This is a genomic window from Streptomyces sp. NPDC055955, assembly GCF_042270245.1.
GTDB lineage: Bacteria > Actinomycetota > Actinomycetes > Streptomycetales > Streptomycetaceae > Streptomyces.
The window spans coordinates 111860-169530 of the sequence record NZ_JBHJYS010000010.1; the positions used below are offsets into that span (position 1 = coordinate 111860).

A 57671-nucleotide genomic window follows, 5' to 3' on the forward strand; every position below is an offset into this window, starting at 1 on the left:
TCAGGGCCCGTAAGGGCTTCGAGGTCGACGGCCAGGAGGATCTGCCGCCCGTCTTCACGACCGTGCCGACCAAGGACAAGGTCGTGTTCCTCACCATCGACGACGGCTCCGAGAAGGACCCGGCCTTCCTGCAGATGATGAGCGACCTGAAGATCCCGTACACCGCCTTCCTCAGCAACTACCTGGTGAAGGACGACTACGGCTACTTCGGGAAGATGAGGGCCCGCGGCGTCACGCTGAACAACCACACGCTGACGCACCCGTATCTGCCCGGCCTGTCCTACGCGGGGCAGAAGCGCGAGATCTGCGGCATGCAGAACATCATGCAGAGGCAGTACGGCGAGCGGCCCGTCCTCTTCCGCCCGCCGTACGGCAACTACAACCGGGACACGCTGCGCGCCGCCAGGTCCTGTGGCATCAAGTACGTGCCGATCTGGAACGAAGAGGTGTACGTCGACCACGTCGAGTGGCGCGAGGTGGACCGGGACCTGCACCCCGGCGACATCATCCTGACCCACTTCCGGGGCCGCGGGGAATGGAAGGGCAGCATGACCGACATGGTCCGCCTGCTCATGAAGTACGTGACCGGCAAGGGGTACGCGGTGGCCAGGCTGGAGGACTACCTGTGATGTCCGTGCGGGCGCGACGGGCCCCCGCGCGCACCGGGCCCCGGCGGCTGCTCGCCGCCGCCCTGGCCGCCGGTGTCCTCGCACCCGCGCTGCTCGCCGGGTGCGCCCAGTCCGTGGACCCGATCGAGCGACTCAGCCGGAAGGCGGCCGAGAAGGTCCGCCACTCGCAGGACGCGGCGCCGACGGCCACACCGGCCGTCGGTCCGGGGGGTGTGCCGTGGGGCGCACGCGGGGCCGGGAGGACCGGTGCGGGCGGGCCGGTGCACTTCGCGCCCCTGCACGCCCCCACGCGTCACGGCACGACCGCGCGTGACGGCCGCGCCCCGGACGCCTACCGCCGCTGGGGACTCTCCGCGCCGCTCGCCCCGGCGCCGAGACCCCCGGCGCGCCACGCGTCCACAGCGGGGGCGGGCCCCCACGCGCTCCCGCCCGTCGTGGACCACGTCCGCACCAAGGACCGCGTCGTCTTCCTGACCTTCGACGACGGCGTGGACCGCGACCCTCGTTTCGCCGACATGGTCGGAGACCTGCGGCTGCCCGTCAGCATCTTCCTCACGGACGGCGTCGCCGGCCCCGGCCACGACCACCTCGGCAGACTGCGGGCCCTCGGCGCGGTCGTGCAGAACCAGACCCTGAACCACCACTTCCTGCCCTCGCTCCCGTACGCCGAGCAGCACGCCGAGATCTGCGGCCAGCAGGACCGGCTGAAGAACCGCTTCGGCACCCGCCCCCGCCTCCTGCGCCCGCCGTTCGGTGAGTACGACCAGAACACCCTGCGCGCCGCCGCCACTTGCGGGGTCGACGCCGTGGTCCTGTGGCGCGCCTCGGTGGGGAGCGGCGACACGCGGTACGCGGACAAGGGCCGACTGCGTCCCGGCGACATCGTCCGGGCCCAGTTCCGTGACGGCGACGACCCGCGCGGGACGACGCTCACCGGGGCGACGACGCGGCTGCTACGCCGCATCCAGGCCCAGGGGTTCACGGTGGGGAGGCTGGAGGACTACCTGTGAAGGACGGGCCGCAGGGGCCGTGCGGAAGACTCGCCCTCAGTGAATTGGCACTCCGCTTGACCGAGTGCTAATCGCGGTCATAGTCTCGGCCCTGGCACTCCCCACTGGAGAGTGCCAATAGCGACGGGCAGGTCCGGCACCCGCGACGACGGATCCACCTGGTCGCCACCTCAGACAGTCAACCCCGTGATCTCCGAAGGGGGAGGTCGGATCGTGACGACCACCAGCTCCAAGGTTGCCATCAAGCCGCTCGAGGACCGCATTGTGGTCCAGCCGCTCGACGCCGAGCAGACCACCGCCTCTGGCCTGGTCATCCCGGACACCGCGAAGGAGAAGCCCCAGGAGGGCGTCGTCCTCGCCGTGGGCCCCGGGCGCTTCGAGAACGGCGAGCGTCTGCCGCTCGACGTGCAGACCGGCGACATCGTGCTGTACAGCAAGTACGGCGGCACCGAGGTGAAGTACAACGGCGAGGAGTACCTCGTCCTCTCGGCTCGCGACGTGCTCGCGATCGTCGAGAAGTAATTCACCCACTGTTTTAGTTCTGCGCCCCTGGCACCCCGCTACTCAGCTGCGACTTCTCTCAGCATGCCGGGCGTCGGGGGCGCAGTTCGTTCGAGAGGACTAACAGCTCCATGGCGAAGATCCTGAAGTTCGACGAGGACGCCCGTCGCGCCCTCGAGCGCGGCGTCAACAAGCTTGCCGACACGGTCAAGGTGACGATCGGCCCCAAGGGCCGCAACGTCGTCATCGACAAGAAGTTCGGCGCTCCCACCATCACCAACGACGGTGTCACGATCGCCCGCGAGGTCGAGGTCGACGACCCGTACGAGAACCTCGGTGCCCAGCTGGTGAAGGAGGTGGCGACCAAGACCAACGACATCGCGGGTGACGGCACCACCACCGCCACCGTGCTCGCCCAGGCCCTCGTCAAGGAAGGCCTGCGCAACGTCGCCGCCGGCGCCTCCCCGGCCGCCCTGAAGAAGGGCATCGACGCCGCGGTCAAGGCCGTGTCCGAGGAGCTCCTCGCGACCGCCCGTCCGATCGAGGACAAGGCCGACATCGCCGCCGTCGCCGGTCTGTCCGCCCAGGACTCGCAGGTCGGCGAGCTCATCGCCGAGGCGATGGACAAGGTCGGCAAGGACGGTGTCATCACCGTCGAGGAGTCCAACACCTTCGGTCTGGAGCTGGACTTCACCGAGGGCATGGCGTTCGACAAGGGCTACCTGTCTCCGTACTTCGTGACGGACCAGGAGCGCATGGAGGCCGTGCTCGAGGACCCGTACATCCTGATCAACCAGGGCAAGATCTCCTCCATCCAGGACATGCTGCCGCTGCTCGAGAAGGTCATCCAGGCCGGTGGCTCCAAGCCGCTCCTGATCATCGCCGAGGACGTCGAGGGCGAGGCCCTGTCGACCCTGGTCGTGAACAAGATCCGCGGCACGTTCAACGCCGTCGCCGTCAAGGCGCCCGGCTTCGGTGACCGCCGCAAGGCGATGCTCGGCGACATGGCCACCCTCACCGGTGCCACCGTCATCGCCGAGGAGGTCGGCCTCAAGCTCGACCAGGCCGGTCTGGACGTGCTCGGCACCGCCCGCCGCGTGACCATCACCAAGGACGACACCACGATCGTCGACGGTGGCGGCAACAAGGCCGACGTCGAGGGCCGCGTCAACCAGATCAAGGCCGAGATCGAGAACACGGACTCCGACTGGGACCGCGAGAAGCTCCAGGAGCGCCTCGCGAAGCTCGCCGGCGGCGTGTGCGTGATCAAGGTCGGCGCCGCCACCGAGGTGGAGCTCAAGGAGAAGAAGCACCGTCTGGAGGACGCCATCTCCGCGACCCGCGCCGCGGTCGAGGAGGGCATCGTCTCCGGTGGTGGCTCCGCTCTGGTGCACGCCGTCAAGGTCCTCGAGGGCAACCTCGACAAGACCGGCGACGAGGCCACCGGTGTCGCGGTCGTGCGCCGCGCCGCCGTCGAGCCGCTGCGCTGGATCGCCGAGAACGCCGGCCTCGAGGGCTACGTCATCACCTCGAAGGTCGCCGAGCTCGACAAGGGCCAGGGCTTCAACGCCGCGACCGGCGAGTACGGCGACCTGGTCAAGGCCGGCGTCATCGACCCGGTCAAGGTCACCCGCTCCGCCCTGGAGAACGCCGCGTCCATCGCTTCGCTGCTGCTCACGACCGAGACCCTGGTCGTCGAGAAGCCGGCGGAGGAGGAGCCCGAGGCCGCCGGCCACGGGCACGGCCACTCCCACTAGTGCGCTGAGCCGCCGGTCGGCCGGTTCGACCGGCGTCTGTCGTACGAGGCCCGGTTCCGCGTTCTTCGCGGGGCCGGGCCTCGGCGCGTGCGGCGCCGGGTCAGGACTCGAGAGGTCAGGCCCCACGGGCCAGGACTCGCGCGGTCAGGACTCGAGCTGATCGAGCGCGCCGAGCTGGGCCATCAGCCCCAGCCGGTCCTCCTGCCACCAGCCCTCGACGATCTTCCCGTCCTCCTGGAACCGGAAGATGGTCGAACCGGTCATCGTGACCTGCTTGCCCGTCGCCGGAATGCCCATGAAGTCGCCGTTGTGGTCGCCCTTGAAGGTCCACCGCGTGCATACGCGGTCGCCTTCGGTGATCTGGTCGTCGATGGTGAAGTCGATGTCGAACCCTCTGCGGTACATCTCGATCTCCCGCCGCATCGCGTCGAGACCGATGGTGTCCGTCACGTTGCCGGGGTCGTGGTCGTGGTAGTCCTCCGCGAGCAGGCCGTTGAGCGGCGGCAGTTCACCGTCGGTGGCGACCGTCTCGAAGAACCTGCGCGCGTTGCCCGCGTACAACTGCTCGTCCCGCACCACCTCGAGGTCGGTGAAGGTGGGCATCTCGTCGCAGAGGGCGACCATCTCCCGGAAGATCGTGTCGGTCTCCGGAAGGTTCGAGTTCCGCATCGCTTCCTCGTACGAGGGGAACTCCACGATCTCGATGAAGTGCGACGCGTCGGACCGGTCCTTGCCGACGACGCTGTGCGTCGCGGTCCGCTTCCCCTTGGTCCGCTCCGCCCATGTGTCCATGAGCTGGTTCATCTCGTCGAATCGGCTGGTCTTGCAGTCGATCAGTTGCACGAACGTCATGACGCCACCTTCCGGCCCCCCTGCGTGCGGTCCGGACAGCTCCATCCTCCCACCGCCGTGTAACGACCCTGGCGGGAGCGGGAGCGGGAGCGGGAGCGGGTGGGTCGGGCTCTGACGGGACCGGGTCCGGGACCGAGGCGCCCCGCGGGACCCGGCCCCGGACCCGGCTTCGGCCCCGTCGCGTCCTACTGCGGCCCGTACTTGCGCCCCGTCTTCGCCGTGACGCCGCCGAGCAGCCCGCGAGGCGCCAGCTTCACCACGCCCATCAGCGTCTTGTACCGCGGATCCGGGATGGACAGCGACTTGCCGCGCGCCAGATCGGCGAGTGCCGCCGCCACCAGCTTGTCGGCGTCGAGCCACATCCACTTGGGGATGTTGTCGGTGCCCATGTCGGCCCGCTGGTGGAACTCCGTACGGACGAAGCCCGGGCAGAGAGCCATCAGCCGCACACCGCTGCCGGCCAGGTCCCGCGCCGCGCCCTGCGTGAACTGCACGACCCACGCCTTCGACGCGCCGTACGTCCCGCGCGGCACGAACGCCGCCACCGACGCCACGTTCACCACGCCGCCCCTGCCGCGCTCACGCATCGGCGCCACCGCGGCGGACGTGAGCCGCAGGACCGCCTCACAGTGCACCTTGAGCATGGTCAACTCGTCGGCGAGCGGGACCTCCAGGTACTGGCCCTTGTTGCCGAAGCCCGCGTTGTTGATCAGCAGGTCCACCGGACGCTTGCGGTCGGTCAGCCGTGCCTCGACCGCGCCGATGCCCTCGTCGGTGGCGAGGTCCGCCGTGAGTACCTCGGCCTCGATGCCGTGCCGGTCGTGGAGCTCGGTGGCCTGCTCCCGCAGCCGCTTGGTGTCACGCGCCACCAGGACGAGGTCGTGGCCGTCCGCGGCGAGCCGGCGCGCGAACGCGGCACCGATCCCCGAGGTGGATCCCGTAATCAGAGCGGTAGTCATGGGGCAAGGCTAGTGACCGCCGTGGGCATGACCACGCGCGGGAGTCCCCGCGCGTTGACTCTTTTCCACGACCGCGAACTGCCCCGTCACGCCGCTGTCCTCGCGGGAGAGCGGACGGCGGCGGACATGTGCGGAGTGTCCGGAAGGAGCACCCACGCGCCGCCTGTTGACGTTCGGATATCTCCAACTTGCCCGTATCTGCGGCGAATTCAGCTATCTGTGGAGGGCTTCCCCCGATGGGGTGGGGGTGGGTCGGGCGGGAACTCGACGCGCGTTCGACGCGTGTCCGGCCTCAAGCGCCTTCTCCGCACGGCCGGTTCGGCCGTCACCGGCGTGGCGCTCGCGACCGGTCCCTTGACCGGCGCGCGGACCAGTTCCGCAACCGTCACGCAGGCCGGTTCCGCGACTGCCACGCAGGCCGGTTCCGCGACCGCCACGCGGACCGAGGCGTTGGCGCCGCGCGCCCGAGCCCGCCACCGTCGCGCGGCCCGGAAGTGCTTCCGCCGCTACGCCGCGTCGCCGCCGCCGTGCTTCGCCACGTACGTACGAGCCGCTTCGACCGCCTCGGGGGCGAGTGCGTCCGCCGCGACGAGCAATCGCGGGAGCAGGTCCCGGTCGGTCGTGACGGCCCGGAACTGGAAGGCGACGGTCACCTCGTGGTCGGGCCGGTGCACGATCTCGATGGTGTCGCCCGCCCGGATCGCGCCCGGCTCGATCACGCGCAGATACGCGCCGGGCGCGGCTCGCGCGGTGAAGCGCTTGACCCACCCCTTCTCGCCGAGGTGGCCCTGGAACGTGCGGCAGGGGATCCGGCCGGAGGCGACCTCGAGGATCAGGTCGGAGCCGACGCGCCAGCGCTCGCCGATCTTCGCGCCCGTCACGTCGACACCCTCGGTGGTGAGGTTCTCGCCGAACGAGCCGTTGCGCAGAACGTGGCCGAGCGTGCCCTGCCATTCGTCGAGGTCCTCGCGGGCGAAGGCGTAGACCGCCTGGTCGTCGCCGCCGTGATGGCGCATGTCGCACACGGCGTCCCCTTCGAGACCGCTGGCGCCGACCCCCTTGGGCCCGGGCGCCGCCACCCGGACGGGGCCCGGCACCGGCCGCTTGTCGATGCCGGTCACGCCCTCGGCCTGGTCGGTGTGCTCGCTGGCCTCGGGGCGACCCACATTCAGAGACAGAAGCTTCATGAGGGCACGCTAAGCGACGCGACGCCAAAGCGTCGACGCATTAATTCCCGTTGCACCCAAGGCTCCCTTATGCTTGAGGAATGATCGAGGCCCGTCATCTCCGTGTCCTGCGCGCCGTGGCCGCCACCGGTTCCTTCTCGGCGGCCGCCCGCGAACTCGGCTGCACCCAGCCCGCGGTCAGCCAGCAGATGAAGGCTCTCGAATCCTCCGCGGGCACCCCGCTCCTCATCCGCACGGGCCGCGAGATGCGACTCACTCAGGCGGGTGAAGCTCTGGTGCGACACGCGGCGGGCATCCTGGCCGGGCTGACCGCGGCGGAGGAAGAGGTCGCCGCCATCGCGGGCCTGCGCGCAGGCCGGGTCCGGCTCGTCTCGTTCCCCAGTGGCAGCTCCACGCTCGTCCCCACGGCGCTGGCCGCCCTGCGCGCCGCGCACCCCGGCACCCGTGTCTCCCTGGTGGAGGCGGAACCGCCGCGCTCGGTCGAGATGCTGCGTGAGGGCGACTGCGATGTGGCCCTGGCCTTCCGCTACGAAGGGGCGCAGGCCGCGGAGGACTGGGACGACCTCGTCGTGCGACCGCTGCTGGCCGACCGGCTTGTCGGCCTCGTCCCTGAGGGGCACCGGCTGGCCAAGTCGGACGCGCTCTCCATCGGTGAGCTGGCCGACGAGCCCTGGATCGCGGGCTGCCCGCGCTGTCGCCGGCAGCTGGTGGAGGTCTGCGAGGGTGCGGGATTCACTCCGCGCATCGACTTCGCGACCGATGACTATCCGGCGGTGATCGGCCTGGTCGGCGCAGGCCTCGGTGTGGCGGTCCTGCCGGAGCTCGCCATCGAATCCGTACGCCCCAAGGGCGCACGCACAGTGACGGTGGAGCCGGCTGTGCAGCGCGAGATCGTCGCCCTCACACTGCCCGACCTGGCCCAGGTGCCGGCCGTGGCAGCCATGCTCGACCATCTGACGCGGGCCGCGGCCCGCTGATCGGGCCCGTACGGGCCCACGGGCACACCCCTGCGTGCCCTTCTTGAAGAAACGTTCCGTCAGTTGTTCACCCCGGGTGGGGCGCCGCCCGCCGGTGCCGGCGCGGCGGCGACGAGCCGATTGCGGGCGCGGCCCATGAGCTCCTCGCGCTCGTCCTCGGTCAGCCCGCCCCACACGCCGTACGGTTCGCGTACCTGGAGCGCGTGAGCAGCGCACTCCGCGCGCACCGGGCACCTCATACAGACCTCTTTGGCCGAGTTCTCGCGGGCGCTGCGCGCCGCTCCCCGCTCTCCCTCCGGATGGAAGAAGAGCGAACTGTCCACCCCGCGGCAGGCCGCGAGGAGCTGCCAGTCCCACAGATCTGCGTTCGGTCCGGGAAGGCGGGAGAAATCTGCCATTGCTGTGTCCCCTTGTAGCCGTTCTGACGCGGGAAGGTGCCCAAGAACCGTACATCTACTGTCTAAGGAGATGAAAATATGACTCATTGCGAATCTAGCCTCAGACACCACTGAAAGTGAAGAAAAACGGCTAAATGGGGCATGGCTTGTGGTGAAACCTTGTGAGTCGCTTGCGCCGTCTGCCTCTGTATCCGGTCCCTCACGTAGAGTGCCGAAGCAGACCGTCGAACCCGTAACTCTTTCGGGTGACCGTCGTTGAGAGTGCGGAGGCGGTTGAAAGAACAAGCGCTCGGGCATCTGTCCGAGAGCGTCGACCGCACAGGTGACGATTCGTACCAGCCTGGAGGCCCAAGGTGACGCGCATCAGCTGCGGAGGACGGTCATGACATCCGTCCTCGTCTGCGACGACTCCCCGCTTGCCCGAGAAGCGCTCCGCCGCGCGGTCGCGACCGTCCCCGGCGTAGAGCGCGTGACGACCGCGGCCAACGGCGAGGAAGTCCTGCGCCGCTGGGGCGCCGACCGCTCGGACCTGATTCTGATGGACGTACGCATGCCCGGTCTGGGCGGCGTCGAGACGGTCCGGCGACTGCTGTCCGCCGATCCCGGTGCGCGCATCATCATGCTCACCGTGGCCGAGGACCTGGACGGTGTCGCGCTCGCCGTCGCCGCCGGTGCTCGCGGCTATCTGCACAAGGACGCCTCGCGTGCCGAACTGCGTGCCACGGTCACGCAGGCGCTCGCCGACCCGACGTGGCGGCTCGCGCCGCGCAGACTGCGGTCGGCCGAGATGGGTGCGGCGCCGACGCTCACGGCGCGTGAGATCCAGGTGCTCGAGGGCATGAGTCACGGCCGGTCCAACGCGGAGATCGGGCGCGAGCTCTTCCTTTCCGAGGACACGGTCAAGACGCACGCACGCCGCCTCTTCAAGAAGCTCGGCGCCTCGGACCGTGCGCACGCCGTGGCGCTCGGCTTCCGCTGGGGCCTGGTCCGCTAAGGCGCACGGTGCGCCGCCGCGGGGGCACAGCGATCCCCGTCCGCCCCAGGGCGGACGGGGCTGCGGACGGCCGCCGGTCCTCGTTTCGCCGGACATGCCGCATCCTTGAGTTGTGGAGTTCCTCAGGGACGAGTCGGCCGAGCGGAAGGGGAGGGCGCACGAGATGAGTTCCGGCGCACCTGCTCATAACGCTTCAGTGCACAACTACGGACGCGGTGCCACGGACCGGACGCCGCCAAGGCACCATGGACCGATGCGCGACGACGAGGCAGCCGGCCGAGGAGCCATCGGTGCACTGGTCCACAGCGCCGTCGAGGGTGACGAGCAGGCCACGCACGACCTTCTCGCGCACGTCCATCCCCTCGCGATCCGCTACTGCCGCAGCCGTCTGACCCGACTGCCGGGTGACGCGCGGCACTTCGTCGAGGATCTCGCGCAGGAAGTCTGTGTCGCGGTACTCCTCGCGCTGCCGCGCTACAAGGACACCGGGCGCCCCTTCGAGGCGTTCGTCTTCGCCATCGCCGCGCACAAGGTCGCGGATCTGCAGCGCGCCGCCATGCGGCACCCCGGATCCACCGCCGTGCCCTCCGACGAGATGCCGGAGCGGCCCGACGACTCGCTCGGACCGGAGGAGCGGGCCCTGCTCAGCAGCGACGCGGAGTGGGCGAAGAAGCTTCTCGCCAACCTTCCGGAGAACCAGCGCGAGCTGCTGCTGCTCCGGATCGCCGTCGGCCTCACCGCCGAGGAGACCGGACAGATGCTCGGCATGTCGCCGGGCGCCGTCCGCGTCGCCCAGCACCGCGCGCTCAGCCGGCTGCGGGCGCTCGCCGAGCAGTGACACGCACCGAACCGTGGCGCTTGCCGGACATGGGCACTCACTGAACCGTCGCGTTCGCCGGGCGGTTGCACTCACTGAACCGCGACGTTCGCCGGGCGGTGGCACTCACCGAACCGTGGCGTTCGCGGAGCGGTGACGCTCGCCGAGGAGTGAGCCGATCGGAGTGAGACGCGCCACGCGCGCGTGAGGGGCGCCCAGGGCTGGGCGTGTACTGCACACGTGTGAACGTACAAATCTGCTCGGTGATCTTGATCGTGGAATGAGACACCTCCGGATCCCGTTAGCATGGACATCCGCACCGATCAAGGCCATTTGGGGAAGGTGTCATGACTGCAAACGTCGACGGAGTGCCCGAGAAATTCGCGACACTCGGGCTGACCTACGACGACGTGCTGCTGCTGCCGGGCGCGTCCGAGGTCCTCCCGAACGCGGTCGACACCTCGTCCCGCATCTCCCGCAACGTGCGCGTGAACATTCCGCTGCTGTCGGCGGCGATGGACAAGGTCACCGAGTCCCGCATGGCCATCGCCATGGCGCGGCAGGGTGGCGTCGGCGTGCTGCACCGCAACCTGTCGATCGAGGACCAGGTCAACCAGGTCGACCTCGTGAAGCGTTCCGAGTCCGGCATGGTGACCGACCCGATCACCGTGCACCCGGACGCGACGCTGGCCGAGGCCGACGCCCTGTGTGCGAAGTTCCGCATCAGCGGCGTCCCGGTGACCGACCCGGCGGGCAAGCTGCTCGGCATCGTCACCAACCGCGACATGGCGTTCGAGTCCGACCGCAGCCGGCAGGTGCGCGAGGTCATGACGCCGATGCCGCTCGTGACCGGCAAGGTCGGCATCTCCGGCGTCGACGCCATGGAGCTGCTGCGCCGTCACAAGATCGAGAAGCTTCCGCTGGTCGACGACGCGGGCGTCCTCAAGGGCCTCATCACCGTCAAGGACTTCGTGAAGGCCGAGCAGTACCCGAACGCCGCGAAGGACGCCGAGGGCCGCCTCCTCGTCGGTGCCGCGGTGGGTGCCAGCCCCGAGGCCCTGGAGCGCGCTCAGGCGCTGGCCGAGGCGGGCGCGGACTTCCTCATCGTCGACACGTCGCACGGACACAACAGCAACGCGCTGAACTGGATGGCGAAGATCAAGTCCAGCGTCGGCGTCGACGTCATCGGCGGCAACGTCGCGACGCGTGACGGCGCGCAGGCCCTGATCGACGCCGGTGTCGACGGCGTGAAGGTCGGTGTGGGCCCCGGCTCCATCTGCACCACGCGCGTGGTCGCCGGTATCGGCGTCCCGCAGGTCACCGCCATCTACGAGGCGGCTCTCGCCGCCCGCGCCGCCGGCGTCCCGGTCATCGGTGACGGCGGTCTGCAGTACTCCGGCGACATCGGCAAGGCGCTCGCCGCCGGTGCCGACACGGTCATGCTGGGCAGCCTCCTCGCGGGCTGTGAGGAGTCCCCGGGCGAGCTGCTGTTCATCAACGGCAAGCAGTTCAAGTCGTACCGCGGCATGGGCTCCCTCGGGGCGATGCAGTCCCGCGGTCAGGGCCGGTCGTACTCCAAGGACCGCTACTTCCAGGCCGAGGTCGCCTCCGACGACAAGCTCGTGCCCGAGGGCATCGAGGGTCAGGTGCCCTACCGCGGCCCGCTGGCCAACGTGCTGCACCAGCTCGTCGGCGGTCTGCGCCAGACGATGGGCTATGTGGGCGCCGCCTCCATCGACGAGATGGAGACCAAGGGCCGCTTTGTGAGGATCACGTCCGCGGGCCTCAAGGAGAGCCACCCGCACGACATCCAGATGACGGTCGAAGCACCGAACTACAGCCGCAGCAAGTAGCCGCAGACAGTCGAAGACAGAGTCAGGGGCGGCTCCGGGGTTCCCGGGGCCGCCCCTGGCGCGTATGTCGGGGATACTGGAAGGCGCTGAAACGCAGAGGGAAAGGCCACACACGTGACTGAGATCGAGATCGGGCGCGGCAAGCGCGGCCGCCGGGCGTACGCCTTCGACGACATCGCCGTCGTACCGAGCCGTCGTACGCGCGACCCGAAGGAGGTCTCGATCGCCTGGCAGATCGACGCCTACCGTTTTGAGCTGCCGTTCCTGGCGGCTCCCATGGACTCGGTCGTCTCGCCGGCCACCGCCATCCGGATCGGGGAGCTCGGTGGCCTCGGCGTGCTGAACCTCGAGGGCCTGTGGACCCGCTACGAGGACCCGCAGCCGCTGCTCGACGAGATCGGCGAGCTGGACACGGAGAGCGCCACGCGCCGCCTCCAGGAGATCTACGAGGCTCCCATCAAGGAGGAGCTGATCGGGCAGCGCATCAAGGAGGTGCGCGACTCCGGTGTCGTCACCGCCGCCGCGCTGTCGCCGCAGCGCACCGCCCAGTTCTCCAAGGCCGTCGTGGACGCGGGCGTCGACATCTTCGTGATCCGCGGGACCACCGTGTCCGCCGAGCACGTCTCCGGTGCCGCCGAGCCGCTGAACCTGAAGCAGTTCATCTACGAGCTGGACGTGCCGGTCATCGTGGGCGGCTGCGCCACGTACACCGCCGCGCTGCACCTGATGCGCACCGGCGCGGCCGGTGTGCTCGTCGGCTTCGGTGGCGGCGCCGCGCACACCACGCGCAACGTGCTGGGCATCCAGGTGCCGATGGCGACCGCCGTGGCCGACGTGGCCGCCGCCCGCCGCGACTACATGGACGAGTCCGGCGGCCGGTACGTGCACGTGATCGCCGACGGTGGCGTGGGCTGGTCCGGCGATCTGCCGAAGGCCATCGCCTGTGGCGCCGACGCCGTGATGATGGGTTCCCCGCTGGCGCGCGCCACGGACGCGCCCGGCCGCGGTCACCACTGGGGCATGGAGGCCGTCCACGAGGACGTGCCGCGCGGCAAGAAGGTCGACCTCGGGACCGTCGGTACGACGGAGGAGGTCCTCACCGGGCCTTCGCACACCCCGGACGGTTCGATGAACTTCTTCGGCGCCCTCAAGCGCGCCATGGCGACGACCGGCTACAGCGAGCTCAAGGAGTTCCAGCGGGTCGAGGTCACGGTGGCGGACTCGCAGCACCGCCGCTGACGCAGTACTACGTGGAAGGGGCCCGCACCGAAACGGTGCGGGCCCCTTCCACGTAGAGGGCCTCCACGGGTCTCTCCAGACCTCCTACGGGGTTCATGGGCCTCTACGGGGCTGTGGAGAGGGGCTTCACAGGCGGTGGGCCGCGCCTGTCGGGGTGGCGCCCCTGGTGTCCAGGAGGAGCTGGGCCTTCACGGACAGGCCCTGGAGGTCGTACGTGCGGTGATGCTGGAGCAGGATCGTCAGGTCGGCGTCCGCGGCGGCCTCGTAGAGGGAGTCCGCGCGGGGGACCGGGTGGCCGAGGACGTTCCACGAGGGGATGTGCGGGTCGTGGTAGCTGACCGCCGCGCCCAGCTGCATCAGTCGCGTGGCGATCTCCTGGGCGGGCGTGCCTTCCAGATCGGCGACATCGGGCTTGTACGTGATGCCGAGGAGCAGGACGCGGGCGCCGCGGGCGGACTTGCCGTGTTCGTTCAGGAGGGTGGCGGCGCGCTGGATCACGTACTGGGGCATGTGGTGGTTGACCTGCTGGGCCAGTTCCACCATGCGCAGGGGGCGGACGGGGAGGGGCGTGCCTGAGAGGTCCTGGGGGACTCCGTGGCCGCCGACGCCGGGGCCGGGACGGAACGCCTGGAAGCCGAACGGCTTGGTCTCGGCGCAGCGGATGACGTCCCACAGGTCGACGCCCAGGTCGTGGCAGAGGACGGCCATCTCGTTGACCAGGGCGATGTTGACGTGGCGGTAGTTGGTCTCCAGGAGCTGGACGGTCTCGGCCTCGCGCGGTCCGCGCGCGCGCACCACCTTGTCGGACAGGCGGCCGTAGAAAGCGGCGGCGGACTCGGTGCAGGCGGGGGTGAGGCCGCCGATCACCTTGGGGGTCGTGGCGTACGCGTGCGTGCGGCTGCCGGGGTCGAGGCGGCCCGGCGAGTAGGCGAGGTGGAAGTCGCGGCCGGCGCGCAGCCCCGAGCCGTCCTCCAGGAGGGGGCGCAGGACGCCTTCGGTGGTGCCGGGGGCGACCGGGGTCTCGATGATCACCGTGGTGTGGGGGCGCAGACGGGCGGCGAGGGCGCGCGTGGCGTCGGTGAGCTGTGTGAGGTCGAGGGAGCGGTCCGCGCCGAGCGGTGCGGGGGCGCAGATGACGGCGGTGCGGACGCGGCCGAGTTCGACGGGGTCACCGGTCGGCCGGAAGCCTCCCGAGAGCATCCGGCGGATGTCGGCGGCGGTCAGGGTTCCCTCGGCGCCGTCGCCGGGGAGCCGGCCGGCCGCGAGGTCGGTGGCGCGTGCGGGGTCGTAGCCGATGGTCGCGATGCCGGTGGCGACGGCGGCCTGGGCGAGGGGCAGGCCGAGGTGACCGAGTCCGACGACGGCGAGATCTGCGGGCATGGCGGTGGGCCGTCCTTCCCAATAGCCGGAGCGGGAGGAGAGCGCAAGCCCTGTGGACAAGATGGGCGAGCGCAATGTCAGACTAGGAGTAAATATGACCGTTATGCGGTATTGCCTGGCCGGGAATCCGGGAGTGTTGTCCACAGGCTGCGGGTGAGTGGTGGCTGAAGTCGGGCACGGCGGTCAGAATCGGTGCATGGGTGATGAGGGCCGGGGCGCATCAGACAGGTGACACCGGTGGGACCGACTGGACCGACGCCGACTGACCGACAGCGGGAGGTAGCAGTGAGGACAGCGACACTGGGACCGGCGGAGCGTGCCGAGGCGCTCGCGGGAATGGCCGAGCGAGAGCTGGACATCCTGGTCGTGGGCGCGGGGGTGGTCGGCGCGGGCACCGCGCTCGACGCCGCGACCCGGGGTCTGTCCACCGGCTTGGTCGAGGCGCGGGACTGGGCCTCCGGCACATCGAGCCGGTCGAGCAAGCTGATCCACGGCGGGCTCCGGTATCTCGAGATGCTCGACTTCGCACTCGTACGCGAGGCGCTGAAGGAGCGCGGGCTGCTCCTGGAGCGGCTCGCCCCGCACCTCGTGAAGCCGGTCCCGTTCCTGTATCCCCTCCAGCACAAGGGCTGGGAGCGGCTGTACGCGGGCTCGGGCGTCGCCCTGTACGACGCGATGTCCATGGCGCGCGGGCATGGGCGCGGACTGCCCATGCACCGCCATCTGAGCCGGCGACACGCGCTGCGGGTCGCGCCCGCGCTCAAGAAGGACGCGCTCGTCGGCGCCCTGCAGTACTACGACGCCCAGATGGATGACGCGCGGTATGTGGCGACACTGGTGCGCACGGCCGCGATGTACGGGGCGAAAGTCGCCAACAGGGCACGTGTGACCGGGTTTCTGCGGGAGGGCGAGCGCGTCGTCGGCGCCCGCGTCGAGGACGTGGAGGGCGGCGGGGAGTACGAGATCCGCGCCCGCCAGATCGTGAACGCGACGGGCGTGTGGACGGACGACACCCAGGCGATGGTGGGCGAGCGGGGCCAGTTCCATGTACGGGCGTCCAAGGGCATCCATCTCGTCGTGCCCAAGGACCGGATCAACTCGACGACCGGGCTCATCCTGCGGACCGAGAAGAGCGTCTTGTTCGTGATCCCGTGGGGGCGCCACTGGATCGTGGGCACCACGGACACGGAATGGGACCTCGACAAGGCGCACCCCGCGGCCTCCAGTGCCGACATCGACTATCTGCTCGAGCATGTGAACTCGGTGCTCGCGGTGCCCCTCACGCGCGATGACGTCCAGGGGGTCTACGCGGGCCTGCGGCCCCTGCTCGCCGGTGAGTCCGACGCCACGAGCAAGCTCTCGCGCGAGCACACGGTGGCGCACCCCGTGCCGGGGCTGGTCGTCGTGGCGGGCGGCAAATACACGACGTACCGGGTGATGGCCAAGGACGCCGTCGACGAGGCGGTGCACGGGCTCGACCAGCGGGTCGCCGACTGCGTCACCGAGGACGTTCCGCTGATCGGGGCCGAGGGCTACCACGCGCTGTGGAACGCGCGGGCGAGGATCGCCGCGCGGACCGGGCTCCATGTGGTGCGGGTGGAGCATCTCCTCAACCGGTACGGGTCGTTGGCGGAGGAGGTGCTCGACCTGGTGGCAGCCGACCCCGGGCTCGGCGCGCCGCTCACCGGCGCCGACGACTACCTGCGGGCCGAGGTCGTGTACGCCGCCTCGCACGAGGGGGCGCGGCACCTCGACGATGTGCTGACGCGACGCACACGGATCTCGATCGAGACGTTCGACCGGGGGACGCGGTGCGCGCGTGAGGCGGCGGAGTTGATGGCCCCGGTGCTCGGCTGGGACAAGGACCAGATCGAGCGGGAGGTGCAGCACTACGAGAAGCGGGTGCAGGCCGAGCGGGAGTCTCAGCGTCAGCCGGATGACCTCTCGGCCGATGCGGCGCGACTGGGGGCGCCGGATATTGTGCCGCTTTGATCTGTGCGGGTCTGGCTTGTGCGGGTCTGGCTTGTGCGGGTCTGGCTTGTACGGGGTGGATGGGTGGGCGGGGTTGCGCTGGGGGCGGTGTCCCCAGGCCCCCCGTTCGCCCTGCGGGCTCGTCCTCAAACGCCGGACGGGCTGAAGTGGCGCGGTCGTTCTCACCTTCGCCGGGCGGCCTGAATCGGTGTGCTCGTCCTTCGGTGCCCGGCAGGAGGAAGGGTGTGCTGGTCCTCGAACGCTGGAGGGGCTGATACGGGATACGGCGCGCTTGTCCTCGGGTGCCGGGCGGGGGGGAAGGGCGCGGTCGTGATCAGGCTCGCCGGGCGGGCTGAATCGGTGTGCTCGTCCTTGGGGCGGCGGACGCGGTGCGTGGTGTGTTCGGGGTCAATCGTCCGACCCGTTGGTGGGTGTGGGGTGGCAGAACTCTGCCGTCAGCAGGCGGCGTTCCAGTTCGGGGGTGTGCTTCGTGGTGTCTGTGTCGGTGCGGAACGTGATGACTCTCGACGCCGTTCTCGTTGCCGCCGTGCGGACGTAGCTGCCCTCGATTCGGCCGTTGTGGCCCCATATCGTCGTTCCGCAGGGGAGCTTCGTGGGGTAGAGGCCCATGCCGTAGCGGCCTTGTGTGGTGCGGGTGTCGAGCATCGTGCGGAGTTGGCCCGGTGGGAGGAGGCGCCCCTTCAGGAGGGCCGTGTAGAAGCGGTTCAGGTCGGTGAGGGTGGAGATCAGTTCGCCTGCGGCGCCGGCCACGCGCGGGTTCAGAGTGGTCACGTCGTCGCCCGTCGCGTCGTACGCGCGGCCGTGCGGTGTGGGCAGTGTGGTGCGGGTGCCGGGGAACGACGTGTCGGTCAGGTGGAGCGGTTCGATGATGCGGCGGCGGGCCTCGGTCGCGTACGAGTGGCCCGTGACCTGGCCTATGACCATGCCCAGCACGACGTAGTTGGTGTTCGAGTACGACCAGTGGTCGCGAGGGCTCGGCGGGCCGGCCTCGGCCAGTCGTACGGCCGTTGTGGGGGATACCGGGATCGTGCCGTGCGTGCGCGCCGTGAAGTCGGGCAGGCCACTGGTGTGGGTGAGAAGCGAGTGGAGGGAGACGGTGTGGTCACGCAGTAGACCAGGGAGGTGGTCGTCCACCGTGTCGGAGAGGCGCAGGCGGTGTTCGGCGGCGAGTTGCAGCACGACCGTCGCGATGAACGACTTCGTGATGCTCCCGGCCCGGAAGTGGTCGGTGCGGCGGATCGTGGGGCCGGTGCGTACGAAGCGCGTCGTCCCGCCCTCGCGGGCGAGCAGCGCCGCGGCGGGGGCCTTGCCCTCCGTGACCAGCAACGGAAGAGTGGCATCCGTGGCCGGGGCCGCGAGTGACGTGGAACTGCCCGGAAACATACAGAAGAGGGCCGCTGCCAGGGGTATCGCCAGCAGTGTCCGAAGTACGGGCATGACGGTCCCTCCGTGTGTGCGGTCCATCATGAGGGACGGCCGACCCTGGGCGTGGAGTGGTCCCCGGGTAAGGGACAATGAAGGCTCTGTCAGGGCGGGTTGCAGAGGGGACGCATGTCGGAGGCGGAGCAGACGGGCACAGCTCGTCAGGACAAGAGCGCACGTCTCCTCGCCGGGCGCTACCGGCTGGGAGAGGTCCTCGGCCGCGGCGGCATGGGCACCGTGTGGCGGGCGAAGGACGAGACACTCGGCCGGACGGTCGCCGTCAAGGAACTGCGGTTCCCGTCGAGCATCGACGACGAGGAGAAGCGGCGCCTGATCACGCGAACGTTGCGTGAGGCGAAGGCGATCGCGCGGATCCGGAACAACAGCGCGGTGACGGTCTACGACGTGGTCGACGAGGACGACCGGCCGTGGATCGTGATGGAACTCGTCGAGGGCAAGTCCCTCGCGGAGCAGATCCGTGAGGACGGCCTGCTGGAGCCGCGGCGCGCCGCCGAGGTCGGGCTCGCGATCCTCGACGTGCTGCGCGCCGCGCACCGCGAGGGCATCCTGCACCGCGACGTGAAGCCGTCGAACGTGCTGATCGCCGAGGACGGGCGCGTCGTCCTCACGGACTTCGGCATCGCCCAGGTCGAGGGCGACCCCTCGATCACGTCCACCGGCATGCTCGTCGGCGCGCCCTCGTACATCTCGCCGGAGCGGGCGCGCGGGCACAAGCCCGGCCCCGCCGCCGACCTGTGGTCGCTCGGCGGCCTGCTGTACGCGTCGGTGGAGGGAGTTCCTCCGTACGACAAGGGGTCCGCCATCGCGACCCTGACGGCCGTCATGACCGAGCCGGTCGACCCGCCCAAGAACGCGGGGCCGCTGGAGAAGGTCATCTACGGGCTGCTCGCCAAGGACCCGGAGCAGCGGCTCGACGACGCCGGGGCGCGGGCCCTCCTGAACGACGTCCTGCACGCTCCCGAGCCCAAGGACGAGGCGCCCGAGCCGGTCGACGCGACCAAGGTCGTGCCGCTGCCGCCCATTCCCGAGCAGACGCCCAAGGTGCCCAAGACGCCCAAGGTGCGCTTCGGCAAGGGAAGTTCGGCGGCGGGAGCTGCCGCGGGGGCCGGGTCTTCGGCTGCGTCCGTGAGCCCCGCGGACGCCGGTGACGGCACCGGCGCGGGCAAGAGGACCGAAGAAGCGGCCGAGAAGCTGCGTGGCGCGTTGCGGTCCGTGCGGAAGGCCGCTGCCGCGGCCACCGCCGCGACGGCGGCCGGAGCGGCAGGCAGGAGTGGTGAGGCCGCGTCCGGCGGCACGGCGGAGGCCTCCGCGCATCCTGCGGTCGGGCAGGGCGGTTCGGGTGTTCCGGCGCAGCCCGCCGGGCCGCCGCGCACGCCGGCGACCAGGGCCTCGCTCACGGACGTGGTCCCGCGGCGCACCCTCGTGATCGTCGCGGTGCTCGTCGCGCTCGCCGTGATCGGCACCGTCATCGGCATCGCGTTCAGCGGTGGCGACGACGGCAGTTCCGCCAAGGGCGGCGACAAGTCCGCCTCCGCGGGAGCGAGTGGCGGCGCCGGCAGCGGCAGCGGCGGCGGCGACAGCAAGGACAAGGGCAGCGGGTCCGGCAGCGGCAACGACGCGGCTCAGGACGGCGGCAAGGGCTCCGACAAGGGCCAGGGCTCCGGCTCGGACACCGACAAGGGCGGAGACAAGGACAGCGACGCCGGCCAGGGTGCGTCGCCCGGCAGCACCGGTGGCGGCAGCGGGATCCCGGGCGGCAGCGGCGCCGCCTCGACGTACAAGCACGACCAGGGCTTCTCCATCGGGCTCCCGAAGGGCTGGAAGTACAGCTCGACGAGCGCGGCGGGGGCCCGCTTCACGGGTCCCGACGGACAGAAGCTGCTCGTCGGCTGGACGACGACGCCCAAGTCGAACCCGGTCCAGGACTGGCGCAACCAGGAGCAGTACATGCGCCGCTCCCAGTACGACCGGATCCGGATAGCGGCTGTCGACTTCCGCGGCTGGAACACCGCGGACTGGGAGTTCACGTACGTCGACGGGGGCACCAAGTACCGCTCGATCGACCGCGGTTTCGTGGTCAACAGCGGTCTCGGGTACGGCCTGATGTACACGGCCAAGGCCGCCGACTGGGACGGTGCGCAGCGCAAGGCCACCTGGCAGACGTTCACCAAGACGTTCAAGCCGAAGTCCTGAGCCTGAAGGCAGTCCGGCACGTATCGTGAGTGCTTGCGGACCGTGCGCAGCCGTATCGGGACGCACCACTGCGCACAACAGGGCGCAAAGCGAACGGAATTGACCACCGGGCGGACAGGGGGACGCGTCGTGGATGACTATGCCGGACGAGTGCTCGCCGACCGCTACCGCCTGCCGCTGTCGCCGGACGACGCGTACGAGTTCGCCCAGACGCGGGCGTTCGACACCTACAGCGGCCAGGAAGTCCTGGTCAGGCAGGTGCCGTTACCTGAAGTCGTCGAGGCCGAGGTGCTCGACGCCGAAGGGCTCCCGGACGGGTTCGTGCCGCGTGAGTCGCGTGGCCGGCGCGAGCGGGGGGACGCGGCGCGGACCACGCGCAGGCCGGCTGATCCCGCGGTGCGCCGTGCCGTCGAGGCCGCGCAGGCCGCTGCCCAGATACCCGACCACCCTCGGCTCGACCAGGTCTTCGACGTGTTCGCCGAGGGCGGTTCGCTGTGGATCGTCAGCGAGGTCGTCTCCGCGCGGCCGCTCGCCGCGCTGCTCGCCGAGGAGCCGCTGTCCCCGTACCGGGCGGCCGAGGTCGCGTCCGACGTCCTCACCGCGCTGCGCGCGCTGCACGCCCACGGCTGGGTCCACCGGAACATCACCGCCCGCACGGTCCTCGTGTGCGACGACGGCCGGATCGTGCTGACCGGACTCGCCGCCGGTGCGGCGGAGGAGGCGCTGTGCGGCTACGACCCGACGCCGGCGCCTCCCGCCGTCGCGGCGCCCCCGGCTCCCCGGGAGCCGCAGCCTTCGGCGCCCGCGCCCCCGTACACCCCTCCCGCTGCTTTTGCGCCCGCGCCGTCCCGGCCCGCCGCGCTCGAGGCCGGGAGCGACCCGCGTGCCGCGCGCGCGGGGGCGATAGCCGCTTACCGGGCGGGTGCACGGGCCGCCGCGCGCGGGGGTGCGGACGCGGACGGGACGCCGGGGCCGCCGCCGCAGCGCGGGCCGGGCACGGAGCACGGGGACGAGTCCGGCACCGGTGCGCAGGGCGGCGGTGCGGAGCCCGGCCGGATCGACGACCCCTACGGCGTACGCGGCTCCGCCGGGCGTCCGTGGCACGGGGCGACCCCGCGGCCCGGCATGGAGCGGTCCGAGCCGAGCGCTTCCACCCCTGAGACTCCCGACCCCGTGCCCGGAGCGCCCGTGGCCACGCGTGGGGACCAGCTCATCCCCGCGCAGCAGCAGGCGGCCCCGGCGGCCGGTCGCGGGCCCACCACCGCCCTCGCCGCCGACCGCGCGCGGCAGGCGCGGATGACCCTCGTCGGGCCCGTCACCGAGCGCTGGGCGCCCGAGCAGGCGGGACCCGTCCACGAGAACTGGCAGCTGGCCGCCCCGATCGGCCCGGCGACCGACCTGTGGGCCCTCGGCGCCCTCCTGTTCCGCGCGGTCCAGGGGCATGCCCCGTACCCGGAGGAGAACACCGGCGAGCTGGTGCAGATGGTGTGCGCCGAGCCGCCCGCGTTCGCCGAGGAGTGCGGGCCCCTGCGGCCCGTCGTCGAGTCGCTGCTGCGTCAGGACCCCACGGAGCGGCTCGACTTCGAGGAGCTGCGGGGGTGGCTCAGGTCGTTGGTGCGGTCCGCGCCGGAGCCGGAGGCGGGCACGAACGTCGTGGCGTCGCCCCCCTTCGACGCCACGCGGCTGCCGGTCGTACGGCGCCGGGGCGAGCTCGTGCGCAGGCGTCGCCGGCGCTCCGCCGCCCAGGCCGGGGCCGGGCACGCGCGGCACAAGCGGGCCAGGGCGCATCCGCAGCAGGCCGAGCGCCGTCCGCAGGCGGAGCGGCGTACGCGGCCGGAGCGGGGCTCGGCGGAGCGTCGCACCCGGTCGGATCGGCAGCCCGGCCAACCCCGTTCACTCGGCCGCACCCTGCTCGTCCTGATACTGCTCGGGCTGGCCGCCGCGGTCGCGTACGCCATGGTCTTCATGCCGAAGGCCGAGCCGAGCGGCGGCACCCCGGGGGACGGCGCGACGGATCACGCGGGCGCCACCGGCGGGGGCCGGCCCGCGCCCGAGGGCGGCAGGTCCACACCGGCTCCTTCGGCGGGTGAATCCACCGAGGGGCAGGGGAAGAACGGCGGCAAGCGCTCGTCGACCCCGGCCGCCACCGATCCGCAGACCGACTCGTCCGAACCCGGGGTCGCGCAGGGCTTCACCCTGCGCAAGGACCCCGAAGGGTTCCGGGTCGCCGTCGCCAAGGGCTGGAACCGGCAGGGCAGGAACGGACAGGGGCAGGTCCTCTACACACACGGCGACTTCGAGCTCGTCGTCGTCCCGGGCCGCGACAGCACGTCCGCGTACGGCAGCGATCCGATGACGTACCAGCGGGAGAAGGAACGCGAGTTGCAGCCGTTCCGCGACTCGACGTGGGCGACCTCCAGCGGGATGCGCCGGATCGACGTGGGCGGACGGGCCATGGCCGAGGGCCAGTTCACCTGGCAGAACTCGGCGGGCCGTGAGACGTACGTACGCAACCTCGCGATGATCGTGGGGGGCCGCTACCACGTGGTGCAGCTGCGGGGTCCCGAGGCCGAGCGCGACGAGGTGACGCGCTTGTACGAGCAGGCCTCGGCGACGTATCGGAGCACGGGCTGACGTATCAGAACTCGGGCTGATGCAACGCCGGACGGTCCACCGGCGTAGGGGCTGATGCAACGCCAGACGTCGAATCGGCGTACGGAATGCGCCCAGTTGATGACCTGTCGGCTCCCGTCGCGGCAGGGGACAAGCGTCACAGTGCGGTCTCCGTGCACCCCCGCCGGTTCCCTGTACCTGGGCCGCTCCCTAATGTGGCTCTGTCAAGGCCATGAGCGGCCGTGGCACGACCAATGCGCCTGCGGGGGAACGTGAATCAGATGCAGGGCCTGCTCCTCGCGGGCCGCTATCGACTCGGTGACTCGATCGGGCGCGGCGGCATGGGCCGGGTGTGGCGCGCGCACGACGAAGTGCTGCACCGTGCCGTGGCCGTGAAGGAACTGACGGCGGCCCAGTACGTGCAGGAGGCCGACCGCGCCGTACTGCTCGCGCGGACACAGACGGAGGCGCGGGCCGCCGCGCGGATCAACCACCCGGCGGTCGTCACCGTCCACGACGTGCTGGAGCACGACGACCGGCCGTGGATCGTGATGGAACTCGTCGACGGTCCCTCGCTCGCGGACGCCGTGAAGGAGTCGGGCCGCATCCTGCCGCGCGAGGCCGCCCGCATCGGCCTGTGGACGCTGCGGGCGCTGCGCGCCGCGCACGCGGCCGGCGTCCTGCATCGCGACGTGAAGCCGGGCAACGTCCTGCTCTCCCTCGACGGACGGGTGCTGCTCACGGACTTCGGGATCGCCCAGGTCGAGGGCGACTCGACGATCACGCGGACCGGCGAGATAGTCGGCTCGGTCGACTATCTGGCGCCCGAGCGGGTCAGCGGCGCGGCGCCCGGACCCGCGTCCGACCTGTGGGCGCTCGGCGCCACACTGTTCACGGCCGTCGAGGGGAAGTCCCCGTTCCGGCGCACGTCGCCGATCAGCACGATGCAGGCCGTCGTCGAGGACGATCCGGGCGAACTCATACACGCGCAGGCCCTCGCGCCCGTCATTCAGGCCCTGCTGCGCAAGGACCCGGCCGCGCGCCCGTCCGCCGACGAGGCCGAGACGATGCTCGCCGAGGCCGCCGAGGGACGGCGGTCCAGCGCGGCGCAGGCCTATGTGCCCACGCAGGTGCATGCCGCGGCGCCGCCGACGCCGCCGGAGAAGTCGACGGCGATAGGCGTGCATCATTCCGCCGTGCCGGTACCCGCGGCCGGCCGCCGCAAGTGGCCGCGTGTCGTCGCTGTGGCGCTGGCGGCGGCGCTCGTCGGCGGCGGCGGGACGTTCGCCGCGAACCACTACCTGAGTCACCGGACCTCGAACACGAACTCCGGCAAGGACGGGGCCACGAGTACCTCGGCGGGTTCCGGCGGCGGCCGGCACAAGGCCGGGAGCATCCCGGACAACTGGGTGCGCGTCGACGACGTGGAGGGCTTCAGCCTCATGCTCCCGAAGGGCTGGAAGCGGCAGGCGGACGGCTCCCAGGTCGACTACACACCGGACGGCGGCGCCCACTTCGTGCGGATCGCGGTCGACAAGTCCCCCGACTGGCCCGACTCGTACCACCACCAGCTGGACCTGGAGCGGCAGGTCACGAAGCTGCCCGCCTATCAGCAGATCAACCTGCAGCCCAACACCTACCGCGACCGGCCGGGCTCCCTGTGGGAGTTCACCTGGACCGCGGGCAACAAGGACACGACGTCGGGCCCGCGGCACGCCATCGAGCAGACGTACGTCGAGAACGACGGCACCGAGTACGCCATCTATCTGTCCGTGCCGTCGGCCGACTGGGACGAGGCGCGGCAGCAGTTCGACGCGATCCTGCGGAGCTGGGAACCGTAGGCACCGTGGCGGGCGGCGGCCGCCTGCGGTTTCGTTGATCCCTTGACGGCCCGGAGCAGGCCCCTCCGGGGCCCGTTCCGTGCGGCATGATGGAACGCATGGGGACCGAGGGGGAGGGCAACGTCCGTGTGATCGCCGGACGTTACCGGCTGGAGGCGCGTATCGGCCGGGGCGGAATGGGCGTCGTGTGGCGTGCCTGTGACCAGTTGCTCGGGCGGCGCGTCGCGGTCAAGGAACTCGTGCTCGACGAGTCGCTCTCCGCCGACGAGGCCCGCCGCCAGAAGGACCGCACCCTGCGCGAGGCCCGTGCGGTCGCGCAGCTCAGACACCCGAACGTCATCGTCGTCCACGACGTCGTGGAGCACGGTGAACGCCCTTACATCGTCATGGAGTTGATCGAGGGCGGCTCACTCGCCGAGCGGCTGTCGCGGACCGGTCCCGTCGACGCGCGGGAGGCGGCCCGGATCGGGATCGCGCTGCTCGGAGCGCTGCGGGTCGCGCACGCGGCGGGGGTGCTGCATCGCGATCTGAAGCCGGCCAACGTGCTCGTCGAGGCGGGCAGCGAGCGCGTCGTGCTCACGGACTTCGGGATCGCGCAGGTCAGCGGCGCGACGACGCTCACCGAGACGGGTTCCTTCGTCGGCTCGCCCGAGTACACGGCGCCCGAGCGCATGGCGGGGGAGCGGACCGGGCCCGAGTCGGACCTGTGGTCGCTCGGCGCGATGCTGTGCGCCGCCCTGACGGGCGAATCACCGTTCCGGCGCGACTCCTTGGGCGGGATCATGCACGCCGTGGTGGTCGGCGAGATCGTTCCGCCCACCGAGGCCGAGCCTCTGCTGCCCGTCGTTCGGGGACTGCTGGAGCGTGATCCGGCGCTCAGGCTCGGCCTGGACGAGGCCGACCGGCTCCTTCGCGCGTACGTCGCCACGGGCACGACGCCGCGGGCCGTGGCCGGCTACACGCCCACCGCCCGGGACACCCCCACGGTGCCCGCTCCGGAGCCCCCGCAGAAGCGTTCACCCCGCGCCGCTCTCGCGGCGGCCGCGCTCGTCGCCGCGATGGCCGGGGCCGGCGTCTCCGCGGCCGCGCTCCTCGTGAACGGCGGCGACGGCGGCGGCACCCACCGCCCCACGGCGTCCGCACCGGGCCCCACCGGCGACACGGCGTCCCCCTCCGACCCGGCCCCGGAGCCCCGCCCGACGGTCACGGTCACGGAGCGGCAGACGAGCACGCGGCCCGCGTCCCCCGCCGGATACCGCACGGCCGTCGACCCGGAGGGGTTCTCCCTGGCCGTGCCGGACGACTTCAGCCGCAAGCCCGACGGACCGCGGATCTTCTACATGTCGCCGGGCGACACGTTCAGGATCGGCATCAAGGCGACCGCCCCCGACCCGGGCGGGCCCGGCGCGGTGCAGCGCCGCTCCGACGCGAAGGGGCCCGCCAACAACCCGGGCTACCGCGACGGTTCCGTCACCGACACCACCCACGGCGGCCGGCCCGCCGCGCTCTGGCGGTTCACGTGGAACGGCTTCAGCGCGGCGGAGGGCGCGAGACACACGTACGACCTGTGCTGGGAGCAGGGCGGCCGGATGTACGACGTGTGGGTGTCGGCGCCGGTCGGGCGGATCACGGAGGCCAAGCGGTACTTCGACACGGCGGTCGCCACCTTCGTGCCGTCCGGGGGCGGCTGAGGCATCGGGGCGGTCACAACTGCGTGACCGGAGTGGATCCGGAGGTGTCCCGCACGGTAGGCATGGGGGCATGAGTCACAACGGGGGACCCGCCTACGGACCGAACGATCCGACGAGTTTCGGACTCCAGCCGCCGCAGCAGCCGCACAGGCCTCAGCAGGGGAACCCGTACGCCCAGGAGCCCCCGGTGCCGCCGCAGCCGCCCGCCGCGTATCCCCAGCCTCAGCCCTCGCACCAGCCGCCGCCCACCCAGGTCGTGCCGCCGCGGCAGAGCGCGGAGTCCGAGCCCGGCGCGGGGCGCCTCATCGGTGGGCGCTACCGGCTCCTGAGCAAGCTCGGGCACGGCGGCATGGGCACCGTGTGGCGGGCCAAGGACGAGACGGTGGACCGTGAGGTGGCGGTCAAGGAGCCGCGCGTCCCCGACCATCTGCCGGAGCGCGAGCGGGCCACCGTCTTCGAGCGGATGCGGCGCGAGGCGCGTGCGGCGGCCCGGCTCGACCATCCGGCCGTGGTCAACGTCCACGACGTCGCCGTCGAGGACGGACAGCCGTGGATCGTCATGGAGTTCGTGCAGGGGCGCACGCTCGGCGACGCGCTCCAGGAGGGCACGCTCGGCGCCCGCGACGCTGCCGGGATCGGCCTCGAGGTGCTCGGTGCCCTGGAGGCCGCGCACGCCGCGGGCGTCCTGCACCGCGACGTGAAGCCCGACAACGTGATGCTGGGCCGCCACGACCGGGTGGTCCTCACCGACTTCGGCATCGCCCAGATCGAGGGCGAGACCAATCTGACGGACACCGGCGGCTTCGTCGGCTCGCCCGAGTTCATCGCCCCGGAGCGCGTCCTCGGGCAGCGTCCGGGCCCGGCCTCGGACCTGTGGTCCCTCGGCGTCGTCCTGTACGCGGCGACGGAGGGGGTGTCGCCGTTCCGCCGCAGCAACACGCCGGCGACGCTCCAGTCCGTGCTCAACGCGACCCCGGCGGCGCCCGCCGCGGCCCGGGGCCCGCTCGCCGAGGCCATCAACGGCCTGCTCGCCAAGGACCCGGCCCGGCGCCCGAACGCGGCGCGTGTGCGGGACCTCCTGGAGCGTGCGGCCAACCCGCCCGAGCCGCCGCCCACCCAGGCCGTCCAGCTCACGGGCCCCGGCGGCAAGGGCGTCGGCCTCAGCCGCAAGGCGCTGCTCGGCGTCGGCGCGGCGGTCGTCGCGGCGGCGGTGGTGGCGTATCTGGTGGTCGCGAACCCGTTCGCGGGGCCGTTGCCGGACGGGTGGCGGGACCATCAGGAGAAGACGCTCGCGGCGACGTTCGCGGCGCCGCCGGAGTACGTCAGATCCGTGGCGGACAACAGCATCATCAAGACCGATCACTGGGTCTCGTACCGGGATCCGAGTTACGCGGTCTCCATCACCCTCTCGCTCAAGAAGAAGTCCGAGGACAGCGTGAACGGGATCGCGAGCTCCGCGTCCGCGCAGGCCTACAAGGACTCCGACGAGATCAACAAGGGTGATGACCCGAGGATGGCGGACAAGCCCGTTCCGCACAGCCGGACCGCCAAGACCACGTACAAGGACCGTGAGGCCGCCGAGAACACCATCACCTACACGGATGACAGTGATTCCGACGCGCCCAAGCCGCGCGAGGCGAAGGTCTTCTACTACAAGACCCGGTCGGGCGACATGTACCAGCTGTGGATCGACTACCCGGGCAGGGGAGACTTCACCGAGCGCGGGCGTGAGGTGGCGAAGGCGGCGATCGCCAACCTCGACATCGACAAAGTCTGACCGGCAAGCACCGGCAAGCACCGGCGAGCACCGAGAAGCATCGGCAAGCACCGCGAACATCGACGAACTCTGGGTGAAGGCCCTGACAACGCCCTGATCAGGGGCTTTGTTGCCAGCGATCGCTGGCGGCGTGTGAGTGCTTGGTGAAACCTCGTTACCCGTGGGTACCCAAAACGTTGACGGGCGCTTACGCTCGCGCCATGACGGACTCGCAGGCCATCTCCAAGGACCGTACGGACAAGACCGGCACGAACCCGGTCGCCCCCGCCCCGCAGGGCGCGCGCACCGTGGCCGACGTGGTGACGCCCGAGCTGGTCGCCCAGCTCACCAAGGGTGTGGCCGGCTCGGGCCGCACCGCCAACCACACGCCGTTCACCGGCGAGAAGCTGGCGGACCTGCCCGAGTCCACGCCCGAGGACGTCGCGAAGGCCTTCGAGCGGGCCCGCGCCGCGCAGGCGGTCTGGGCGAAGGTGCCCGCGCGCCGGCGTGCCGCCGTGCTGCTCCGCTTCCACGACCTGGTGCTCGCCCGCCAGGCCGAGGTCCTCGACCTGATCCAGCTGGAGACCGGCAAGGCGCGCCTGCACGCGCACGAAGAGGTCCAGGCCGTCGCCGTCGCGGCCCGCCACTACGGCCGCAAGGCCCCCTCCTATCTGAAGCCGAAGCGGCACACGGGCGCCGTCCCGACCCTCACCAAGGTCACCGAACTGCGTCAGCCGCGCGGTGTCGTGGGCCAGATCGCGCCCTGGAACTACCCGTTCGAGCTGTCGGTCGGCGACGCGCTCCCCGCGTTCGTGTCCGGCAACGCGGTCGTCATGAAGCCCGACACGGAGACCTGCCTGACCGCGCTGTGGGCGCGTGACCTGCTCATCGAGGCGGGTCTTCCCGCCGAGGTCTTCCAGGTCGTTCTCGGCGAGGGCCCGGTCGTGGGGCCCGAGTTGGTCAAGCACGCCGACTACGTCTCGTTCACCGGTTCCACCCGCACGGGCCGCGAGGTCGCCCAGGGCGCCGCCGCGCGCCTCGTCGGCGTCTCCCTCGAACTCGGCGGCAAGAACGCGATGCTGGTCCTCGAGGACGCCGACATCGACAAGGCGGCGGCCGGCGCGGTCCGTGCCTGCTTCTCCTCCGCGGGCCAGCTCTGCATCTCCATCGAGCGGCTCTACGTCCACGAGTCGATCGCCGACGCGTTCGTCGAGCGGTTCGCCACGCGCACCAAGGCGATGCGCCTGGGCAAGTCCCTCGCGTACGGCGCCGACATGGGATCTCTCGTCGGCGAGCGGCAGTTGGAGACGGTGACGCGGCACGTCGACGAGGCCGTCGCCAAGGGTGCGAAGCTCGTGGCCGGCGGCGTCGCGCGCCCCGACATCGGCCCGTACTTCTTCGAGCCCACCATCCTCGACGGCGTCGAGGCGCCGATGGCCGTCTGCAACGAGGAGACCTTCGGCCCGGTCGTCTCCATCTACCGCTTCACGGACGAGGACGAGGTCATCGACCTCGCCAACGGGACCTCGTACGGCCTGAATTCCTCGGTCTGGACGAAGGACGCGAAGCGCGGTCACGCCGTCGCCTCCCGGCTGCGCACCGGCACGGTGAACATCAACGAGGGCTACGCGCCCGCGTACGGCAGCGTCCAGTCGCCGATGGGCGGCATGAAGGACTCGGGCCTCGGCCGCCGCCACGGCTCCGAGGGCATCCTCAAGTACACCGAGGCGCAGACCGTCGCGCACCAGCGGATCATGCCGATGGCGCCGTCGTTCGGGATGACCGACGAGAAGTACGCCGCGTTCATGAGCCGCAGCCTGAAGGCGATGAAGACCTTCCGTCTTCGTTAGAGCACCACCCGTTCTCGACGAGGAGAGCCAGTGTCACAGGAGAACTCTGCCCGCAGTGGAGCCGCGAGCGACGACGACGCCGCGTACGACTACGACGTCCTCGTCGTCGGCTCCGGCTTCGGCGGATCCGTGTCCGCCCTGCGCCTGACCGAGAAGGGCTACCGCGTCGGCGTGCTCGAGGCGGGCCGCCGCTTCGAGCCCGGCACGCTGCCGAAGAACTCCTGGGACCTCAAGAACTACCTGTGGGCACCCAAGTTCGGCATGTACGGCATCCAGCGCATCCACCTCCTCGGCAACGTGATGGTCCTCGCCGGGGCGGGCGTCGGAGGCGGCTCGCTGAACTACGCCAACACCCTCTACGTGCCCCCGAAGCCCTTCTTCGAGGACCCGCAGTGGAAGGACATCACCGACTGGCAGGCCGAGCTGAAGCCGTACTACGACCAGGCGCAGCGCATGCTGGGCGTGCGGCTCAACCCGACCATGACCCCCGCCGACGTCCACCTCAAGGCGGCGGCCCAGGACATGGGCATCGGCGACACGTTCCACATGGCGCCCGTGGGTGTCTTCTTCGGTGACGGCAAGGACGCCGACGGCTCGGCGAAGGCCGCGCCCGGCACGCAGGTCGACGACCCGTACTTCGGGGGCGCGGGCCCGGCCCGCAAGGCGTGCACCGAGTGCGGCGAGTGCATGACGGGCTGCCGCCACGGCGCGAAGAACACCCTCAACGAGAACTACCTGTACCTCGCCGAGAAGGCGGGCGCGGTCGTGCACCCGATGACGACGGTCGTCTCCGTCACCGACGACTCGCAGGGGGGTTTCGCGGTGGCGACGCTCCCGACGGACGACAGGAAGAAGGGCGCGGGCCGTACGTTCAAGGCCCGGCGCGTCGTCGTCGCGGCCGGCACGTACGGCACGCAGACCCTGCTGCACCGGATGAAGTCCGGCGGTCAACTCCCGTATCTGTCGGCGAGGCTGGGTGAGCTGACGCGCACGAACTCCGAGGCGCTCGTCGGGGCCCAGACCAACAACCGCCGCTACAAGAAGCGTCACGGCAGGCCCAAGGTCGACTTCACCCAGGGCGTCGCGATCACGTCCTCGATCCATCCGGACGAGAACACGCACATCGAGCCGGTCCGCTACGGCAAGGGCTCGAACGCGATGGGCGGCATGACGATCCTTCAGGTCCCCTACGCGCAGGGCTCGTCCCGCGTGGCCGGGTGGCTCGCCAACGTGGCCAAGCACCCGACGCTGATGGCGCGTTCGCTCTCCAACCACCGCTGGTCCGAGCGGACCATCATCGGTCTGGTCATGCAGTCCCTCGACAACTCGCTGACGACGTATCTGAAGCCGGACGGCGTCGGGAAGGGACTGCTCACGGCCGAGCAGGGCCACGGCGCGCCCAACCCCAAGCAGATCAAGGCCGCCGTGGACGCCGCGTCCACGATCGCGGCCGAGATCAACGGCTTCGCGGGCTCGAACATCGGCGAGCTGATGGGGACCCCGTTGACCGCGCACTTCCTGGGCGGCTGCCCGATCGGCGACTCCCCGGAGACGGGCGTCATCGACCCGTACCACCGCGTCTACGGGCACCCGGGCATCTCGGTCGTCGACGGTGCCGCGGTCACGGCGAATCTGGGCGTCAACCCGTCCCTGACCATCACGGCGCAGGCCGAGCGCGCGATGTCGTACTGGCCCAACAAGGGCGAGGAGGACCCGCGTCCGGCGCAGGGCGTGGCGTACGCGCGGCTGTCCGCGGTCGCGCCGAAGAACCCGGCGGTCCCGGAGGACGCGTTCGGCGCGCTGAAGCTGCCGTTCCTGGGGATGCCGACAGTTCCTCCCAAGAAGACCGCGAAGTGACACCGGGCGGCTGACCCCGGACACACGTAAGGACCTGCGCCCCCCTCCGAGCGCAGGTCCTTCTCGTGTGCGTAGTACGCCCCCAGGGGGTGTTACGCGGTGGCGCCGGCCTTGCGGCGACGCACGGTGAACACGGCACCGGCACCGGCGACGACGGCGACGCCGCCGATGAGGCCGATGGTCGGGACCATGGAGGAGGAACCGGTCTCCGCGAGGCTGCCGGTCACCTCCTGGGTGTTGTCGTCGTTCGGCTTCTCGGACGGCATCGGGACCTTGCCGCCTTCCTGCGGCTTGGTCCCGTCGGTGTCCGTGCCGGGCTTCACGATCTGGATGATGTAGCTGGCGGACGTGTCGCTGAGGCAGTCCAGCTCGTCGTCGTTGTAGAAGCCGCCGCCGATGGTCAGACCCTCACCGATGGGGGCGCCGGCCTTCACGTTCAGGCGGAGCTGGTAGTTGACGGACTTGCCGGCCTTGATGCCCGACAGGTCGAGGAAGCCGAACGAGTAGCCGTCGCCGTCGTCGATGTCGACCCAGGTGCCGTCGACCTTCGCCTGGAGGCGGACCTGGCTCGCCTTGTACGCGTTCTCGGCGTTCTCGTCGTTCGGGCCGACACCCGCGTAGAAGATGGCCTCGTCGAGGTCGGTCTTCGTCGGGTTCTTCACGTTGAGGGTGAAGCCGTGCCAGCCGCTGCCGGCCGCGATCTTGCCGGGCAGACCGCTGAGGGAGACGGACAGCTTGGACTGGTAGTCCTCGTTGTCCACCTCGCAGATGCCGGTCGGGTCGGTCGGCTCGTCGGACGGCGTCGCGGATGCGGACGGCGACGGCGACGTGGAGTCGGACGGCGTGCCCGACGGGGCGGTGTCGTTCGTCGCGGGCGTGGAGGCCGGCGTCGAAGGGGTCTCGGGGGTGGACGGGGTGGTTTCCGGCGACGACGGCGTGGCCGGGGTCGACGCAGGCGTCTCGGCCGGGGTCGACGCGGGCGTCTCGTCGGAAACCGCCGCGGGGGCGTCGGGCGCCTCCCCGTCGGCAAACGCGGCCGGAGCCGACAGCAGCGCGATCGGGGCTATGGCAGCCGTCGCGGCCGCGGCGGCCAGGGCACGGCGAAGCTTCATGAAGACCTCGGAAAGTCCGGCGTACTGCTTCGGCACAGTACGAGCTGAGAGGCCTCCGCGTTGTGGGGTCGCGGGTGTGGCCGTTGGTTCCGCACATGTGACCGGCAGCCCCGGGAAATGGTTGCCCTCCAACTAACGCGATTCTTATGTGAGCTGGCTCACCCAGGGCCCCGTACAACCTTTGTGGCGATCTCCGATCGTTACGCAAAGCGCTGGTAAAGGGGGCCGGTCGCGGGCTTGGATGGCGCCTCGGTACGGGCCGACGCGTGGCGCCGTGCCGCAGAAGACGAAGGTGGGAATGTGAACTCAGGTGTGAGGCGTGCCGTGGCGGCTGCCGCCGTGGTCGCGGCGCTGGGTGTGGTGACGGCGTGCGGGGGGTCCTCCGAGACCACCGACGACGCCAAGAAGCCGGCCGCTTCGGAGAAGACCTCGGCGCCGGCGAAGCCCGCCGAGGAGGGGGCGAAGGCGCTCACCGCGGCAGAGCTGGAGAAGGCCGTCGTCGCCACGGGCGACGTCAAGGGCTACAAGGTCGAGAAGGTGGGCAAGAACGACCTGCCGCCGACCGAGAGCGTCCCCGCGAAGCCGGCCGCGTGCCAGCCGCTCGCCGACATGTTCATGTTCTCGACGCAGCCGACGGCGAAGGACCGCGTCGTGCGCACGCTCATGGCGACGGACGAACTCGATCCCAAGGTGACCTCGCTGGCGCTGCTCGCGCACGACGGTGCCGACGCCGCCGAGGTCATGAAGGACCTGCGCACGGCCTCGAAGAACTGCACCGCGTACGAGCACGTCGACTACAAGTACAGCGGCGTCAAGGAGCGGCCCGCGCCCGACGCGGGTGACGAGGCCGTCTCGTACGACGTGAAGGGCGTCATCGACGGCGACAAGGTCCCGATGACCTTCACCGTGGTGCGCAGCGGCTCGACGGTCGTGGCCTTCTACACCATGAACATGCTGGACTCGAGTAAGACCGACGTGCCGCAGGCGATCGTCGCGGCGCAGCTCGCGAAGCTGGAGAAGGCCGTCTGATCCGCACGGTCCGGTGATCCGCGGGTCCGGATCGGCTCGACGGCACAGCGAAGGGCCCCGCGGACGCGTCCGCGGGGCCCTTGGCCTTCAGCACCGACGTCAGGGCGGCGTCGGTGCCGGGGGAGCGGCGCCGGGGGGTTGCGCCGCTGGTGGGGGTCTGCCAGGGGTCGCCACTCCGGCGCGCGGTGGCGCGCGGATGGGGCGGACCTGCGGCGATTCACTTGTGCAGCCCGGGACGTGGGGCTTTGTGGGATGTGGGGGTTCCTGCGCTTCGTGCTCGCGGGTCTGTCGTGCGCGCCACCGTGTCGACCGACCCTTTCGACCACAGGGGCGAAGGGTTCTGCTGGGAGGCCGACCGGCCCCGGGCGTCCCCGGGACCGGCCGTTCTCTTGGGTGACCGGGCTGCTGTCCCCTGCCGTCCGGTCACAAACACTGGAGCGAGGTCCCACGACGTACGGCATGGATCCCTACGTCTCATCGCTCCAGCGGAGCCACGCGTGGATTGAGCGGGCCCGCCCCTGGCTGGCACGGACATCGGTACCAACGAAGGGTGCCGCGCACCGGTCACGCGCCGTACGGGTGAGAGCGGATCCGAACGTGGGTGCGTCGCGTAGGCCTCAGACCCGGCCGCGGCACAGCTCCAGGAGCGTCATCGCGAGGCCGGTGCCGGGCTTGCCGAGGGCGTCCCTGTAGTGGCCGAGGACCTCCAGCTCGCGGGCCAGGTTCACGCGGCGCCCGCCCGAGGTGATCCGTGCCTCCTGGATGACGGCCGAGACGGCCATCCGTTCCTGGATCAGGCCGATGATCCGGTCGTCGAGTGTGTCGATGCGCTCGCGGGCGCCGGTGATCACGTCGGCGGCCTCGGAGGTGCGGGCGCCGGTCTTCTCGGCGGTGTCCGTGGCGGTGGTGCTGGTCGTGGCGGTGGTGGCAGTCATCCTGGGGCTCCTCGTCGTATGGGGACGGGTGTCCCGGAGCGGCAAGGACCGGATACGACAGAACGCCCCGGGCCTTGTCGGCCCGGGGCGCCCGGTAAGTCGCTTGTCAGGTGATCAAGCAGCTCCACCATGGCAGCCGGCGGGCCGGTTGCCATAGGTAAAGAGGAAGTCGATGCGGTGCTTGGTCACACCCCCAGTATGCCCCGCCACGAGTGGCCCCGCCCACCGCGTCCGTGGGATGAGACGAAGAGTCTCCTCACGGGCCCGTTAGAATCGACAAAACAGACCCCTGCTCGTGTTCCACCGCCGGAAGGCCGCCGCCGTGCCATCAGCGTCCCCCGCTGCCGCCCCTGACACCGTTCTGGTTGTCGACTTTGGTGCGCAGTACGCCCAGCTCATCGCCCGTCGCGTCCGCGAGGCCCGCGTCTACAGCGAGATCGTGCCGAGCACCATGCCGGTCGAGGAGATGCTCGCCAAGAACCCGAAGGCGATCATCCTCTCCGGCGGTCCCTCGTCCGTGTACGCGGAGGGCGCACCGCGCCTGGACCGCGCCATCTTCGAGGCCGGCGTCCCCGTCTTCGGCATGTGCTACGGCTTCCAGCTGATGGCCACGACCCTCGGCGGCACCGTCGACGACAACGGCGCCCGCGAGTACGGTCGTACGCCGCTGACCGTCTCCCGCCCCGGCTCCACCCTCTTCGAGGGCACCCCGACCGAGCAGCCCGTGTGGATGTCGCACGGCGACGCCTGCTCGGCCGCGCCCGAGGGCTTCACCGTCACCGCGTCCACGGACGTCGTGCCGGTCGCCGCCTTCGAGAACGACGCGAAGAAGCTGTACGGCGTGCAGTACCACCCCGAGGTCATGCACTCCACGTACGGCCAGCAGGTCCTCGAGCACTTCCTCTACCGGGGCGCCGGCATCGAGCCGACCTGGACCACGGGCAACGTGATCGAGGAGCAGGTCGCCGCGATCCGCGAGCAGGTCGGCACGAAGCGCGCGATCTGCGGTCTGTCCGGCGGTGTCGACTCCGCGGTGGCCGCGGCCCTCGTGCAGAAGGCCATCGGCTCCCAGCTGACCTGCGTCTACGTCGACCACGGCCTGATGCGCAAGGGGGAGACCGAGCAGGTCGAGAAGGAGTTCGTCGCCTCGACCGGCGCGAACCTGAAGGTCGTCGACGCGAGCCAGCGCTTCCTCGACGCACTGGCCGGCGTCTCCGACCCGGAGACCAAGCGGAAGATCATCGGCCGCGAGTTCATCCGTGTCTTCGAGCAGGCGCAGGCGGAGATCGTCGCCGAGGGCGCGGCCGACGGCGAGGACGTCGCGTTCCTCGTCCAGGGCACGCTCTACCCGGACGTCGTCGAGTCCGGCGGCGGCACCGGCACGGCGAACATCAAGTCCCACCACAACGTGGGCGGCCTCCCCGAGGACCTGGAGTTCGCGCTCGTCGAGCCGCTGCGCCAGCTCTTCAAGGACGAGGTGCGCATGGTCGGCGCCGAGCTCGGTCTGCCGGACGACATCGTCCAGCGCCAGCCGTTCCCGGGCCCCGGTCTCGGTATCCGCATCGTCGGCGAGGTCACCAAGGACCGGCTCGACCTGCTGCGCGAGGCCGACGCCATCGCCCGCGAGGAGCTGACGGCGGCCGGTCTCGACCGTGACATCTGGCAGTGCCCGGTCGTCCTGCTCGCGGACGTCCGCAGCGTCGGTGTCCAGGGCGACGGCCGCACCTACGGCCACCCGATCGTCCTGCGCCCCGTCTCCTCCGAGGACGCCATGACGGCGGACTGGACGCGCATGCCGTACGACGTCCTGGCGAAGATCTCGACCCGCATCACGAACGAGGTCGCGGACGTCAACCGCGTCGTGCTCGACGTGACGAGCAAGCCGCCGGGCACCATCGAGTGGGAGTAGTCGCTCCCCGACACCGCGTGTGAAGGCGCCGCCCACTGCTGCATGCAGGGGGCGGCGCCTTCGCGTGTGCCCTTCGCGTGCGCCCGGAGCGTGCGCCTTCGGCTGTGTCCGAGCGTGTGCCCCCGCGTGCCGCGGGGCTCAGGTGCGCTTGGCGGTGCGTACCGGCTCGCCCGGCTTCCACACCTGTACGACCAGGTACGTGTCGTCCTCGATGAAGGTGCGGGTGACCTCGGTCAGCTCGGTGCGGAAGAGGTGGAAGTCGTCCGGGTCGGGCACCTTTACCGAGTCCGTGTACGAGGCGATGACCTCGGGGTCCTCGACGAGCAGCGCGCGGCCCGAGATCCGTACGTCCCCGCCGCCCATGCCGGTGCCGTCGCCCGGGTTGGCCTGGACGGCGAAGCGCGGGTCCCGGAGGAGATCGCGGGCCTTGAGCGAGCCAGGCATCATGCCGAGCCAGAACTCCCCGTGCAGGAACCGCACCTCCAGTCCGCTCGTGCGCGGCGAACCGTCCCTGCGGAGGGTCGCCAGGGTGTGGTGCCGGAACTGACCGAAGCGCTCCTCGACCGTCTTGGCGAGGTCCGGTTCGGCCGCGGTGAATGTGGCCCAGTTCGACGTCATACGCCGAGTCTGGCGCGGATACCCGACACCTGCTGTCCGGTATGAGCGGCAGTTCGGCGCACTCTCTTCACCGCTCGCCTCTGTCCTCCTGCGCTCCTCGAAGGTAACTTCCGCTCCATGTCCACGCAGACGCCGCCGCCGGTACCCACCGAACACCTCCAGTTCGCGATGCCCCCCGTCCATGACTTCCCGGCCGACGAGCGCCGGCACCGCAAGGAGCGGCTCGCGGGCGCGCTGCGCATCTTCGGGCGCCTCGGCTACGAGGACGGGGTGTCGGGGCACATCACGGCGCGGGACCCGGAGTACGACGACTGCTACTGGGTGAACCCGTTCGGCATGCCGTTCAAGCACGTCACCGTGTCCGACCTGGTCCTCGCCAACGGGGACGGGCAGGTCGTCGAGGGCCGCCGCCATGTGAACCAGGCCGCGTTCACCGTCCACGCCCAGGTCCACCGGGCGCGGCCCGACGTCGTCGCCGTCGCGCACTGCCACTCGCTCAACGGGCGGGCCCTGTCCACGCTGGGCGAGCTGATCGCCCCGATCACCCAGGAGGCGTGCGCCTTCTACGAGGACCACGCGCTGCTCGACGAGTACACCGGCGTGGCCGTGGACCCGGACGAGGGGCGGCGGATCGCGGCCGCGCTCGGCTCGTACAAGGCGCTCATCCTGCGCAACCACGGGCTGCTCACCGTGGGCGAATCCGTCGACTCGGCCGCGTGGTGGTTCCTGTCGATGGAGCGCTCCTGCCAGGTGCAGCTCGCCGCGCGGGCCGCGGGCCGCCCGATCCTGATCGACCATCGTCAGGCCGTGGCGTCACGGGAACAGCTGGGCGGCGACCTGGTCGCGTGGATCAACCACCAGCCTCTGTGGCAGGACATCAGCAGCGCGGAGCCGGATCTGCTGTCCTGAGCGCGGGGCTGTGGCCTCGGGGGTCAACACGGGTGTTCACCGTTCACCCCCTCTGACCGGACCTGGCGGCCCTGGACGGCCTTGCGTACGGCACAATTCCCAGTCATCACACGGAAGTTGACGCGCGACCGTTCGGGTCGGGCGGGCTCCGGACGGGAAGGCGGGCGTACCGGGTGGCGGTCCAGGAGGCGCGAGAGGAAACGCACAGTGGGGGCTGCACCTGCGGCGACTGCCCGCACGGAGCGCGCGAAGGGCACCGCAGGGCCGTGGCCGCGTTCCTCGCGAAGCGGGACGAACTGGCGGCCGGGCAAGGGCTGCCCGCCGCTGTCGCCCACTCGGCGGGCGCGTCCCGCCAGTGGGTGTCGGACGAACTGACGCAGTCCGCACGCGACATGGCCGATCGCGGGCGCGCCGAGGGCGACACGTGGCTCGCGGGGCTCTGGTCGCGCACCGTCGGCGTGGTGTGGGGCGGGTGCGCGCTGCTCCTGATCGTGCAGGCGCTCACGGCGATCGGCGCCGGCTGGACGACGGCGCGCACGGCCGGGCTGCTGGCGGCGGTCGTCGTGGGCGGCCTCCTGACCGGCGCGGCCTACGTCCACCGGGCGGCCGGCGGGGTACTCGCCCCGGTCGTCGGCGAGGACAACCGCCTGTCCACCTCCCGCGCCGTCGCCGCGTGCTGGGTCCTCGTCGTGGTCTACGCGGTCCTTGTCCTGGCGGGCGAGCTGGCCGGCGCCTCCGGCCACCGCGAACGGGACGCGCTGATCGCGGGTCTCGACCTCGCCCGGGGAGCCGGAGTGGTGACCGTCCTTGCCGTCGTCTGCGGGGTCGCCGTCCTGGTGCGTCGGGTCGTGGGGCTGCGCGTGCTCGGCCAGCGCCTGCAGAAGGTGCGCGCGGACCGGCCGCGCGCCGCCGACCTGCTCACGGACGACTCGGGACGCGGCACCTTCGCCGACATCCAGTACGTGCTGATCTCGGCCGTCGCCCTGGTGTTCGTCGCGGTGCGGCTCGCGCGCCGCCCCGGACAGCTGCCGGATCTTCCCTGGGGGCTTGCCCTGCTGGTCCTGGTCTCGGCGGCCACGTATCTCGCGGCCAAGTACGCGGAGGGCGGCCGGCCCGTGATCCTCTCGGTCGTGCGGTCCCGTGAGGCCGGGGACCTGGACGCGCCGATCCGCACCGGCGACGACATCGAGATCCGCGGAGCCGGCTTCGTGCCGCCCGGCGCGGCCACCGCGGACCGGCTCACCCGCATGGTCGTCCGCATCGGACCCGTGCACGTCCATGTGCCTCTCGTCCCGGTGCAAGGGGGTTTCACCAACCCCACCGACTCGGTCCTGACGGTCCCGGTCCCCGTGGACGTGGAGCCGGGGCGGGTCGACGTCCAGGTCGTCACCGCGGCGGGCGTGGAGACGAACCGGTGCGCGATCGACGTTTCGGACTGAGCGCACGCGTCCGGCCTGCGGCAATGACCAAACGTCACTGAACAATCGCAGCCACTCGTACGTATGGTCTGAGGAAGGGCAATTCTGCGGGCACTTATGCGGGCGCGAGAGGCGGCGGACGGGCGATGGCTCATGGCATGCGGACGGACACCCAGACCGGTTACGTCAACGACACAGGCAGCTGGCGCGACACCGCTCAACGGTTCGCACTCCTTCCCTTGCGGATCTTCCTCGGCGTCACCTTCATCTACGCGGGGCTCGACAAACTGACCGACAGCGCGTTCTTCCACGCCACCGGATCGGGCTCGATCGGTGAGCAGATGCGCGGCGTGCGGGACATCTCCGCCATCCCCGCCATGGTCGACCTCGCGCTCAAGAACCCGGCCGGCTTCGGCTACGCGATCGCCTTCGGAGAACTGGCCGTCGGCATCGGCACGCTGATCGGTCTGCTCGCCCGGCTCGCCGCGGTCGGCGGGATGCTGATCTCGCTGAGCCTGTGGCTGACGGTGAGCTGGGCGACCGAGCCCTATTACCTGGGCAACGATCTCGCGTACCTGATGGCGTGGCTGCCGCTGGCGCTTGCGGGGGCGTCGGTGTTCTCGGTGGATGCGATGCTCGCGGCCCGGCGCCGGTCCCGGGGCGGGCTGAGATGACGGGATCCTTGTGATCCGTGTGCGGCGACGCGTCCTTTCCTGAGACGCGCGCGTCCCGGTTCGGCCGCGGGGCGGGGGCGGGGGAGCCAGGCGCGCAATTCCCCGCGCCGCGCCTTTGCAGCACGCCTCTCGGGCCCTTTACGGGGTGCCGCGCGCGCCCTTCACCGGGAGCCGGAATCCGTCCCGCGGGGTCTTTGGCGGCGGCGGATCGCGTAGGTTGCCGTGCCTGCCGCTCCGGCCAAGCACAGGCCGGCCGTGACGACAGGGATCACCGTGAACCACGGCAGCTCCCAGCTTCCCAGCGCGTCGCCCAGGTAGAGGGCTCCGGCCGCGGTCAGGAACAGGCCCGCGATCAGCTTTCCCGGCTGGAACTCATGACGTGGCACGGGCCACCTCCGCCTGTCCGACACCGACTTCGAGCCGCAGCTCGACCGTGCCGCCGTCCTTGCTGCCCACCGGCGGTGCGAGCGTCACCCTCTGCTCCTGTCCCGGACGGATGTCCACGTCCTGTGTCTTCTCGTCCGGCAGCCGGATGTCACCGACGCCCACCTCGGCCCGCAGCACGACCGTCGCGTTCTTCGGCACGACGACCTTGAGCTGCCCCGCCCCGACCTCCGCTCTCGTCGTCAGCGTCTTGCCCTCGCCGATGTCGATCCCGCTCAGATCCAGCGTGCCGACGCCCGTCCCCAGCTCGTATGTCGGCGCGACCTGGGCGACGGAGGCCGGGGTCCAGTCGGTGCGCACCCAGTGGGTGGTGATGTTGGAGGGGAGCGCGGCCGACGCGGCGAGAAGCCCCGCCGTGACGACCGCGAGGATGATCGAGCCGGCGCCGGTCCGCCCGACGAAGGCGCTGAGCGCGATGCCCAGGCCGAAGACGACGAGCGCGCACGCGAGACCGGCCTGGAGAGCCGTGCCCAGTGGGTGGCCGTGCCACGTCGCTGCCGTGCCCGCGCAGCCCGCGGCCAGTGCGAGAAGGAACGTCCAGCCACCGATCCAGCGCGGCCCGCGCTGCTTGGGTGCTCGGCTTTCCGGCCCGAGGGAGGGTACGTCAGGGCCCCAGACCGTACGGTGCGCGTGCGCCGTGGGCTCGTACCGGATGTCGACGCCGCTGTCCGGCCCCCAGAAGTACCCGGTCCCGCCGACGTGCGTGCCGTCCTTGACTATCGGGTCCCGCCACCAGGAAGGCGCCCCGGTGACGGGCGGCGCCTGGGCCTCGGGCGGCGCGTCGGCCACGGTCTGCGCGGCCAGGGGGTCGGGGTCGGCCGCTCCGCGCTGCTGGGACCAGTACCCCGCGCCAGCGAGGAGCAGGGCGAGGACGGCGGCGAACGTGAGCACCCCGCCGTTGTTCAGCATGGAGAGGAAGAGTCCGCAGCCGACGAGCGCGAACAGCACGGCCGTCAGCGCCGGGCCGTCCACGCGGCCGGAGAGGAGCTTGCGCGCCTCGTTCTCCTCTTCGTCGTCGTACGGGACGAAGAGCCAGGCGAAGCCGTAGAAGATCAGGCCCAGCCCGCCGGTGGCGGCGAGCACGGCGAGGCCGATTCGGAAGATCACCGGATCCATGTCGCAGTGGCGGCCGAGGCCCGCGCACACCCCGCCCAGCGTCCCGTGCCGCCGGTCGCGCCGGAACTTGTCCGGCGGCGCGGGGACGCCGGGCTCCTGTCCCGGTGCGGGCGGCGCGGACGCACCGCCGGAGCCGCGCCCGGACACCGCGTCCTGCGGCTGCCCGGCCGGCGCTCCCGTCGAGGCGTGCTGGTGATCTGTCATGCGTCCATGGTGACGGGCGCAGGTCCGCCGCGGCAGTCGGGACGACCCTGGCCGAACCCTGAAATCGCCCCTGACGGCGCTCGGGGCCGGGGCGGAGATCAGCCTCGGGGCGGGGCCGGAGATCAGGGGAGTCTCCGGGCTCAACCCTGATGCCCGGGGTCCGCCCCACGTGTGACCATCAATGGCATGCCGGAAGTCGCAGCACCCCCCGTTGATGTCCCGCGGCCGCCGCGCAAGCTCTACCGCTCCAGCGACGGACGCTGGCTCGGCGGAGTGGCGCGGGGGCTCGCCGGGCATCTCGGCCTGCCCGTGATCTGGGTGCGGCTGATCTTCGTGGGCCTGTTCATGGCGGACGGCCTCGGTGCGCTCCTGTACGCGGCGTTCTGGTTCTTCGTCCCGCTCGGCGTCGGCGGCGTGGGTGGCGAGCGGCCCCCCGCCTTCACCACGGAGACGGCGCAGGACGGGCGGCGCCGACTCGTCGCCCGCAAGCCGGACAAGGGGCAGATCGTCGCCCTGCTCCTCATGGTCATCGTGTCGATGGTGTTCGTCGGCAACGTGAATCTGGCGGGGAACGCGAAGGCGTATCTGTGGCCGACGCTCCTCGTCGGCGCAGGCGTGGCCCTCGTCTGGCGCCAGGCCGACAATGCGCGCCGGGCTCGCTGGATGGAGGTCGGGCGTCGCAAGCGCACACTGAATCTGGCGCGGGCCGCGGCCGGTGTCGTACTCGTCGGGACCGGCGTCACCGGGATCTTCGTGCTCCAGGGGTCGGCCGAGCACCTCGGCTCCATCCTTCAGGCCGCCCTCGCCGTCCTCGTCGGCATCGCGCTCCTCGCCGGCCCTTATCTCGTGCGCATGACGCAGGATCTGTCCGAGGAGCGCCTCATGCGGATCCGCGCGCAGGAGCGGGCCGAGGTCGCGGCCCATGTCCACGACTCGGTGCTGCACACACTCACGCTGATCCAGCGGAACGCGGAGAGTGCGAGCGAGGTGCGCCGCCTCGCCCGTGCCCAGGAGCGGGACCTGCGGGCCTGGCTCTACAGACCGGAGGGGAACGGGAAGGACGAGGCGGAGGAGCCCGGCACGGTGGCGGAGGCGGTCAAACGCAGCGCGGCCGAGGTCGAGGACAAGCACGGGGTGCCCCTCGAGGTCGTGGTGGTCGGCGACTGCCCGCTCGACGACGGTCTCTCGGCGCAGATGCAGGCCGCGCGGGAAGCGATGGTGAATGCCGCCAAGTACGGTGGCGTGGGCGGTGCGGTCCAGGTCTATGCCGAGGTCGAGGAAGAGACGGTGTTCGTGTCCGTACGCGACCGGGGTCCCGGCTTCGACCTCGACTCGATTCCCGCGGACCGGATGGGCGTACGAGAATCGATCATCGGCCGGATGGAACGTAACGGCGGCACGGCGCGGTTGCGCGCGGTGCCGGACGGTGGCACGGAGGTCGAACTGACCATGAAGAGGGCGGAGAAGACCCCATGAGCGACGAGCAGGTCAATCCCGACGCGAGCGCGGCGAGTGCACCGGAGACGGAGCCGGTCGGCCGTCACGCACGCGTGGTCCTCGTCGACGACCACCGGATGTTCCGCACCGGTGTCCAGGCGGAGATCGGCCGCACCGAGACGACGGGCGTCGAGGTGATCGGTGAAGCCGCGGACGTGGACCAGGCGGTCACGGTCATCACGGCCACGCGCCCCGAGGTCGTCCTTCTCGACGTGCACCTTCCGGGTGGCGGCGGCGTCGAAGTCCTGCGCCGCTGCGCCCCGTTGATGGCGGCCGCCGACAACCCGGTCCGCTTCCTGGCCCTTTCGGTCTCGGACGCGGCGGAGGACGTCATCGGCGTCATCCGCGGCGGCGCCCGCGGGTACGTCACCAAGACGATCACCGGCACGGACCTGGTCGACTCGATCTTCCGCGTCCAGGACGGCGACGCGGTCTTCTCGCCGCGCCTCGCGGGCTTCGTCCTCGACGCGTTCGCCTCGACGGACGCTCCGCCGGTCGACGAGGACCTCGACCGTCTGACGCAGCGTGAGCGCGAGGTCCTGCGCCTCATCGCCCGCGGCTACGCGTACAAGGAGATCGCCAAGCAGCTGTTCATCTCCGTCAAGACGGTCGAGTCCCATGTCTCGGCGGTCCTGAGAAAGCTCCAGCTGTCGAACCGCCATGAGCTGACCCGGTGGGCCACGGCGCGGCGCCTGGTGTGACGGTCCGGGGCCGGCGGCGCGCCGTCAGCGGTGCGCGCCGCCCGGTGCCGGCGCCGGGCTCGGCCAGGCATGAGCCTGACGGCGGGCACCGCACCGGCTCACGCCACCCGCGTAGCCCCCGCAAAAGGCATCTGGTCGATCGGGGCGATGCGGACCGGGGCGCTCGGGTTCGGGGCGTGGATCATTTTGCCGTCGCCGATGTAGAGGCCCACGTGGCTGATGCCCGAGTAGAAGAACACCAGGTCGCCCGGCTGCAGTTGGGAGCGTGGAATCCGTGGGCCCGCGTTGATCTGTGAGTACGTCGTGCGGGGCAGGGAGATGCCCGCGGAGCGGTACGCGGCCTGGGTGAGGCCGGAGCAGTCGAAGGCGTTCGGGCCCGTGGCGCCCCACACATAGGGGCTGCCGAGGGCTTTGTAGGCGTAGGCGATGGCCGCCGCCGTGCGGGAGTCCGGGGCCTTGGGCAGGGCGCCGGACGGCAGGTCGCGGGAGGAGTCCGAGCGGGAGGCGCGGTCGGCCGTGCCGGTGTCGCCGGCGCCCCCTCCGATGCCGGTGCGCTCGGCCGCCGGAAGCCGGTCGAGCAGACGCTTCGCCTCGGCCAGCTTCCCGGTGACCGCTTTCTTCTGCTTTTTCAGCTCGCCCTGCCGCTTGCGCAGCTCGGCGAGCCGGCCGTCGGCCTCGGCGCGCAGCTGATCGATCTGGCGGAGCTCACGCTGCACGCGCGCCACCGCGGAGGTCTGCCGGGCGCCGAGCCGGTCGGCGAGCGCCGCGTTGTCGAGGTACCGGGCGGGATCGGAGGACAGGACGAGCTGGACCGCCGGGTCGAGGGCGCCGGTGCGGTACTGCGCGGCGGCGGCCGAACCGAGCGCTTCGCGCCGGCTGTTGAGCCGGTCCGTCCTGCGGGCCGCCTCGTCACGCAGGGTGCCGAGCTTCTTCTCGGCCTTGTCCGCCTTCTCCTTGGCGCCGTTGTACTTCTCGGTGGCCTTCTCGGCCTCCTGGTAGAGCCGGTCGACTTTCGCCCTCACCTGGCTGGGGGTGAGCCGGGGGTCCGCGTGCGCCGCGCCGTCCAGGGCGGTGGCGGTCGCCACGGAGGCGAGAGCGAGGGTCGCCGCGGTGCGGGCCGTGGGGCCGGTGAGCGAGCGCTGTCGGGGTTTGCGGTGCGCTGCCGACACGAGGGGCACGTCCTTCCGGTACGTCCTGCTTACGCGTCCGGCGGCGGCCGGCACAGGGGGAGCGGGCCGCCGCCGGACCTTTCTCGGCGGTAGGTGCCCGACTACCGCCCCTGAGCGGGGCGGCGGTGGGGAGCCGGTCACCTGAGGGAGGACGCTAAACCTGACCGTCACGGGTTGGTGACGGATTGTCCGCAACTGGTCCGTGTGTTCCGCGTGTGACCGTATGTGACCGGCGAGGGATCGGTGCGGGCCGGTTCATGGGGGCAGTGAGGCCCCGGCTAGGCTCGCCGGTCATGGACGTACTCATCCACCTCTTCGTCGGCCTGCACATCATCGGCATCGCCTCGCTCCTCGGTGGGTTCCTCACCCAGATGAAGGCGATGGGCAAGGGAACGGCCCGGTTCGTCCCGGCGATGCTGCACGGTGCGCTGACCATGCTGGTCACGGGTGTCGTCCTGGTGGGCCTGAATCAGGCGGACGGCAACACCGTCAACAACATCAAGATCGGCGTGAAGCTCGCGCTGCTGATCGTGATCCTCGGCCTCGTCTACGTGAAGCGGGACGACGAGAAGGTGGACAAGGGCCTGTTCGGTCTCGTCGGCCTCCTGACCACCGCGAACATCTTCATCGCGGTGCTCTGGACCTGAGTCGGCATCGCGGTGCTCCGGACCTGAGTCAGCGTGCTGCTCCGGACCTGAACGTCCCGATCAGGGCGGCGAGCCACGCGGCCACCGCGATCCACACCAGAACCTGCCCCGGCCCCCTGAGCCAGGGCACATCGGCGGCGGCGCTCACGGACAGTGCCGCCGCCGCCGTCATTCCCATCGGGAAGACGGTCGACCAGCGCCGCACGTCGTAGCCCGGCCGGCGCCACCGCACCTCCGCCAGCGCCAGCACGACGTACCAGGCCACGTCGAGCGCGAGCAGCAGAAAGCTCATGGTGCGCAGGACGTCCGTGTCGTCGTCGTTCCACAGACCCGTCGCGACGAGCTTCGACGCGGCGAGCGCGGAGATGGCGAGCGCGCCGCCCGCGACCCAGTGGTCTCCGGCGCCGGAGACCACCTCGCGCAGATCGAAGCGGAGCAGTGCGAAGCAGTACAGGACGACCCCGCCCCAGAAGAGCACCATCCCGGTGTACGCGAGCCAGTGCGCGTCGACCGCGGGCGCGAGCGTCGCCGCCAGGACGACGAGGCCCTGCGTCGCGACGCAGCCGAGGAACACGCCCCCCGGCATCCGCGGCTTCCAGTGCCGTACGACGTTGATGAGGAGCACCGGCCAGACGAGCGCGGACAGGGCGAGGAGCGCCTCGGCCAGGGTCTGCAGGCCGAACATGGAGATCCGGGTGCCGAGGACGGTCGTCGCCGCGACCGCGGTGAGCGCGGGCGGGGTGTCGGCCTCGGAGTGCCAACGGTCGCGCTCCCGCACCAGGCGGATCGCGAAGTCCGCCGCGAGGACCAGCCAGAGGGCGGCCGCGAGCACCAGCATGATGCCGGACAGCACCGAGTGACCGGTCAGGTTCAGGCCGACCGAGATGATGCCGGTGGCCATGACGGCGGCACCGGCGGCCGGCGGGAGCTGGGACCACGTGGGTCCGGGACCTGGGGTTGCGTTCGGGCCGCGCACCGCCCGAACGTAACCCCACGAAGGTGGTCAGGCCGGGCGCACCACGCTGTGGATCGGCATGTAGTAGATCGACTCGACGCGGACGTTCGCGCCCGGCTTCGGGGCGTGGATCATCTTGCCGTCGCCGATGTAGATGCCGACGTGGCTGATGTCGTCGTAGAAGAAGACCAGGTCACCGGGCTGGGCGTTGGCCGTGGTGACGGTCGTTCCGACCTTGACCTGGTCCCAGGTCGTGCGCGGCAGCGAGATGCCGGCCGCCTTCCACGCGGCCTGCGTGAGGCCCGAGCAGTCGTACGAGTCCGGGCCCGTGGCGCCCCAGACGTACGGCTTGCCCATCTGGGACTCGGCGAAGGCGATGACTTTCGCGGCCTTGGCCGCGTAGCCGCTGCCGGTGCTGCCGGAGCCCGTACCCGTGCCGGAACCGCTGCCCGTGCCCGGGTTCTCCTTCTGGCGTGCCTCCTCGGCCGCCTTGCGCTTGGCCTCCGCCTCGGCCTGCTGACGCGCCAGCTCCTGCGCCTTCTTCCTGGCGGCCTCCTGCTTCTGCTTCTCGATCGCCGCGAGGCGCGCCTTCTCCTCGGCGGTCAGCTTCGACAGGAGTTCGCGGGCGTCGCCGAGCTTCTGCTGGACATCCCTCTTCGTGCTCCTGAGCGTGGCCTGCGAAGTGGTCAGCGTCTCCAGGCTCCTGGCCGCCTCGGTGCGCTTCTTCGTGGTGGCGGCCTGCTCGGTCTGGTAGTCGTCGACGGCCTTCTTCTGGCGGCTCGTGAGCCGGCTCATCAGCTGGTCCTGGTCGAAGTAGTCCTGCGCGTCGTCGGCGAGGAGCAGCGTCGCGGTGTCGGAGACGGCGCCCGTGCGGTACTGGGCGGCGGCGAAGGTGCCGAGCTCCTGGCGGGCCTTGTTGAGCTTCTCGGTGCGCTGCGCGACGTCGTCGAGCAGGTCGCCGACACGCTTCTGCTGCTTGGCGGTGCGCTCCTTGGCCGCGTTGTACTTCTCCGTGGCGACGCCCGCCTGGTGGTAGAGGGTGTCGACCTTCTTCTGGACCTCTTCCAGGCTCGGCTTCGGCGGCGCGGAGGGGGCGGCGGTCGCGCTCTGCGAGAGCAGGGCTATGGAGGTGAGGGCCGCCGTGGTGATTCCGACGACGGGGGCCGTGCGGGGACCGGCTGTCCTGTTGCGCGGCTTGCGGTGCGACGCCAAGGGGCGCGTCTCCTTCCCATGACCGCCTACCGGGTTAGCTGTCGGGTTCGGGCGGAGATTCGGAAGGCTGCCCTACGGCCGTGCCCTGACGGGTCGTCGGCCGATTCACCCCAAAGGTCGTGGGTCCCCGGTTCCATGCCTCGCGGCGTACTGAACTCAGCGGGGGCGACCCGCTCGCGGCGCGGTTGCCGGCGGGGGGACGGGCGGCCCGCGGAGCACGCTAGCCAACTCGTGTGGCTGCTGTGAAGGTTGATGTTCGATATGCCCGATACATTTTCGTGACCTTCGGCAATCTTGTTCGTGACCTCCGGTAACTCTCACGGAGGGTGATTTCCGCACCACGAGAGGTGGTCGGGCCTACGAAGTCGGGGGGAAGTTTCCGGGGCGGCCGTGGGTGTCAGTGGGGCGGCCTAGACTCGTAGAGCGATGAGCAGCCTCTTTGACGACAGCTTCCTGGCGGACCTCACGGCTTCCAAGGCCGGTGAGGAGCATGCCCCGCCGCCGCCCGAGGACGACATGGCTCCGGAGCACGTTCCGGACGACCTGTTCGACGGGAAGTTCGACGCGCCCCCGGCCAGAGACGCGTACTACCGGGACGGCGCCCCGCGCCCCGCGCTCGACGCGGCGGCGCTCCTCGACGGGCTGAACGAGAACCAGCAGGCGGCCGTCGTCCACGGCGGCTCCCCGCTGCTCATCGTGGCGGGCGCGGGCTCCGGCAAGACCCGCGTGCTCACCCACCGCATCGCGTATCTCCTCGGCGAGCGCGGCGTGCACCCCGGCCAGATCCTCGCGATCACGTTCACGAACAAGGCCGCGGGCGAGATGAAGGAGCGCGTCGAGTCCCTCGTCGGCCCGCGGGCGAACGCGATGTGGGTGTCGACGTTCCACAGCGCCTGCGTCCGTATCCTGCGCCGCGAGTCGAAGAAGCTCGGCTTCACGTCGTCGTTCTCGATCTATGACGCCGCCGACTCCAAGCGCCTCATGGCCCTGGTCTGCCGCGACCTCGACCTGGACCCGAAGAAGTTTCCGCCGAAGTCCTTCAGCGCCAAGATCTCGAACCTGAAGAACGAGCTGATCGACGAGGAGGACTTCGCGGCACAGGCCGCCGACGGCTTCGAGAAGACCCTCGCCCAGGCCTACGCGATGTACCAGTCCCGCCTCCGCGAGGCGAACGCGCTGGACTTCGACGACCTGATCATGACGACGGTCAATCTCCTGCGCGCCTTCCCCGACGTGGCCGAGCACTACCACCGCCGCTTCCGCCACGTCCTGGTCGACGAGTACCAGGACACGAACCACGCGCAGTACGCGCTGGTCAGGGAGCTGGTGGGGTCGGCCGACAGCGGCCGCGCGGAGGACGAGCCGCCGCGTGAGGGCGACCTCCCGCCGGCCGAGCTGTGCGTCGTGGGTGACGCCGACCAGTCGATCTACGCGTTCCGCGGAGCCACCATCCGCAACATCCTCCAGTTCGAGGAGGACTACACCGACGCGACGACGATCCTGCTCGAGCAGAACTACCGCTCGACGCAGACCATCCTCTCCGCGGCCAACGCGGTCATCGAGCGCAACGAATCCCGCCGCCCCAAGAATCTGTGGACGAACGCGGGCGCGGGCGCGCAGATCACCGGTTACGTCGCGGACACCGAGCACGACGAGGCGCAGTTCGTCGCCGACGAGATCGACCGGCTCACGGACGCGCGCGACGCGAAGGCCGGCGACGTCGCCGTCTTCTACCGGACGAACGCGCAGTCCCGTGTCTTCGAAGAGATCTTCATCCGGGTCGGCCTGCCCTACAAGGTCGTCGGCGGAGTCCGCTTCTACGAGCGCAAGGAGGTCAGGGACGTCCTGGCCTATCTGCGGGTGCTCGCCAACCCCGAGGACTCCGTCCCCCTGCGCCGCATCCTCAATGTGCCCAAGCGCGGCATCGGCGACCGTGCCGAAGCGATGATCGACGCGCTCTCCCAGCGCGAGAAGATCTCCTTCCCGCAGGCGCTGCGCCGCGTCGACGAGGCGTACGGAATGGCGGCCCGCTCGACGAACGCGGTGAAGCGGTTCAACACGCTGATGGAGGACCTCCGCACGATCGTCGAGTCGGGCGCGGGCCCGGCCACGGTCCTGGAGGCGGTGCTCGAACGGACCGGCTATCTCGCCGAGTTGCAGTCGTCGACGGACCCGCAGGACGAGACCCGCATCGAGAACCTCCAGGAACTCGCTGCCGTGGCGCTGGAGTTCGAGCAGGAGAGCGCGACGGCGGACGGTGCGGCCGAGGGTGAGGGCGAGGCGAGCGTCGGCACGCTCTCCGAGTTCCTGGAGCGGGTCGCGCTCGTCGCCGACTCCGACCAGATCCCGGACGAGGAGGACGACGGCTCCGGCGTCATCACGCTGATGACGCTGCACACCGCCAAGGGCCTCGAGTTCCCGGTCGTCTTCCTGACCGGCATGGAGGACGGCGTCTTCCCGCACATGCGCTCCCTCGGCCAGGTCAAGGAGCTGGAAGAGGAGCGCCGCCTCGCCTACGTCGGCATCACGCGCGCGCGTGAGCGCCTGTATCTGACGCGCTCCACGCTGCGCAGCGCCTGGGGGCAGCCCTCGTACAACCCGCCGTCGCGCTTCCTGGAGGAGATCCCGGACGCGCATCTGGAGTGGAAGCGGACGGGTGCCATGGCGCCCGCCAAGTCGGCGGGACCGACGAGCGGCATCGCCGCGTCCCTCTCGTCGTCGCGTTCGCGCTCGACGCCGGCGTTCGCCACGCGCCGGGCGACGGAGAAGCCCGTCGTCGCTCTCTCGGTGGGAGACCGGGTCACGCACGACCAGTTCGGCCTCGGCACGGTCGTCGGCGTCAAGGGCACGGGGGCGAACGCGGAGGCGACGGTCGACTTCGGCGAGCCCAAGCCGAAGCGCCTGCTGCTGCGGTACGCGCCGGTGGAGAAGCTGTAGGGAAGGCCGCTGCCGGCGGGCTCGGCCCTACGTCGGGTCGAGCCCGTGGCTGCGGAGCCACGGGAGCGGGTCGACGGCCGAACCGCCGCCGGGGCGCACCTCGAAGTGCAGGTGCGGACCGGTGGAGTTGCCGGAGTTCCCGGAGTGCGCGATGACGTCACCGGCCTTGACCGGTCCGCTCATCACGGTGTGGCTGGAGAGGTGGCAGTACCAGGTCTCCGTGCCGTCCTTCGCCGTCAGGATCGTCATGTTCCCGTACGCGCTGTTCCACTGCGTACGGACGGTGCCGTCGGTCGCGGCCATCACCGGGGTGCCGTACGAGACGGGGAAGTCGATGCCGGTGTGCACGGACATCCAGTTGACGCCGGCCTGCCCGTAGTACGCGCTCAGCCCGCGCTGCGTGACCGGGAGAACGAACTTGGGCCGCAGGCGCTCCTTGCGCGCCGCTTCCTCCGCCGCCTGCTTCCGCTCGGCCTGCTGCTTGGTCCTGAGGTCGATACGTTCCTGGGTGCGGCTCGCCCGGTCGGCGAAGTCGCCCGCGTCCGCGGAGAGGTCCGCGAGCTGGGTGTCGAGCTTGTTGTTGGCGACGGAGGGCTTGACGGCGGTCGCGTCGGGCGCGGAGGCCGCTGTCGTGTCCTTGCTGTCGTCTGTGCCGAGCCCGCCGACGGAGGCCGCGGCGACTCCCGCGACGCCCATCACGCACACCGAGGGCACCGCGACCGTGAGCAGCGCGGAGCGCTTGGCGGGGGAGCGGCGGCGGGAGCGTGCGCGCTGGGCCGGCGTGACCGGGGCGGGCCGCTCGTCGCGGGCGACGATCTCCTCGACGTCCTGGAGTCCGTCGCTGTAGCTGTCCTGGTGACCGTCTTCGTGGCTGTCGTGACGACCGTCGTCGTGGCTCAACTCCGGCTCGGGAGCGTCGGGTTGGCCGTAGTCGTGCCGGGCGTCGGGGGCGTTGCCGTCGTCTTCGGCGCCCGCGGAGTTCCACGCGGTGGCGTCGTACGCGCCCGTGTCGAAGCCTGGTGCTTCGAAGGTCTGCGTCGCGAAAGGCTGGGCCTCGAATGCCGGCGTCTCAAAGGCCTGTGTCTCAAAGGCCTGTGTCTCAAAGGCCTGTGTCTCATAGGCCTGCGCATCGAACGCCTGGGTCTCGAAGGATTGGGTCTCGAAGGCCGCCGGTGCCTGGAAGGTCTGCGTGGCGAACGCGTCCTGTGTGGTGAAGCCCGGCGCCTGGGCCCCGAAGGCGTTCGCGTCCCACTGCCCGGTCTGGTCGGCCCACGCGCTGTTGTCCCACTGGCCGGAATGGTCCGGTCCGGACTGGGCCGGAATTCCGCCGAGTTGCTCGTGAGCGGCGGTCCCCCAGGCAGCGGTGGTGTCGTAGCCGCCGGTGCCGTACGCGGCGGCGTGCTGCTGCGCCGCGTACGGGTCGTGGTGCTGGGATTCCTGCGTCGTCAGCGTCTGGTGCGCGCCGGTCGACCACTGACTGTTGTCGTACGCGCCGGTGTTCTGCGCGCCGGGCAGGTCGCCGAAGAGGGGGTCGGTGGCGAAACCGCCGGTGGCGTAGCCGTCGTAACCGGTGTGGCCGCCGTACGGGGCGCTCTGCTGGTCATAAGCAGCGTAGGGCGCGTAGTCGGCGTCCTGAGCCGGGGCCGGGGTGGTCTGAGTCCCCGACGGGTGACGGTCGTTCACCAACTTCTCTTTCGCCTCGACAACAGGGGCTGCCAGAGCAGTGCGGTGACTGTACCCGGCGGTACGCGGGCACGACAATCTTCAGCTGGTTTCCCGCTCGTAGGAAACGGGCATTCGGCCGTCTTTCGGCGGACTGTGGGCAGAGCCTTGGCCCTGCGTTCGAGAATCGTTCGACGTTTGGCCAGTTCGAGGACCGTTCCGGGGGCGGGTTCAGGCCTGAGTCAGGCGACCGTCAGGCCATTCACCGCGTCGTTGGTGGACGTTCCTTGTGCCTCCTCGGCGTCGAGTACCTGTCGGATGCCGGCGGCGACCGCCGGGTGGACGGGGAGTGCGAGGTGTCCGACCCCGGTGACGCGAACGTTCTGCGCGATCAGGTCGGGGTGGTCGATGCAGGCCGTCTCCAGCGGGACCATGATCTGGTCGAGGTCGCTCCAGAAGCTCACGAAGTGGGTGCGGCAGCCGGGGGCGGGCCGCGACAGCTCCTCGATGACGGTCGAGCCGGGCCGCATCTGCCGGACGATCGGGTGTGCGTCCATCAGCGGCGCGACCGTGGTCCCGCCGTGCGGGGTGCCGAGCGACACGAGGGTGCGTACGCGCAGATCGCCGCCCAGGCATTGCACGTAGTAACGGGCGATGAGGCCGCCGAGGCTGTGCCCCACGATGTCCACGCGGTCATGGCCCGTGCGTTCGCAGATCTCCTCGACATGGCGGGCGAGGAGCGCGGCGGCGGTCCGGATGTCGTACGTCAGTGGAGAGTAGTTGAGCGACTCCACGTGGTGACGATCGTGCTGGACGAGCGAGCGGCGCAGCAACACGAAGACGGAGCGATTGTCGATGAAGCCGTGCAGGAGAAGGACCGGCGGCTTGCTCTCGGTGGCAGGCAGGCGGGCGCTGCACGTGCTGTCGGTGCTGTGGGCGTTCTGGGCGCCGGAACCCGGCAGGGTGGCACTCTCCGTCAGGTACGAAGCCTCGTCGTCCCCCTCGTCCATGGGGGTGGGGGCGTAGCCGAGCGGAGGGAGCGCGGGGACGGCCCTGCGCTCCTGGATGATGCCGGACGGGTACAGGAGGAGATGCCCGGCGAGGATCGCGACCTCGAGAGCGGTCGCCTTCAACAGAGAGACGGAGACTCCGGCCAGTCTGGCGGGAAACACCAGCCTGGCGGGGATCAGCTGACAGAGCGGGCGAAAAGGCAGGATGTTCGTGACCTTCATGGCCGACCTCCCGTCGGCACCCGGGATAACGGCTCTGTCTCCCGTGTGCCCTCATGGGAAGCATGCGCCGAGGTGGCCGACGATGCGCGTCGTACGCGGGCGGTGATCGATCGATGCCCGTGAGTGACCATTGCGGTGCGTCACAAAATCCCCGTACGTACCGCCCCGCCGATGCGCGCCGTGCCGCCCGCCGCGCGGTCGGCGGCGGTGTGGTGCGGCTGTCTCTTTGCGGCTCCCCTTGCGCCAGCGGCCCCCGTATGCGGCTTCTGAGCCGCCTGCGGCGGCTGTGGCGCGCAGCGAACGTGTCCCATCGTGTGATTTCCCCCTCGCTCCGCACCGCGAAACGGCCGGTTGCGGGATGCTGTCGATAACGTTCGTTCACTTCCCGGGTACGTATCAGGTCAGGTATCGGGTAGAAGTCGGTTCATGGAGGCAGTGATGGGTGTGGCAGCCGGTCCGATCCGCGTGGTGGTCGCCAAGCCGGGGCTCGACGGTCACGATCGCGGGGCCAAGGTGATCGCGCGGGCGCTGCGCGACGCCGGTATGGAGGTCATCTACACCGGCCTGCACCAGACCCCGGAGCAGATCGTCGACACGGCGATCCAGGAGGACGCCGACGCGATCGGTCTCTCGATTCTTTCCGGGGCGCACAACACGCTCTTCGCGCGCGTCATCGAGCTCCTCGTGGAGCGCGACGCCGCGGACATCAAGGTGTTCGGCGGCGGGATCATCCCCGAGGCGGACATCGCTCCGCTCAAGGAGAAGGGCGTCGCGGAGATCTTCACCCCGGGCGCGACGACGGCTTCGATCGTGGACTGGGTCAACGCGAACGTCCGTCAGCCCGCCGGAGCCTGATCCTTCCTGCTCCCTCCCCGGCGAGGGAGCAGGAGAGCCGGTTCGGTGCGTGGGTCGCGCGCTCCGCCCGAACCGGACAGATCCCTGCCCTGCCTCGCCGAGTACCTCCAGCGCCTACGTCCCTCTCAACTCGTCCCGCATCGCCAGCCGCAGGCGCAAGGTGCTGACCAGGCGCTGGAACGCTTCCGACCAGTAGCTGCCGGCTCCGGGGGCCGCGTCCTCCGGTTCGTCCGGGGTGGCGGTGAGGCCGTCGAGGCGGGGCGCCTCCGCGGGATCCAGGCAGCGTTCGGCCAGGCCCATGACGCCGCTGAAGCTCCAGGGGTAACTGCCCGCGTCCCGCGCGATGTTCAGCGCGTCGACCACGGCCCGCCCGAGTGGCTCGGCCCACGGCTGGGCGCAGACCCCGAGCAACTGGAACGCCTCGGACAGGCCGTGCGTCGCGATGAACCCCGCCACCCACTCGGCGCGTTCGCCGTCGGGCAGTGCGCCGAGGAGCTTCGCCCGTTCGGACAGAGATACGGCGCCGGGGCCTCCGGCGTCCGGTGACGCCGGCACGCCCAGGAGCGCGCGCGACCATACGGCGTCCCGCTGGCGCACCGCGGCCCGGCACCAGGCGGCGTGGAGTTCGCCCTGCCAGTCGTCGGCCACCGGCAGCGCGACGATCTCTTCCGCAGTGCGGCCCCCGAACCGCGCGGTCCAGCCGCTGAGCGGCGTCGCCTCGACCAACTGACCGAGCCACCAGGACCGTTCGCCGCGACCTGCCGGCGGCTTGGCGACGACGCCGTCGCGCTCCATGCCCGCGTCGCACTCGTGCGGCGCCTCGACGGTGATCGTCGCCGCGCCCTGGGTGCGGTCGACGGCGACGCAGGAGGCGGCGCGCGACGCCATCCGTGCCGCGAGCGCCGAGCCGGGGAGCGCCGAGAGCAGCTCCGCGGCGGTGGCCCTGACGTTGCGGCTGCGGTCGGACAACGCCTGTTCCAGGAACGGCTCGTCGGTGTCGGCGAGCCCCGACCGCAGCGAGTCGAGGAACATCAGCCGGTCCTCGGCCCGCTCGGCGGACCAGGTGGTGGCGAGCAGTTCGCGGGCCGCTGCCGGGTCGTGCGCACGTACCGTCGCCAGGAGCGTGACCCGTTCGGCGAACAGGCCCTCGTCCCACAGACGTCGCACGTCGGCCGCATCACCGGGAGCCGGGAGAGTCGTGCCGCCGCCTGGAGTGGAGCGCAGCGCGAACCTCCAGTCCGGGTTCAGCCGGGCCAGCCACAGCGCGCGCGGGCCGGCGAGCGTGAGGGCCTGAGGCCGCAGATCCGTGCGCCCGCGGGCCGCGTCGAGGAGCGCGGGGAGGAGGTCCGAAGGCGCCGCGTACCCCTGTTCGTTGGCCCCGGCCAGCCACTGGGGCAGCAGCTCCATCAGGTCGGGGGCCGTTCCACGGCGGCCTCCTCCGGAGCCGGGGCGGTCGGTGAGCAGCATCGCGAGTCTGTGTCGCGCGGCGGCCGGGAGCGGGGGGCGCGGATCGTTCACCGCGCGTGCCGGGGGCGCGGCGGCGGGCGCCGGCCGCAGCCCGGCCCGCCGTCGTACGGTCTGTACGGCGGCGGCGTCGAGCAGCGCGAGGGGTGCGTCGGCGCCGGTCGCGTGCCCTGGTGGCGTCCGCCGGTCTGTGCCCAGCAGGGCCACGGTGACCAGCTCTTCCCATGGGTCACCGATGGTGGTCGTGGTCGTGCCGTCGGCGGTCGAAGGTCCGTTCATGTCGCTCCTCTCCCTGGAATGGGTCCGCCTGGTTGTCTCCGTCGTCTTCGTCGCCCGGCTCGTCAGCACAGCGTCACTGCTTCTCCCGGGCCTTCGGGCCAGGCCGTGAGAGGGGTGAAGCCTCGGTGGCCGCACTCGCCGAAGACGGTGACCGGGGCTCCGCCGGACAGCGCGGCCAGCCGCCACAGCCCGGGACCGGACGCCGCCTTCGGCGTGATCGGGAGCGCCAGTCGTTCCGAAGCCGTTCCCGCCGGATCAGGTTCCTTCATGTCATCTCCCGCGTCGGCCAGTTGCCACCCGCCGCTCGCGTCGTCCGGGGTCGGTACGACCCGGCTCAGCGTCACCGGCCAGGACTCCAGCCATGGGTCACGGCCCAGCGCCTCCCCGTACCGCGCCGCCGCCTCCGCAACGCCTGCGCCCTTGGGGCGTACGGGACTTGGGGCGGGCGCCGTGAACTGCTCGCCCAGGTCGGCGCGGAGCTGACCGTCTCCCGCGTACGCGGAGAGCTCGGCGTCGAGTGCAAGGCCGACCGGCAGCGAGAGCGCCGGGGCGCGGCCCGCCGCGCCGTAGGAGAGGAGGAGTGCCGTCCGGCCGGACTCCGTCCCGTACAGCCATATGCGCCGTGTGGTGAGCCGGCTGTCGGCCGTGTCGTACTGCGCCAGGACCAGCCATCGGTCCCGCGTGGGTGGCCCGCCCGCCGATGACGGCAGCCCGATGCGGGAGCGGACCGTCGCCGCGAGTCCGGCGGGGAGCAGGTCGCGGCGCAGCCAGCCTCGGTCGAGGAGGTGCAGCAGCGCGCATTCCTCCAGGAACCGCACCGGCCAGCCGGGACCGGACGCGGGTATCGTCCCCAACTCCCGCGCCCGCGCGGCCAGTCCGGGCGCCTGCGCGTCCACCATGCGGG

At 71.0% G+C, this 57671-nt stretch carries 45 protein-coding genes and 1 riboswitch (2 of these 46 running past the window's edge); of the genes, 27 read left to right on the forward strand and 18 right to left on the reverse strand.

From position 1 onward, the window contains the following. The 4 genes from ACFC96_RS21475 to groL form a co-directional block, all read left to right on the forward strand. On the forward strand, positions 1-629 hold the 3' portion of the coding sequence (locus tag ACFC96_RS21475) for a polysaccharide deacetylase family protein (RefSeq protein ID WP_376613602.1). 310 nt of this gene lie to the left of the window's left edge; the window shows 629 of its 939 coding nt (coding positions 311-939); its start codon lies off the left edge, out of view; its stop codon occupies positions 627-629. Next, positions 629-1639 (forward strand): polysaccharide deacetylase family protein, encoded by a 1011-nt coding sequence (locus ACFC96_RS21480; RefSeq protein ID WP_376260119.1) that lies wholly within the window; start codon positions 629-631, stop codon positions 1637-1639. The genes ACFC96_RS21475 and ACFC96_RS21480 overlap by 1 nt, the downstream gene beginning before the upstream one ends. 213 nt (positions 1640-1852) lie before the next feature. Then, on the forward strand, positions 1853-2161 hold the full coding sequence (groES, locus tag ACFC96_RS21485; RefSeq protein WP_073810087.1) for a co-chaperone GroES: 309 nt from the start codon (positions 1853-1855) through the stop codon (positions 2159-2161). A gap of 110 nt (positions 2162-2271) precedes the next feature. Continuing rightward, positions 2272-3897 (forward strand): chaperonin GroEL, encoded by a 1626-nt coding sequence (groL, locus tag ACFC96_RS21490; protein WP_376260117.1) that lies wholly within the window; start codon positions 2272-2274, stop codon positions 3895-3897. A 144-nt stretch (positions 3898-4041) separates the two neighbouring features. On the opposite strand, the gene ACFC96_RS21495 is transcribed toward groL, so the two are convergent. The 3 genes from ACFC96_RS21495 to ACFC96_RS21505 form a co-directional block, all read right to left on the reverse strand. After that, positions 4042-4749 (reverse strand): ester cyclase, encoded by a 708-nt coding sequence (locus tag ACFC96_RS21495; RefSeq protein WP_376260115.1) that lies wholly within the window; start codon positions 4747-4749, stop codon positions 4042-4044. 185 nt (positions 4750-4934) lie between these two features. Then, positions 4935-5708 carry an SDR family NAD(P)-dependent oxidoreductase gene (locus tag ACFC96_RS21500; protein WP_376260114.1) on the reverse strand — a complete coding sequence of 258 codons (774 nt, stop codon included), beginning with the start codon at positions 5706-5708 and terminating at the stop codon, positions 4935-4937. A 506-nt stretch (positions 5709-6214) separates the two neighbouring features. Further along, positions 6215-6895 carry an MOSC domain-containing protein gene (locus ACFC96_RS21505; RefSeq protein ID WP_376260112.1) on the reverse strand — a complete coding sequence of 227 codons (681 nt, stop codon included), beginning with the start codon at positions 6893-6895 and terminating at the stop codon, positions 6215-6217. An 80-nt stretch (positions 6896-6975) separates the two neighbouring features. Here ACFC96_RS21505 and ACFC96_RS21510 point away from each other — a divergent pair, with 80 nt between their 5' ends. Continuing rightward, on the forward strand, positions 6976-7872 hold the full coding sequence (locus ACFC96_RS21510) for a LysR family transcriptional regulator (protein ID WP_376260110.1): 897 nt from the start codon (positions 6976-6978) through the stop codon (positions 7870-7872). Positions 7873-7931: 59 nt separating this feature from the next. On the opposite strand, the gene ACFC96_RS21515 is transcribed toward ACFC96_RS21510, so the two are convergent. Further along, positions 7932-8270, reverse strand: coding sequence for a WhiB family transcriptional regulator (locus tag ACFC96_RS21515; protein ID WP_266561100.1), 339 nt, complete (start codon positions 8268-8270; stop codon positions 7932-7934). Positions 8271-8652: 382 nt separating this feature from the next. On the opposite strand from ACFC96_RS21515, the gene ACFC96_RS21520 reads away from it, so the two are divergent. The 4 genes from ACFC96_RS21520 (at position 8653) to ACFC96_RS21535 (ending at position 13173) form a co-directional block, all read left to right on the forward strand. Continuing rightward, positions 8653-9264, forward strand: coding sequence for a response regulator transcription factor (locus ACFC96_RS21520; RefSeq protein WP_003948568.1), 612 nt, complete (start codon positions 8653-8655; stop codon positions 9262-9264). Positions 9265-9517: 253 nt separating this feature from the next. After that, positions 9518-10102 (forward strand): sigma-70 family RNA polymerase sigma factor, encoded by a 585-nt coding sequence (locus ACFC96_RS21525; protein ID WP_116510977.1) that lies wholly within the window; start codon positions 9518-9520, stop codon positions 10100-10102. Positions 10103-10428: 326 nt separating this feature from the next. Beyond that, positions 10429-11934, forward strand: a complete 1506-nt coding sequence (gene guaB, locus ACFC96_RS21530; protein WP_227296814.1) for an IMP dehydrogenase — start codon at positions 10429-10431, stop codon at positions 11932-11934. 114 nt (positions 11935-12048) lie between these two features. After that, complete coding sequence (locus tag ACFC96_RS21535; protein WP_116510973.1) at positions 12049-13173, forward strand: GuaB3 family IMP dehydrogenase-related protein; 1125 nt, start codon at positions 12049-12051, stop codon at positions 13171-13173. A gap of 126 nt (positions 13174-13299) precedes the next feature. On the opposite strand, the gene ACFC96_RS21540 is transcribed toward ACFC96_RS21535, so the two are convergent. Further along, on the reverse strand, positions 13300-14553 hold the full coding sequence (locus ACFC96_RS21540; RefSeq protein WP_376613604.1) for a nucleotide sugar dehydrogenase: 1254 nt from the start codon (positions 14551-14553) through the stop codon (positions 13300-13302). A gap of 285 nt (positions 14554-14838) precedes the next feature. Between ACFC96_RS21540 and ACFC96_RS21545 the strand changes: the two genes are divergently transcribed. Then, positions 14839-16545 carry a glycerol-3-phosphate dehydrogenase/oxidase gene (locus ACFC96_RS21545; RefSeq protein ID WP_376260105.1) on the forward strand — a complete coding sequence of 569 codons (1707 nt, stop codon included), beginning with the start codon at positions 14839-14841 and terminating at the stop codon, positions 16543-16545. A gap of 387 nt (positions 16546-16932) precedes the next feature. On the opposite strand, the gene ACFC96_RS21550 is transcribed toward ACFC96_RS21545, so the two are convergent. Beyond that, positions 16933-17982: a serine hydrolase domain-containing protein gene (locus ACFC96_RS21550; RefSeq protein ID WP_376613606.1), complete on the reverse strand. Its 1050-nt coding sequence runs from the start codon at positions 17980-17982 to the stop codon at positions 16933-16935. Positions 17983-18096: 114 nt separating this feature from the next. Here ACFC96_RS21550 and ACFC96_RS21555 point away from each other — a divergent pair, with 114 nt between their 5' ends. The 7 genes from ACFC96_RS21555 (at position 18097) to ACFC96_RS21585 (ending at position 31789) form a co-directional block, all read left to right on the forward strand. After that, positions 18097-20181 (forward strand): serine/threonine-protein kinase, encoded by a 2085-nt coding sequence (locus ACFC96_RS21555; RefSeq protein WP_376260101.1) that lies wholly within the window; start codon positions 18097-18099, stop codon positions 20179-20181. A gap of 129 nt (positions 20182-20310) precedes the next feature. After that, positions 20311-22815, forward strand: coding sequence for a protein kinase (locus ACFC96_RS21560; protein WP_376613608.1), 2505 nt, complete (start codon positions 20311-20313; stop codon positions 22813-22815). Positions 22816-23075: 260 nt separating this feature from the next. Beyond that, positions 23076-24635 carry a protein kinase gene (locus ACFC96_RS21565; RefSeq protein ID WP_376613743.1) on the forward strand — a complete coding sequence of 520 codons (1560 nt, stop codon included), beginning with the start codon at positions 23076-23078 and terminating at the stop codon, positions 24633-24635. 98 nt (positions 24636-24733) lie between these two features. Beyond that, positions 24734-26326, forward strand: a complete 1593-nt coding sequence (locus ACFC96_RS21570) for a protein kinase (protein ID WP_376260098.1) — start codon at positions 24734-24736, stop codon at positions 26324-26326. A 70-nt stretch (positions 26327-26396) separates the two neighbouring features. Then, positions 26397-28103, forward strand: a complete 1707-nt coding sequence (locus ACFC96_RS21575; protein ID WP_376613610.1) for a serine/threonine-protein kinase — start codon at positions 26397-26399, stop codon at positions 28101-28103. Positions 28104-28303: 200 nt separating this feature from the next. Continuing rightward, the gene (locus ACFC96_RS21580) at positions 28304-29932 is read left to right on the forward strand and encodes a succinic semialdehyde dehydrogenase (protein ID WP_376613611.1); all 1629 of its coding nucleotides are present in this window, start codon (positions 28304-28306) and stop codon (positions 29930-29932) included. 30 nt (positions 29933-29962) lie between these two features. After that, positions 29963-31789, forward strand: a complete 1827-nt coding sequence (locus ACFC96_RS21585) for a GMC oxidoreductase (protein ID WP_376613613.1) — start codon at positions 29963-29965, stop codon at positions 31787-31789. 92 nt (positions 31790-31881) lie between these two features. Here ACFC96_RS21585 and ACFC96_RS21590 read toward each other — a convergent pair whose 3' ends face one another. Then, entirely contained in the window at positions 31882-32937 is a 1056-nt protein-coding gene (locus ACFC96_RS21590) for an LAETG motif-containing sortase-dependent surface protein (protein ID WP_376613615.1), read from the reverse strand. Positions 32938-33201: 264 nt separating this feature from the next. Between ACFC96_RS21590 and ACFC96_RS21595 the strand changes: the two genes are divergently transcribed. Then, the gene (locus ACFC96_RS21595) at positions 33202-33930 is read left to right on the forward strand and encodes a hypothetical protein (protein WP_376260089.1); all 729 of its coding nucleotides are present in this window, start codon (positions 33202-33204) and stop codon (positions 33928-33930) included. A gap of 617 nt (positions 33931-34547) precedes the next feature. Here the strand turns inward: ACFC96_RS21595 and ACFC96_RS21600 are convergent. Next, positions 34548-34865, reverse strand: coding sequence for a chorismate mutase (locus tag ACFC96_RS21600; protein ID WP_376260087.1), 318 nt, complete (start codon positions 34863-34865; stop codon positions 34548-34550). A 322-nt stretch (positions 34866-35187) separates the two neighbouring features. Between ACFC96_RS21600 and guaA the strand changes: the two genes are divergently transcribed. Next, positions 35188-36774 (forward strand): glutamine-hydrolyzing GMP synthase, encoded by a 1587-nt coding sequence (gene guaA / locus ACFC96_RS21605; protein ID WP_376260085.1) that lies wholly within the window; start codon positions 35188-35190, stop codon positions 36772-36774. Positions 36775-36912: 138 nt separating this feature from the next. Here guaA and ACFC96_RS21610 read toward each other — a convergent pair whose 3' ends face one another. Next, positions 36913-37392, reverse strand: coding sequence for a pyridoxamine 5'-phosphate oxidase family protein (locus ACFC96_RS21610; protein WP_376260083.1), 480 nt, complete (start codon positions 37390-37392; stop codon positions 36913-36915). Between the two features lie 117 nt (positions 37393-37509). Between ACFC96_RS21610 and ACFC96_RS21615 the strand changes: the two genes are divergently transcribed. From ACFC96_RS21615 to ACFC96_RS21625, 3 genes are all read left to right on the forward strand, one after another. Next, a complete protein-coding gene (locus ACFC96_RS21615) occupies positions 37510-38301 on the forward strand; it encodes a class II aldolase/adducin family protein (protein WP_376260081.1) in 792 nt (263 codons plus the stop codon). A 173-nt stretch (positions 38302-38474) separates the two neighbouring features. After that, entirely contained in the window at positions 38475-39740 is a 1266-nt protein-coding gene (locus ACFC96_RS21620; RefSeq protein WP_376613617.1) for a hypothetical protein, read from the forward strand. Between the two features lie 125 nt (positions 39741-39865). Next, a complete protein-coding gene (locus ACFC96_RS21625; protein ID WP_376613619.1) occupies positions 39866-40393 on the forward strand; it encodes a DoxX family protein in 528 nt (175 codons plus the stop codon). Between the two features lie 161 nt (positions 40394-40554). Here ACFC96_RS21625 and ACFC96_RS21630 read toward each other — a convergent pair whose 3' ends face one another. Continuing rightward, positions 40555-40779, reverse strand: coding sequence for a hypothetical protein (locus ACFC96_RS21630; RefSeq protein WP_376260076.1), 225 nt, complete (start codon positions 40777-40779; stop codon positions 40555-40557). Beyond that, positions 40766-42157 (reverse strand): PspC domain-containing protein, encoded by a 1392-nt coding sequence (locus ACFC96_RS21635; protein WP_376613620.1) that lies wholly within the window; start codon positions 42155-42157, stop codon positions 40766-40768. The genes ACFC96_RS21630 and ACFC96_RS21635 overlap by 14 nt, the downstream gene beginning before the upstream one ends. A gap of 186 nt (positions 42158-42343) precedes the next feature. Between ACFC96_RS21635 and ACFC96_RS21640 the strand changes: the two genes are divergently transcribed. Both ACFC96_RS21640 and ACFC96_RS21645 read left to right on the forward strand, forming a co-directional pair. Continuing rightward, positions 42344-43633 carry a PspC domain-containing protein gene (locus ACFC96_RS21640; RefSeq protein ID WP_376260073.1) on the forward strand — a complete coding sequence of 430 codons (1290 nt, stop codon included), beginning with the start codon at positions 42344-42346 and terminating at the stop codon, positions 43631-43633. After that, a complete protein-coding gene (locus tag ACFC96_RS21645; protein ID WP_376260071.1) occupies positions 43630-44355 on the forward strand; it encodes a LuxR C-terminal-related transcriptional regulator in 726 nt (241 codons plus the stop codon). Before ACFC96_RS21640 ends, ACFC96_RS21645 begins: the two co-directional genes overlap by 4 nt. A gap of 98 nt (positions 44356-44453) precedes the next feature. On the opposite strand, the gene ACFC96_RS21650 is transcribed toward ACFC96_RS21645, so the two are convergent. Beyond that, the gene (locus ACFC96_RS21650) at positions 44454-45524 is read right to left on the reverse strand and encodes an NlpC/P60 family protein (protein ID WP_376613622.1); all 1071 of its coding nucleotides are present in this window, start codon (positions 45522-45524) and stop codon (positions 44454-44456) included. A gap of 293 nt (positions 45525-45817) precedes the next feature. On the opposite strand from ACFC96_RS21650, the gene ACFC96_RS21655 reads away from it, so the two are divergent. After that, positions 45818-46171: a hypothetical protein gene (locus ACFC96_RS21655; RefSeq protein ID WP_266561052.1), complete on the forward strand. Its 354-nt coding sequence runs from the start codon at positions 45818-45820 to the stop codon at positions 46169-46171. Between the two features lie 28 nt (positions 46172-46199). Here ACFC96_RS21655 and ACFC96_RS21660 read toward each other — a convergent pair whose 3' ends face one another. Both ACFC96_RS21660 and ACFC96_RS21665 read right to left on the reverse strand, forming a co-directional pair. Beyond that, complete coding sequence (locus ACFC96_RS21660; RefSeq protein WP_376260067.1) at positions 46200-47072, reverse strand: tellurite resistance/C4-dicarboxylate transporter family protein; 873 nt, start codon at positions 47070-47072, stop codon at positions 46200-46202. Positions 47073-47174: 102 nt separating this feature from the next. After that, the gene (locus ACFC96_RS21665; RefSeq protein ID WP_376613624.1) at positions 47175-48338 is read right to left on the reverse strand and encodes an NlpC/P60 family protein; all 1164 of its coding nucleotides are present in this window, start codon (positions 48336-48338) and stop codon (positions 47175-47177) included. Between the two features lie 8 nt (positions 48339-48346). Continuing rightward, positions 48347-48510: riboswitch (cyclic di-AMP (ydaO/yuaA leader) on the reverse strand. Between the two features lie 254 nt (positions 48511-48764). On the opposite strand from ACFC96_RS21665, the gene pcrA reads away from it, so the two are divergent. Then, the gene (pcrA, locus tag ACFC96_RS21670) at positions 48765-51275 is read left to right on the forward strand and encodes a DNA helicase PcrA (protein ID WP_376613626.1); all 2511 of its coding nucleotides are present in this window, start codon (positions 48765-48767) and stop codon (positions 51273-51275) included. Positions 51276-51302: 27 nt separating this feature from the next. Here pcrA and ACFC96_RS21675 read toward each other — a convergent pair whose 3' ends face one another. Next, complete coding sequence (locus tag ACFC96_RS21675) at positions 51303-52958, reverse strand: M23 family metallopeptidase (RefSeq protein WP_376613627.1); 1656 nt, start codon at positions 52956-52958, stop codon at positions 51303-51305. A 221-nt stretch (positions 52959-53179) separates the two neighbouring features. Further along, positions 53180-54169, reverse strand: coding sequence for a lipase family alpha/beta hydrolase (locus tag ACFC96_RS21680; RefSeq protein ID WP_376613628.1), 990 nt, complete (start codon positions 54167-54169; stop codon positions 53180-53182). A gap of 438 nt (positions 54170-54607) precedes the next feature. Here ACFC96_RS21680 and ACFC96_RS21685 point away from each other — a divergent pair, with 438 nt between their 5' ends. Further along, positions 54608-55024 (forward strand): cobalamin B12-binding domain-containing protein, encoded by a 417-nt coding sequence (locus tag ACFC96_RS21685; protein WP_100594811.1) that lies wholly within the window; start codon positions 54608-54610, stop codon positions 55022-55024. 114 nt (positions 55025-55138) lie between these two features. Here the strand turns inward: ACFC96_RS21685 and ACFC96_RS21690 are convergent, their stop codons facing one another. Both ACFC96_RS21690 and ACFC96_RS21695 read right to left on the reverse strand, forming a co-directional pair. After that, on the reverse strand, positions 55139-56767 hold the full coding sequence (locus ACFC96_RS21690; RefSeq protein ID WP_376613630.1) for a DUF5691 domain-containing protein: 1629 nt from the start codon (positions 56765-56767) through the stop codon (positions 55139-55141). Between the two features lie 62 nt (positions 56768-56829). Beyond that, a protein-coding gene (locus ACFC96_RS21695; RefSeq protein ID WP_376613632.1) for an SWIM zinc finger family protein crosses the window boundary here: on the reverse strand, positions 56830-57671 show its 3' portion. The gene runs 556 nt beyond the window's last position; 842 of the gene's 1398 nt are visible here — the last part of the coding sequence; the start codon falls outside the window, past its right edge — the gene reads right to left on this strand; the stop codon is at positions 56830-56832.

Excerpts from the sequence above, each read along its gene's own strand:
- ACFC96_RS21640 (WP_376260073.1), top strand. The coding sequence starts at position 42,344 with ATGCCGGAAGTCGCAGCACCCCCCGTTGATGTCCCGCGGCCGCCGCGC.
- ACFC96_RS21690 (WP_376613630.1), bottom strand. The coding sequence starts at position 56,767 with ATGAACGGACCTTCGACCGCCGACGGCACGACCACGACCACCATCGGT.
- ACFC96_RS21555 (WP_376260101.1), top strand. The coding sequence starts at position 18,097 with ATGTCGGAGGCGGAGCAGACGGGCACAGCTCGTCAGGACAAGAGCGCA.
- ACFC96_RS21500 (WP_376260114.1), bottom strand. The coding sequence starts at position 5,708 with ATGACTACCGCTCTGATTACGGGATCCACCTCGGGGATCGGTGCCGCG.
- ACFC96_RS21635 (WP_376613620.1), bottom strand. The coding sequence starts at position 42,157 with ATGACAGATCACCAGCACGCCTCGACGGGAGCGCCGGCCGGGCAGCCG.
- ACFC96_RS21575 (WP_376613610.1), top strand. The coding sequence starts at position 26,397 with ATGAGTCACAACGGGGGACCCGCCTACGGACCGAACGATCCGACGAGT.
- ACFC96_RS21610 (WP_376260083.1), bottom strand. The coding sequence starts at position 37,392 with ATGACGTCGAACTGGGCCACATTCACCGCGGCCGAACCGGACCTCGCC.
- ACFC96_RS21480 (WP_376260119.1), top strand. The coding sequence starts at position 629 with ATGTCCGTGCGGGCGCGACGGGCCCCCGCGCGCACCGGGCCCCGGCGG.
- ACFC96_RS21550 (WP_376613606.1), bottom strand. The coding sequence starts at position 17,982 with ATGCCCGTACTTCGGACACTGCTGGCGATACCCCTGGCAGCGGCCCTC.
- ACFC96_RS21565 (WP_376613743.1), top strand. The coding sequence starts at position 23,076 with ATGCAGGGCCTGCTCCTCGCGGGCCGCTATCGACTCGGTGACTCGATC.
- ACFC96_RS21660 (WP_376260067.1), bottom strand. The coding sequence starts at position 47,072 with ATGGCCACCGGCATCATCTCGGTCGGCCTGAACCTGACCGGTCACTCG.
- groL (WP_376260117.1), top strand. The coding sequence starts at position 2,272 with ATGGCGAAGATCCTGAAGTTCGACGAGGACGCCCGTCGCGCCCTCGAG.
- ACFC96_RS21685 (WP_100594811.1), top strand. The coding sequence starts at position 54,608 with ATGGGTGTGGCAGCCGGTCCGATCCGCGTGGTGGTCGCCAAGCCGGGG.
- ACFC96_RS21510 (WP_376260110.1), top strand. The coding sequence starts at position 6,976 with ATGATCGAGGCCCGTCATCTCCGTGTCCTGCGCGCCGTGGCCGCCACC.
- ACFC96_RS21570 (WP_376260098.1), top strand. The coding sequence starts at position 24,734 with ATGGGGACCGAGGGGGAGGGCAACGTCCGTGTGATCGCCGGACGTTAC.
- ACFC96_RS21600 (WP_376260087.1), bottom strand. The coding sequence starts at position 34,865 with ATGACTGCCACCACCGCCACGACCAGCACCACCGCCACGGACACCGCC.
- ACFC96_RS21680 (WP_376613628.1), bottom strand. The coding sequence starts at position 54,169 with ATGAAGGTCACGAACATCCTGCCTTTTCGCCCGCTCTGTCAGCTGATC.
- ACFC96_RS21505 (WP_376260112.1), bottom strand. The coding sequence starts at position 6,895 with ATGAAGCTTCTGTCTCTGAATGTGGGTCGCCCCGAGGCCAGCGAGCAC.
- ACFC96_RS21540 (WP_376613604.1), bottom strand. The coding sequence starts at position 14,553 with ATGCCCGCAGATCTCGCCGTCGTCGGACTCGGTCACCTCGGCCTGCCC.
- ACFC96_RS21645 (WP_376260071.1), top strand. The coding sequence starts at position 43,630 with ATGAGCGACGAGCAGGTCAATCCCGACGCGAGCGCGGCGAGTGCACCG.
- ACFC96_RS21615 (WP_376260081.1), top strand. The coding sequence starts at position 37,510 with ATGTCCACGCAGACGCCGCCGCCGGTACCCACCGAACACCTCCAGTTC.
- ACFC96_RS21520 (WP_003948568.1), top strand. The coding sequence starts at position 8,653 with ATGACATCCGTCCTCGTCTGCGACGACTCCCCGCTTGCCCGAGAAGCG.
- ACFC96_RS21515 (WP_266561100.1), bottom strand. The coding sequence starts at position 8,270 with ATGGCAGATTTCTCCCGCCTTCCCGGACCGAACGCAGATCTGTGGGAC.
- ACFC96_RS21525 (WP_116510977.1), top strand. The coding sequence starts at position 9,518 with ATGCGCGACGACGAGGCAGCCGGCCGAGGAGCCATCGGTGCACTGGTC.
- ACFC96_RS21655 (WP_266561052.1), top strand. The coding sequence starts at position 45,818 with ATGGACGTACTCATCCACCTCTTCGTCGGCCTGCACATCATCGGCATC.
- ACFC96_RS21625 (WP_376613619.1), top strand. The coding sequence starts at position 39,866 with ATGGCTCATGGCATGCGGACGGACACCCAGACCGGTTACGTCAACGAC.
- ACFC96_RS21580 (WP_376613611.1), top strand. The coding sequence starts at position 28,304 with ATGACGGACTCGCAGGCCATCTCCAAGGACCGTACGGACAAGACCGGC.
- pcrA (WP_376613626.1), top strand. The coding sequence starts at position 48,765 with ATGAGCAGCCTCTTTGACGACAGCTTCCTGGCGGACCTCACGGCTTCC.
- ACFC96_RS21495 (WP_376260115.1), bottom strand. The coding sequence starts at position 4,749 with ATGACGTTCGTGCAACTGATCGACTGCAAGACCAGCCGATTCGACGAG.
- guaB (WP_227296814.1), top strand. The coding sequence starts at position 10,429 with ATGACTGCAAACGTCGACGGAGTGCCCGAGAAATTCGCGACACTCGGG.